The 57671-nt window shown below is 34.9% G+C and carries 55 protein-coding genes (2 of these 55 only partly in view); 19 read left to right on the top strand and 36 right to left on the bottom strand.

What is annotated here, in order from left to right; translation table 11 throughout:
• The 3 genes from SJY30_RS05230 to SJY30_RS05220 all read right to left on the bottom strand — a co-directional run.
• A protein-coding gene (locus SJY30_RS05230; RefSeq protein WP_396634545.1) for an ATP-binding protein crosses the window boundary here: on the bottom strand, positions 1-1332 show its 5' portion. Its footprint begins 165 nt before the window's first position; the window shows 1332 of its 1497 coding nt (coding positions 1-1332); the start codon lies at positions 1330-1332; its stop codon lies beyond the left edge, outside the window.
• A complete protein-coding gene (locus SJY30_RS05225) occupies positions 1329-2027 on the bottom strand; it encodes a response regulator transcription factor (RefSeq protein ID WP_396634544.1) in 699 nt (232 codons plus the stop codon). Before SJY30_RS05225 ends, SJY30_RS05230 begins: the two co-directional genes overlap by 4 nt.
• A gap of 231 nt (positions 2028-2258) precedes the next feature.
• Positions 2259-2744: a hypothetical protein gene (locus tag SJY30_RS05220; RefSeq protein WP_396634543.1), complete on the bottom strand. Its 486-nt coding sequence runs from the start codon at positions 2742-2744 to the stop codon at positions 2259-2261.
• Between the two features lie 384 nt (positions 2745-3128).
• On the opposite strand from SJY30_RS05220, the gene SJY30_RS05215 reads away from it, so the two are divergent.
• From SJY30_RS05215 to SJY30_RS05205, 3 genes are all read left to right on the top strand, one after another.
• Entirely contained in the window at positions 3129-3815 is a 687-nt protein-coding gene (locus SJY30_RS05215) for a tRNA pseudouridine(38-40) synthase TruA (protein WP_396634542.1), read from the top strand.
• A 32-nt stretch (positions 3816-3847) separates the two neighbouring features.
• On the top strand, positions 3848-4942 hold the full coding sequence (gene corA, locus SJY30_RS05210; RefSeq protein WP_396634541.1) for a magnesium/cobalt transporter CorA: 1095 nt from the start codon (positions 3848-3850) through the stop codon (positions 4940-4942).
• 188 nt (positions 4943-5130) lie between these two features.
• Positions 5131-5673: a hypothetical protein gene (locus SJY30_RS05205; protein ID WP_396634540.1), complete on the top strand. Its 543-nt coding sequence runs from the start codon at positions 5131-5133 to the stop codon at positions 5671-5673.
• A 70-nt stretch (positions 5674-5743) separates the two neighbouring features.
• On the opposite strand, the gene cysM is transcribed toward SJY30_RS05205, so the two are convergent.
• Entirely contained in the window at positions 5744-6628 is an 885-nt protein-coding gene (gene cysM / locus SJY30_RS05200; RefSeq protein WP_396634539.1) for a cysteine synthase CysM, read from the bottom strand.
• Complete coding sequence (epsC, locus tag SJY30_RS05195) at positions 6621-7412, bottom strand: serine O-acetyltransferase EpsC (RefSeq protein ID WP_396634538.1); 792 nt, start codon at positions 7410-7412, stop codon at positions 6621-6623. The genes cysM and epsC overlap by 8 nt, the downstream gene beginning before the upstream one ends.
• 94 nt (positions 7413-7506) lie before the next feature.
• Here epsC and SJY30_RS05190 point away from each other — a divergent pair, with 94 nt between their 5' ends.
• Positions 7507-8187, top strand: a complete 681-nt coding sequence (locus SJY30_RS05190; RefSeq protein WP_396634537.1) for a DUF2461 domain-containing protein — start codon at positions 7507-7509, stop codon at positions 8185-8187.
• Here SJY30_RS05190 and SJY30_RS05185 read toward each other — a convergent pair.
• Positions 8176-8586 (bottom strand): glyoxalase, encoded by a 411-nt coding sequence (locus SJY30_RS05185; RefSeq protein WP_396635309.1) that lies wholly within the window; start codon positions 8584-8586, stop codon positions 8176-8178. The two genes, SJY30_RS05190 and SJY30_RS05185, sit on opposite strands and share 12 nt — an antisense overlap.
• Before the next feature lie 355 nt (positions 8587-8941).
• Here SJY30_RS05185 and SJY30_RS05180 point away from each other — a divergent pair, with 355 nt between their 5' ends.
• On the top strand, positions 8942-9346 hold the full coding sequence (locus tag SJY30_RS05180; protein ID WP_396634536.1) for an acyl-CoA thioesterase: 405 nt from the start codon (positions 8942-8944) through the stop codon (positions 9344-9346).
• Here SJY30_RS05180 and SJY30_RS05175 read toward each other — a convergent pair.
• Complete coding sequence (locus tag SJY30_RS05175; RefSeq protein WP_396634535.1) at positions 9343-10632, bottom strand: dipeptidase; 1290 nt, start codon at positions 10630-10632, stop codon at positions 9343-9345. The two genes, SJY30_RS05180 and SJY30_RS05175, sit on opposite strands and share 4 nt — an antisense overlap.
• Positions 10633-10774: 142 nt before the next feature.
• On the opposite strand from SJY30_RS05175, the gene SJY30_RS05170 reads away from it, so the two are divergent.
• The 6 genes from SJY30_RS05170 (at position 10775) to SJY30_RS05145 (ending at position 20431) form a co-directional block, all read left to right on the top strand.
• Complete coding sequence (locus SJY30_RS05170; protein ID WP_396634534.1) at positions 10775-12535, top strand: ATP-binding protein; 1761 nt, start codon at positions 10775-10777, stop codon at positions 12533-12535.
• Between the two features lies 1 nt (position 12536).
• Complete coding sequence (locus SJY30_RS05165) at positions 12537-12902, top strand: response regulator transcription factor (protein ID WP_396634533.1); 366 nt, start codon at positions 12537-12539, stop codon at positions 12900-12902.
• Between the two features lie 204 nt (positions 12903-13106).
• The gene (locus SJY30_RS05160; protein WP_396634532.1) at positions 13107-15308 is read left to right on the top strand and encodes a hypothetical protein; all 2202 of its coding nucleotides are present in this window, start codon (positions 13107-13109) and stop codon (positions 15306-15308) included.
• A complete protein-coding gene (locus tag SJY30_RS05155; protein WP_396634531.1) occupies positions 15301-16731 on the top strand; it encodes a glycosyltransferase in 1431 nt (476 codons plus the stop codon). Before SJY30_RS05160 ends, SJY30_RS05155 begins: the two co-directional genes overlap by 8 nt.
• Before the next feature lie 5 nt (positions 16732-16736).
• The gene (locus SJY30_RS05150; protein ID WP_396634530.1) at positions 16737-19118 is read left to right on the top strand and encodes a sulfatase-like hydrolase/transferase; all 2382 of its coding nucleotides are present in this window, start codon (positions 16737-16739) and stop codon (positions 19116-19118) included.
• The gene (locus SJY30_RS05145; RefSeq protein WP_396634529.1) at positions 19118-20431 is read left to right on the top strand and encodes a YaiO family outer membrane beta-barrel protein; all 1314 of its coding nucleotides are present in this window, start codon (positions 19118-19120) and stop codon (positions 20429-20431) included. The genes SJY30_RS05150 and SJY30_RS05145 overlap by 1 nt, the downstream gene beginning before the upstream one ends.
• Here SJY30_RS05145 and SJY30_RS05140 read toward each other — a convergent pair.
• Positions 20421-21710, bottom strand: coding sequence for an interleukin-like EMT inducer domain-containing protein (locus SJY30_RS05140; protein WP_396634528.1), 1290 nt, complete (start codon positions 21708-21710; stop codon positions 20421-20423). The genes SJY30_RS05145 and SJY30_RS05140 overlap by 11 nt on opposite strands.
• 766 nt (positions 21711-22476) lie before the next feature.
• A complete protein-coding gene (locus SJY30_RS05135; protein WP_036154298.1) occupies positions 22477-23340 on the bottom strand; it encodes an RNA polymerase sigma factor RpoD/SigA in 864 nt (287 codons plus the stop codon).
• 172 nt (positions 23341-23512) lie between these two features.
• Here SJY30_RS05135 and SJY30_RS05130 point away from each other — a divergent pair, with 172 nt between their 5' ends.
• From SJY30_RS05130 to SJY30_RS05110, 5 genes are all read left to right on the top strand, one after another.
• Positions 23513-24022: a DUF6155 family protein gene (locus SJY30_RS05130; protein WP_396634527.1), complete on the top strand. Its 510-nt coding sequence runs from the start codon at positions 23513-23515 to the stop codon at positions 24020-24022.
• Positions 24023-24025: 3 nt separating this feature from the next.
• Positions 24026-24955: a 2-hydroxyacid dehydrogenase gene (locus SJY30_RS05125; RefSeq protein ID WP_396634526.1), complete on the top strand. Its 930-nt coding sequence runs from the start codon at positions 24026-24028 to the stop codon at positions 24953-24955.
• A gap of 98 nt (positions 24956-25053) precedes the next feature.
• Positions 25054-26565, top strand: a complete 1512-nt coding sequence (locus SJY30_RS05120; RefSeq protein ID WP_396634525.1) for a DEAD/DEAH box helicase — start codon at positions 25054-25056, stop codon at positions 26563-26565.
• 164 nt (positions 26566-26729) lie between these two features.
• A complete protein-coding gene (locus tag SJY30_RS05115; RefSeq protein ID WP_396634524.1) occupies positions 26730-28943 on the top strand; it encodes a hypothetical protein in 2214 nt (737 codons plus the stop codon).
• Between the two features lie 449 nt (positions 28944-29392).
• A complete protein-coding gene (locus SJY30_RS05110; RefSeq protein ID WP_396634523.1) occupies positions 29393-30640 on the top strand; it encodes a glycosyltransferase in 1248 nt (415 codons plus the stop codon).
• Positions 30641-30848: 208 nt separating this feature from the next.
• Here the strand turns inward: SJY30_RS05110 and SJY30_RS05105 are convergent, their stop codons facing one another.
• The 4 genes from SJY30_RS05105 to SJY30_RS05090 form a co-directional block, all read right to left on the bottom strand.
• Entirely contained in the window at positions 30849-31214 is a 366-nt protein-coding gene (locus SJY30_RS05105; RefSeq protein WP_396634522.1) for a hypothetical protein, read from the bottom strand.
• Positions 31214-31612: a hypothetical protein gene (locus SJY30_RS05100; protein ID WP_396634521.1), complete on the bottom strand. Its 399-nt coding sequence runs from the start codon at positions 31610-31612 to the stop codon at positions 31214-31216. The genes SJY30_RS05105 and SJY30_RS05100 overlap by 1 nt, the downstream gene beginning before the upstream one ends.
• Positions 31613-31617: 5 nt before the next feature.
• A complete protein-coding gene (locus tag SJY30_RS05095; protein WP_396634520.1) occupies positions 31618-32991 on the bottom strand; it encodes a hypothetical protein in 1374 nt (457 codons plus the stop codon).
• 177 nt (positions 32992-33168) lie between these two features.
• Complete coding sequence (locus SJY30_RS05090; RefSeq protein ID WP_396634519.1) at positions 33169-34356, bottom strand: TlpA family protein disulfide reductase; 1188 nt, start codon at positions 34354-34356, stop codon at positions 33169-33171.
• A 413-nt stretch (positions 34357-34769) separates the two neighbouring features.
• Between SJY30_RS05090 and SJY30_RS05085 the strand changes: the two genes are divergently transcribed.
• The gene (locus tag SJY30_RS05085; RefSeq protein WP_396634518.1) at positions 34770-36614 is read left to right on the top strand and encodes a cystathionine beta-synthase; all 1845 of its coding nucleotides are present in this window, start codon (positions 34770-34772) and stop codon (positions 36612-36614) included.
• Positions 36615-36630: 16 nt separating this feature from the next.
• Here SJY30_RS05085 and SJY30_RS05080 read toward each other — a convergent pair whose 3' ends face one another.
• The 8 genes from SJY30_RS05080 to thiM form a co-directional block, all read right to left on the bottom strand.
• Positions 36631-37611, bottom strand: coding sequence for a PLP-dependent cysteine synthase family protein (locus SJY30_RS05080; protein ID WP_396634517.1), 981 nt, complete (start codon positions 37609-37611; stop codon positions 36631-36633).
• A 106-nt stretch (positions 37612-37717) separates the two neighbouring features.
• Positions 37718-38107: a RidA family protein gene (locus SJY30_RS05075; RefSeq protein ID WP_396634516.1), complete on the bottom strand. Its 390-nt coding sequence runs from the start codon at positions 38105-38107 to the stop codon at positions 37718-37720.
• Positions 38108-38252: 145 nt separating this feature from the next.
• Positions 38253-38816 (bottom strand): Crp/Fnr family transcriptional regulator, encoded by a 564-nt coding sequence (locus SJY30_RS05070; RefSeq protein WP_396634515.1) that lies wholly within the window; start codon positions 38814-38816, stop codon positions 38253-38255.
• Positions 38817-38975: 159 nt separating this feature from the next.
• Positions 38976-39548, bottom strand: coding sequence for a Crp/Fnr family transcriptional regulator (locus tag SJY30_RS05065; protein WP_396634514.1), 573 nt, complete (start codon positions 39546-39548; stop codon positions 38976-38978).
• Positions 39549-39591: 43 nt separating this feature from the next.
• Positions 39592-40404 carry a bifunctional hydroxymethylpyrimidine kinase/phosphomethylpyrimidine kinase gene (thiD, locus tag SJY30_RS05060; protein ID WP_396634513.1) on the bottom strand — a complete coding sequence of 271 codons (813 nt, stop codon included), beginning with the start codon at positions 40402-40404 and terminating at the stop codon, positions 39592-39594.
• A complete protein-coding gene (gene tenA, locus SJY30_RS05055; RefSeq protein WP_396634512.1) occupies positions 40392-41045 on the bottom strand; it encodes a thiaminase II in 654 nt (217 codons plus the stop codon). The genes thiD and tenA overlap by 13 nt, the downstream gene beginning before the upstream one ends.
• Positions 41024-41665, bottom strand: coding sequence for a thiamine phosphate synthase (gene thiE, locus SJY30_RS05050; RefSeq protein WP_396634511.1), 642 nt, complete (start codon positions 41663-41665; stop codon positions 41024-41026). Before thiE ends, tenA begins: the two co-directional genes overlap by 22 nt.
• Positions 41658-42449: a hydroxyethylthiazole kinase gene (gene thiM / locus SJY30_RS05045; protein ID WP_396634510.1), complete on the bottom strand. Its 792-nt coding sequence runs from the start codon at positions 42447-42449 to the stop codon at positions 41658-41660. Before thiM ends, thiE begins: the two co-directional genes overlap by 8 nt.
• A gap of 197 nt (positions 42450-42646) precedes the next feature.
• On the opposite strand from thiM, the gene SJY30_RS05040 reads away from it, so the two are divergent.
• Positions 42647-43660 carry a hypothetical protein gene (locus SJY30_RS05040; RefSeq protein WP_396634509.1) on the top strand — a complete coding sequence of 338 codons (1014 nt, stop codon included), beginning with the start codon at positions 42647-42649 and terminating at the stop codon, positions 43658-43660.
• A 30-nt stretch (positions 43661-43690) separates the two neighbouring features.
• On the opposite strand, the gene SJY30_RS05035 is transcribed toward SJY30_RS05040, so the two are convergent.
• The 14 genes from SJY30_RS05035 to SJY30_RS04970 form a co-directional block, all read right to left on the bottom strand.
• Positions 43691-44791: a polysaccharide lyase family 7 protein gene (locus SJY30_RS05035; protein ID WP_396634508.1), complete on the bottom strand. Its 1101-nt coding sequence runs from the start codon at positions 44789-44791 to the stop codon at positions 43691-43693.
• A gap of 98 nt (positions 44792-44889) precedes the next feature.
• On the bottom strand, positions 44890-45846 hold the full coding sequence (locus tag SJY30_RS05030; RefSeq protein WP_396634507.1) for an NAD(P)-dependent alcohol dehydrogenase: 957 nt from the start codon (positions 45844-45846) through the stop codon (positions 44890-44892).
• A gap of 21 nt (positions 45847-45867) precedes the next feature.
• Positions 45868-46800: a carbon-nitrogen hydrolase family protein gene (locus SJY30_RS05025; RefSeq protein ID WP_396634506.1), complete on the bottom strand. Its 933-nt coding sequence runs from the start codon at positions 46798-46800 to the stop codon at positions 45868-45870.
• A gap of 34 nt (positions 46801-46834) precedes the next feature.
• Entirely contained in the window at positions 46835-47560 is a 726-nt protein-coding gene (locus SJY30_RS05020; protein ID WP_396634505.1) for a siderophore-interacting protein, read from the bottom strand.
• 71 nt (positions 47561-47631) lie between these two features.
• Complete coding sequence (locus SJY30_RS05015) at positions 47632-48483, bottom strand: SDR family oxidoreductase (protein ID WP_396634504.1); 852 nt, start codon at positions 48481-48483, stop codon at positions 47632-47634.
• A gap of 91 nt (positions 48484-48574) precedes the next feature.
• A complete protein-coding gene (locus tag SJY30_RS05010; protein ID WP_396634503.1) occupies positions 48575-49201 on the bottom strand; it encodes a ferric reductase-like transmembrane domain-containing protein in 627 nt (208 codons plus the stop codon).
• Between the two features lies 1 nt (position 49202).
• A complete protein-coding gene (locus SJY30_RS05005) occupies positions 49203-49400 on the bottom strand; it encodes a hypothetical protein (RefSeq protein ID WP_396634502.1) in 198 nt (65 codons plus the stop codon).
• A 1-nt stretch (position 49401) separates the two neighbouring features.
• Positions 49402-50025 carry an O-methyltransferase gene (locus SJY30_RS05000; protein ID WP_396634501.1) on the bottom strand — a complete coding sequence of 208 codons (624 nt, stop codon included), beginning with the start codon at positions 50023-50025 and terminating at the stop codon, positions 49402-49404.
• Positions 50026-50197: 172 nt separating this feature from the next.
• The gene (locus tag SJY30_RS04995) at positions 50198-51652 is read right to left on the bottom strand and encodes a nuclear transport factor 2 family protein (protein WP_396634500.1); all 1455 of its coding nucleotides are present in this window, start codon (positions 51650-51652) and stop codon (positions 50198-50200) included.
• Positions 51653-51759: 107 nt separating this feature from the next.
• Positions 51760-52623 (bottom strand): helix-turn-helix domain-containing protein, encoded by an 864-nt coding sequence (locus tag SJY30_RS04990; protein ID WP_396634499.1) that lies wholly within the window; start codon positions 52621-52623, stop codon positions 51760-51762.
• Between the two features lie 108 nt (positions 52624-52731).
• A complete protein-coding gene (locus SJY30_RS04985; RefSeq protein WP_396634498.1) occupies positions 52732-53724 on the bottom strand; it encodes a 2-hydroxyacid dehydrogenase in 993 nt (330 codons plus the stop codon).
• Between the two features lie 79 nt (positions 53725-53803).
• Entirely contained in the window at positions 53804-54376 is a 573-nt protein-coding gene (locus SJY30_RS04980; RefSeq protein WP_396634497.1) for a DUF2911 domain-containing protein, read from the bottom strand.
• 101 nt (positions 54377-54477) lie between these two features.
• Positions 54478-55239, bottom strand: coding sequence for an SDR family NAD(P)-dependent oxidoreductase (locus SJY30_RS04975; RefSeq protein WP_396634496.1), 762 nt, complete (start codon positions 55237-55239; stop codon positions 54478-54480).
• A gap of 110 nt (positions 55240-55349) precedes the next feature.
• The gene (locus SJY30_RS04970; protein WP_396634495.1) at positions 55350-56078 is read right to left on the bottom strand and encodes a phosphatase PAP2 family protein; all 729 of its coding nucleotides are present in this window, start codon (positions 56076-56078) and stop codon (positions 55350-55352) included.
• Between the two features lie 182 nt (positions 56079-56260).
• Here SJY30_RS04970 and SJY30_RS04965 point away from each other — a divergent pair, with 182 nt between their 5' ends.
• Positions 56261-57103: a 1,4-dihydroxy-2-naphthoyl-CoA synthase gene (locus SJY30_RS04965; protein ID WP_396634494.1), complete on the top strand. Its 843-nt coding sequence runs from the start codon at positions 56261-56263 to the stop codon at positions 57101-57103.
• 515 nt (positions 57104-57618) lie between these two features.
• Here SJY30_RS04965 and SJY30_RS04960 read toward each other — a convergent pair.
• Positions 57619-57671, bottom strand: partial view of a serine hydrolase domain-containing protein gene (locus SJY30_RS04960; protein WP_396634493.1) — the 3' end only. The gene runs 1282 nt beyond the window's last position; 53 of the gene's 1335 nt are visible here — the last part of the coding sequence; its start codon lies off the right edge, out of view — the gene reads right to left on this strand; it ends in the stop codon at positions 57619-57621.

Raw genomic sequence — 57671 nt, 5'->3', positions numbered from 1 at the left:
GTCAAATATAAATGGCTGGTCGTTTATTGGTATGCCATTTCCAGTATCCGTAATATTAATTTCAATTTGTTTGCCCATTTTCATTAGGCTTAATGTAACCTTACCATTAGGTTCCGTATACTTTATGGCATTTTCAATTAAATTCTGTAATGCTCTTTCAACTAACCCTATATCTGCATGTACCATACAATTATCCTCAGGATTTTCTAATTGTAGGTGAATTTGTTTTTCCTCTGCTAGAAGTCTAAATTTTGCTATTAAATCATGAGAAAGCTCGGTAATAGAAAAAGGCTCCTTAATAGGCGTTACTTGTTCTGCCTCTAATTTTGAGTATTCGAATAACTGGTTTATTAAGCTTGAGAGTTTATCAATATTATTATGTGTTATTTGTAAGTATTCTTCTTTTTGACTTTCTGAAAGTGAATCTTTTTTTATCTGAAGGGTTTCAATGTATCCTTTTAAAACAGCCAAGGGCGTGCGTAAATCATGAGAAACATTGGCAATTAATTCTCTACGTAAATTATCTACAGATTTCATTTTATCCATGTTATCTACTATGGTATCTGCCATTTCATTAAAAGATAAGGCAACCACTTCAATATCTGATTGTTCAGGATTTTTTATTCTAATGTCTAAATCGCCTTCTTGAAACTTACGTACGGTCTGGGTGATAATTCTAAGGTTTTTTGTCAAAAACCATATACTCAACATCCCAATTAAAGCAGAAAATAGCATGGTCAAAATAATAGCTCCAATACTTAATTTGGTAAAATAAGAACTAAATAAGCTATCACTAATTTGCGCTAACTCTTTACCTGCAACAATGATATAAATGTAACCTTCACGACCATCTATATTAAATGGAGCTGCCGAAAAAATATTTTGTTCTTCTGCATTTAAAGGGTCATCGCCTAAAACGAATTTTTCGCCTTTGCTCTCAATGAATTTATGAATGGGCTCCAAAGAAACTGACTTCATTGGCTCATTTTCATTATGCTCAAGAACTACCGAATATAAAATATCGCCAGATTTATTCAGTAAGTAAACTTCAATGCCGCGATTTACGGCCATCATATCATGCATTAAATCTCCAAAAAGTTCTTTATTAACATTACCATCTTCTAAAAATGGAGCAGCATTTGTAAACTTTTCTTGAATAACGTGATCTGCAACATTTGCATTTATACGTTGTGTAATTGCTTGGTTGTAATTTAGTGTTAGGTAGCCTGTTATAAATATATATGATGCTCCCATTAATACAATCAACAATATAAATGCCAACCATAATTTTTTTACCAATTTCGGAGTAAGGGTCTTGTCATTATTCATCATGCCATTATCTCTTCATTAAATTTATAACCAACTCCCCAAGTGGTCAATATATAATTAGGGTTTGCCATATCTGATTCTATTTTGGCGCGTAATCTATTGATATGAGAATTTACGGTATGCTCATAGCCTTCAAAATTATAGCCCCAAATAATATTCAATAATTCCGTTCTTGTATAATTCCTTCCTGGGTTAGATGCCATTAGCACCAATAATTCAAATTCTTTTGGAGATAAGTCTATTTTGTAATCTCCTAAAACTACTTTACGTTTGTCTATGTCTATTTTAAGTCCTTCTGCAAGAATAATCGAAGTGTCTTCTTGTTTCTTCTCTACTTTATTCGTGCGTCGTAAAACTGCCTTGATTCTTGCCAATAACTCCCTTATGCTAAAGGGTTTTGTCATATAATCGTCTGCACCGATTTCTAGACCCAAAACCCTATCGATTTCTTCAGATTTTGCGGTTAGCATAATTACCGGGGTGTTTTTGGTTGCACGTAATTTTCTACATACTTCAACACCATCCAATCCGGGTAGTGTAAGGTCTAACAGTATTAGTTCAAAATCATAATCTAAGGCTAATTGCAGTCCCTCATTTCCATTCATAGCCATAGTAGTTTCATAGCTAACATCAGAAAGATGAAGTTCTAATAGTTTAATGATTTCAGGATCATCCTCAATAATTAATATACGTTTCATAGTGGATTACGAATTAAGAAAAAAAGTATCACAGAAAAATCACATCGGTGATAAAATCGTTTGGTACAAGGTTATTTTACTTCATAATAGGTCGCATAATATTTTTATAATTACATGATCATCAAATAATTATTCTGCATTTTCTATCATTTTATAAAAATATGCTTGTAAATAAAAGGCAAAAAAAAACCTCGACAATTTCTTATCGAGGTCTGTATATGTTATTGATTCTTAATTGTTCCAGTGATCCACATGTTGGTTCATGTCATCAAAAATATAAGTGCCTACTAGCTCTTTTCTATAGACAACAGCTAAAAGTGTAACTAATAATAGAATTGCATAAAGTGCCAGCATGATGTAACCTAAGGGTAAGAAGGTACTTGGTATAAGATGATTCTCAAATTCTGAATAGCTAGATAGTACTATTATCGTGTCTACCATTTTATATATGTATACCAATGATATGCCATAAAGAGCATATTCTAATGTTCTCATAGGTGGGTCACTTAGTTCATTTTCATTGATCTTAAACCAAAGCACATAAAGAAAAACAAAGTGGATGATCGATAAAATAGGGAAGAGGTAATTATCTATTTTAAAAAAATAAAACTTATTGGTATACAACCCGTAAAAACTAAAGATGTTCAGTAAAAATAGCACAACAATGGATACAATCAATGTTCGCTTCCAAGTAAATAATCCTTTAATAGAATTCATAAAATTTAGTTTTCATGTGTTCGGGAGAACCATTATTTATTTGCAATTACGGGGAAGCTTTGCTATTACTTAAAACAAATCGATAAACGGTTAACTTCGTTGTTCAAGTTATTGGTTTTAAGTTAATCATACTTTAATATTACTCAATTCTATGTGAATTAACAATAAAAAACTGATAATATAATTGTAGGAGTACATAGTACTATTACCACTTTATTTTTTGATTCATTTTACTGAGTATGAAATTGTGTGTCTACTTTTATATAATGTAATTACATTTACATAATGAAGAAACAGCGGTTTTGTTATTTGGTTAGGCTTCAGTATTTGGGTTTTAGATTTAATGGGTGGCAAGAGCAACCAAAGCTAAAAACAATTATGGGTATGCTAAATAAGACCTATAGCTTTCTAAACCCTGATAGTCCGTTTAAAATTTTAGGAGCGGGAAGAACAGATTCTAAGGTTTCTTCACTTAACGGAGCTTTTGAGCTCTTTGTTGAACATCCTATTTTAGATTTTGATACTTTTCTAATGGATTTTAATAAAAACTTGCCATCAGATATTCGTCTATTGTCTATTGAATCTGTGGATGCAAATTTTAATATTATAAAGGATAGCAAAACAAAAGAATATCATTATTTTTTTTCCTTCGGATCAAAGAACCACCCATTTAGCGCTCCTTTTATAACTAATTATATTGATGAACTTAATTTGGATTTAATGAAGCAGGGAGCTTCTTTGTTTGCTGGTACGCATGATTTTAGTGTTTATACGGCCTCAGTAAAGCCAAACACCGTAACCGTTCGTGAAATTGATGCTTGTACCATAGAGCCAAACGATGTACTTACCGCAAATTTTTTTCCTGAACAGAGTTATATTTTAAAGGTTGTAGGAAACGGGTTTATGAGATATCAAATTCGTATGATTATGGGCGCTTTGGTACAGCTTGGTAAAAATGAATTGACATTAGATGAAATCAAAGCATCTTTGGATACAGGGTCTACCCATAAACTTAATACGATTGCCCCTGGATCCGGATTGATGCTAAACCAATTACACTTCAATAATTAAAACGTAGTTTTAACATATTAATAAAATTGTTCATGGCTACAAACAAAAAGCTCAACTTCCCTAAAAGAAAAAAGAAGAAATCTCGCCAACAGAATAAGCTTGGTAAAGCTCCCGGAACCATAAGTTATATGGGTGATAAGGAACGAAGCGATAGCCTTATATATAGCACCACATATAATGCCGACGGATTTGAAACAAATGAGTTTGAAAACTTAGACCAGTTTTTTAAAGAGGAACGTGCAGATAAAATTACTTGGGTAAATGTAGTAGGTATTACTGACGAGCCTTTTATTGAAAAGTTAGGTAAACACTACAATCTGAACCCATTAGTACTTGAAGACATTGTTAATACGGAGCAGCGACCTAAAATAGATGAATACGACGATTATATTTTTGGAATTTTTAGGATGTTGTATATCTCTGAAGAAGAAGAAATTATAGGGGAGCATATAGCCATAGTTTTGCATGAAAATACTGTTTTGGTTTTTCAAGAGGTCAAGGCAGATGTATTTAATGGTTTACGTGAACGAATTACCGGTAAGCTTGGTCGTATTAGAACAAGAGGGGCAGATTATCTATTTTTTGCTTTATTAGATGCTATCGTAGATAATTACTTTTTAGCTATTGAAAATCTTAACAATAGAATAGAGAATTTAGAGGAAGAGGTCTATCAGAACCCTGAACCCATTGTAGCTCAAAATATTCAGCAATTAAAGAAAGAAATTTTAAAGATTAGAAGGTGGATTTACCCTGTAAAAGAATTGATTAGCAGGCTGATAGATTCTGAAAACCCTAAGATTACAAAAGATACCAAATTGTTTTTGCGCGATGTTTTAGATCATGCCATAGAAATCAATGAAAGTTTACAGATTTACCGTGAAATGTCTATGAGTTTAATGGAAATGTACATGAGTAATATGAGTAATAAAATGAACGAGGTCATGAAAGTTTTAACCATTATGGCTTCTATATTTATTCCCTTAACTTTTATAGCGGGTATATACGGTATGAACTTTGACCATATGCCTGAATTGCATTACAAATACGGTTATTATGTTGTATGGATAGTTATGATCGTACTTTTTGTTGGAATGATGATTTATTTTAAAAAGAAAAAATGGCTGTGATTTCATAAGTACTTTAAACATTACATTTTACTGATCTTATTTTTTAATATCAAATCCATTAATTATTAATTTTTATGGGTCACTGACTATTTCTGTTTTCATATAACTTGCCAATATCTAAAATATTAGATATGAGAGACTTCATAACTTTTAAGATGAAGTCAAAAGTTAATTTTAAAAATTTATATATGAAAATTAGAACGATGTATATGTCTATTGCTGGATTGTTGTTACTGACAGGAACGGTAATGGCTCAAGAAAAAGATCAAGAAGTATTGGATACCAAAATCTCAAAATCTTATACTGTAAACGATGGTAAAAAATTAGTAAAGAATACCGTTGAAATTACCACGAAACGTTTAAACACCATTGAACGTTCAAAAGAAGATGAAGGTAAAATAGATCAAGATAGGGTAGTGGACAGCGTTTCCACCATTATTAAGACGGTCAATATAGATAATGACGATGATGATGATTTTGATGAAAAAATTGTTTTTAGCTATGAATCTAAAACACCTGAAGATTTCGTTTTAGTTTCTAAAAATGATGAATTGGTGGTGGCTATGAACGAAGGTGAAAATTTAAAGGTTGTTGAAAATATAAGTCTTAAAAGTAAAAAGATGATGAATAATAAAACAACTTATGTGTTTACAAATGAGCAAGGTGAAAACTTAGAATTTTTGGTCGAAGAGTATAGTAAACCTAACGAAACTGCTATGTTAGAGAAATAATATGCTAACTTCTAGAATATAAAAAAGAGCCGTTATTACGGCTCTTTTTTTATTTTATATTGTACATAGTTTAGTCGAACAGGTTAGATGATAGGTAACGATCTCCACGGTCACACACTATAGATACAATAACTCCGTGGTCTATTTCTTGCGCTAAACGCAAAGCTATGGTTGCCGCGCCACCGCTGCTCATTCCTGAAAAAATGCCTTCTTCCTTGGCTAACTTTCTAGCCATAGTTTTGGCTTCTATTTCATTGACCTCCATAATACGATCTACTTTCTTTGCATCGAATATTTTTGGCAAATATTCTTGTGGCCATTTTCGAATTCCCGGTATACGAGTATTATCACTAGGTTGAACCCCTACAATTTGTACGTTATTGTTTTTCTCCTTTAAAAAAGTAGAGGTGCCCATTATGGTGCCGGTAGTACCCATGGCAGACACAAAATGTGTTACTTTACCCTCGGTATCTTTCCATATCTCGGGTCCTGTTGTATTGTAATGTGCTTTCCAGTTATTTGGATTACCAAATTGGTTCATCATGATATAACCATCATTCTTCACCTTATTTTCAGCATAATCACGAGCTCCTTCAATACCTACATCAGAGGAAGTTAGGGTAACTTTAGCACCATATGCTCTCATGGTCTGCACACGTTCTATGGTAGAGTTTTCTGGCATGACCAATTCAATATCTAGACCATATATACCGGCAATCATAGCTAGGGCTATACCGGTATTTCCACTCGTAGCTTCTATTAATTTATCGTTCGCGGTAAAATCTCCGTTATCATATCCGGTTTTGATCATGTTGTATGCGGCGCGATCTTTTACACTACCACCAGGATTGTGCCCTTCCATTTTAAAATAAACGGATACATTAGGGTTTGTATTTAATACTCTTGATTTTACTAGTGGTGTATTACCTATTAGCGATACTATTGAATTAGACATGGGGTAATGTTTTTATTTTAATTTCCGGTGTATGAAATACTGTTGAATTTGTAGGTACCGATGCAGTGATCCAAGCATTTCCTCCTATGATGCTATTTGCGCCAATAACTGTTTCTCCACCTAAAATAGTGGCATTAGCATAAATAGTTACATTATTTTCAATGGTAGGGTGCCGTTTGGTCTGCTGTAGCTTTTTCGCAACAAACAATCCGCCTAAAGTAACACCTTGATATATTTTTACATCATTTTTAATTATGGCGGTTTCACCAATAACTACACCTGTACCGTGATCAATGTGAAAAGATTTCCCTATTTGAGCACCAGGGTTGATGTCTACACCAGTTTGCCGGTGTGCATACTCTGTCATTAAACGGGGCACTAAGGGAAATCCCATTCTGTAAAGCTCATGTGCTAATCTATATACTGAAATGGCATAAAAACCAGGGTAGGCCATATATACCTCTTCAATGGATAAAGAAGCAGGATCACAATTTACGGTTGCCTCGGCATCTAGATTTAAGCTTTCCAGAACTAGAGGTAACTTTTCTACATAATTCTCCCAAACCTTCTTACAAGGTTTATCACTTTCCCAACATGCCAAATCTACTAGTTCGTCAAATTGCTTTTCAAGTGCATCTAAGCTCTCTGCTACCGGTGTTTCAATATCGAACAGCATATAAAAAAGAAGGTCCGTAAATTTCTCGGTATTCTTTTTTAAACGGAATCTTAAATTCGGTTGTTTCTTGTGGGTATTAATCTTTTCGATAATAGATCGATGGTCCATGGTTCTTCATTAGTTCATCAAAATTAACCAAATAAGTAAAAGTACTTCTCATCTAATGGTTAACTTTAGCTTAAAATCACAAGAGCTAAGTCGAATGTTAGAAACGAATATTACAAAAAGCACATTTCAATTTTTAAATAAATTAAAGAAAAATAATAACAGGGATTGGTTTACCGAACATAAAGCTGAATTTAAAGCAGAAGAGACTAAGGTGAAAAGCTTTTTTAATCATGTGCTTGACAAACTAAAATTGCATGATGAAATTGAAAAATTAAAAGTGTTTAGAATTTACAGGGATGTTCGTTTTTCTAAAAATAAGACACCCTATAAAACACACCTGTCCGCTTCTTTCGCTAGAGCGGGTAAGCATCGTAGAGGTGGGTATTACTTGCAGATAGCACCTGGAAACAGTTTTATTGCAACTGGATTCTGGAATCCTGAAAAAAATGATTTGCTTCGTATTAGAAAAGAGTGGGAGATAGACACAACGGACTTAACCGATATTATAGAAGGTGAAAAATTTAAATCTATTTGGGGAGAATTAGTTGGAGATGAATTGAAAACCGCACCAAAAGGATTTGATAAAGAAGACCCCAACATTAAATTTATACGCAAAAAACAATTCATCTTCGTAAAGAACTTTACAGACAAAGAAGTATTGTCAGATGATTTCGCAGATATAGTTAATGAAAGTTATATAGCTATTCGTCCTTATTTTGATTTAATGAGTAATATTCTAACCACTAATTTAAACGGCGAATCTTTATTGGACTAGTTCATATTTTTCAAAAAATTGAATTTGGTCTTGAATTCTTTTTATGACCATATTCATCATTCTTTTATTTAATGCAGAAGAGTTTTTTATATAGATTTCATATTCTTCAACAGTAAATTGACCAATGATCATTCCCTTTAAAGAGTTTCTGAACTTAACATCTTTTTGAATGGAATTAGCAATGTATACCATGCGTTTTTCAAGCTTTAGTTCATAAAAACTATTCTTCATTTTATGAATATAATTCTGGTAAGATGCTAGAAGTAAATCGTTTTGAAGTTTTATAATTGGGCGTAATGTCTGGTTTTGAAATCTTTCATCATCACTCATGTTGGGCAATATTTTGGCAGAGGCAATTAAAGGGCGAATAGATTGCAATTTCTGTGTCCTGTCCATTATGTTTTGATTTTACTCGATAATCGAGAATTAAATACTACTTCACTTTTGACATAGTATTATGTACTAGTTTATTCAATGACTAAAGGTTATCAATCTAAAGATACGTATTAGATAAAATAGATGTGTAAGGGGTGTAATAAGTTTTTAACCTGTTATGAACAATCATGCTAGAGACAAAAAAAAGCTCATAATATTAGGGTTCTAATAATTCTGACAAGCAACAATTGTTAATATGTAACTTATTAAATACGTAATTGTTACAATTGGTAAATCGGTCTGCTAACAAGAAGAAAGTGATAGTATTGAAAAATTTTAGGACTAACTTTGCGTTGTAGAATTTCAAATTAAAGAAGCTATGAGATTTCATACTAGAAAATTAGTTAAGCCAGGTGATTTAAACTCTAACGGTACATTGTTTGGGGGTAGATTATTGGCTTGGATCGACGAAGAGGCAGCACTATATGCTATTATTCAACTAGAAAATGGCAAAGTGGTTACCAAATATATGTCAGAAATCAATTTCATGAGCGCCGCTGTAAAAGGAGATGTAATCGAAATTGGTATCGAGGTAGTTAAATTTGGTAAAACTTCTTTAACCTTAAATTGTGAGGTACGTAATAAAATGAACCACGAAACCATTGTTACGGTCGATAATATAATTATGGTGAATCTTGGTGAAAACGGTAAGCCTGCGCCACATGGCAAAACTAAGATAGAATTCGTAAAAGATCGCCTAGCGGCAATGGGTGAAGTAGATTAACTTTCACCCATTGTTTTAGCAATAGCTTGTACCTCATCAAGTACGCGCATTAGGTTACCGCCCCATAATTTTGCTATATCTTCTTCAGAGTATCCTCTTTCTACCAGTTCTAGGGTTACGTTAAAGGTTTCAGAGGCATCGCTCCAACCTTCAATACCACCACCGCCATCAAAATCAGAACTTATACCAACATAATCAACACCTATTAATTTTACCATGTAGTCTATATGATCTACAAAATCACCCACGTTTACAGCTTCAGGTGCATCGGTTTTAATAGCTGCTAAATCCTTTCCTATTTTTAGAACCTTTGGGTAGTTATCCATAAAGTCTTCTTTTTCCGAATCAGATAAACTTGAGAATTGAGAACGTTCATACCACTTAATATCTAAAGAATCCGCTACTTTTTGATATATCGATTTCATGTATGCAGCTCTAGCTTCATGCTTTTCTGTATTTAAATACGAGCTGAAGGCTACTGTCTGTACAACTCCGCCATTTTCTTTCATCAATAATAACTGCTCGTCATCTAAATTTCTGCTATGATCACATAATGCTCTAGCTGATGAGTGAGAAGCTATAATCGGTGCTTTTGATAATGCTATCATTTGCTTCATGGCTTCTTTAGATGGGTGGGAAACATCTATCATAATACCCAATTTATTCATTTCCACCACCGCTTGCTTTCCAAGATCGCTTAAACCATTGTGTAACCAAACGTCGTCTGCCTCACCGGTATTTGAATCTGAAAATTGACTATGACCATTGTGTGCCAAAGAAATGTAGCGTGCACCTAGATCATGGTAGGTTTTAAACTGAGACATGTCGGTACCAATAGGGTAGGCGTTTTCAACACCGATCATGGCTGCTTTTTTTCCAGACTCCACAATTCGGGTAACATCTGCAGAAGTTAAAGCCAATTCAATATCATTTGGGGCTATTTCTTCGCATAATTTGTGTATTGCATCAAATTTAGACATCGCATTTTCTTTTGCCTTGGCATAGCCTTCATCTGTAAGAGTATCTTGACCTGTATAAACGATCAACCAAGTAACATCTAAACCACCTTCTTTCATCTTTGGTAAGTTCACTTGCGAATCTAGCTTCTGACTGTAATTTACACTGTCTGTGAAGTTTTTTACATTGATGTCGTTATGGGTATCTATAGTGATAACATCATCATGAATTCGATGGGCCTTTTCTAATGGGTTTTCTTCTATTTTCTCTTTTTTTTCTCCGCAAGAAATAATGGCTGTAAAACACAAAAGATAGATAAGTTGTCTCATATAGTAAGTTTAGACCTACAATTTAAGCGTATTCACAACAAATAACCACCCTTTGAGAACTTTTTATTGTTCACACAAGAGTATTGGTCCATTTTTAGGTAATTATAAATAACAAGCCACTTAAACTAAAGAATATCTATTTATGGCAATTTCAAAATCTAAGGATTTACTTAATCAATTATCTCAACTAGAAAGAACGGTTGGTGAATACTCTTTTGAGGATTTAAATGCTCATGAAGCCAAAGCGCTTAAAGACTCTTTTAATTCATTTCGGTCTAGTTTAGAAAAGCATATTTATTCTCCTAATTTGGGTGAAATCTTACCTGAGAGAAAAGAAAATAATGCCATAAATAAAAAAGAGGTTTCAGAAAAGCAGTTTATAGCTCATGTTAGTCATGAAATACGTACACCGTTAAATAGTATTATAGGTTTTGCAAATCTTTTAAAAGAAGAGAAACTTACCCAAGGGCAACATAAAAAAGTAGATGCCATACAGTTTGCATCGAATACACTTTTGAAACTTATCAATGAAGTTTTAGAATATTCGAAAATTTCTTCTGGTAACAATAATTTCGAGACCGTTGATTTCAATTTACATAGCTTACTTAAAGATGTTATGTTTTTATGCGAGACCTTAATATTGGATCGTAAAATTGAATTATTATTGGATATAGATGAAGATGTGCCTAAAATTGTTAAAGGTGATCCGTCCAAATTATCTCAAATTTTGCTGAATCTTTTAGGCAATTCCGTCAAATTTGTTGAAAAAGGATATATAAAATTAGAAGTCTTTACTAAAAAAAGAAAGGGTAATGATTTTCTTATAGAATTTTCTGTTGCAGATACCGGAATCGGTATTTCTGAAGAAAAAATAGAAACAATTTTTAATGGATATGCCCAAGCTGAAAACGATACTTCAAAAAAATATGGAGGTACCGGTCTAGGATTGACTATTACCAAAGAAATCATAGATAAACTTGGTGGTGAAATTAATATAGACAGTACTGTAAACAGCGGAACTACCGTAAGGTTTGTTATGCCGTATACTTTGGGCGCCAATTCTTCATCTTACCAAAAGAGCATAAATAAGTCTACTAGTACAAAAGACGGTAAAATATTGGCAGGTACCGAAATATTAGTGTTTGAAGATAATAAAATGAACGAACATTTAATTGTTGAGCAACTAACGCAATGGGGTTGTACCGTTCATGCAGATATTGATTTGGACAAAGGTTTGTATTTACTCTCCTCAAGAAAAATAGACCTGATTCTTATGGATTTAAAAATGCCCGGGCAAAATGGATTTGAGGTGTCTAAGGCTATTCGTAATCATAAAAATAATAAGGTGAATTCTGTTCCTATCGTTGCCTTTAGTGCAGATTTTACAGAACAAGACAGTAAAGATTGTAAGGAAATAGGAATCGATGATTTCTTGTTGAAACCTTATACGTTAGACGAATTGTTGAATACCGTTGTAAAAAATAAAGAGGACAAAAAAGAACATACAGATTTTTCATTAATACTACAGAAACCTATGATAGAACCAAAAGAAACTACGGTTGTTGATTTAACATATTTGTTGAAAGATTGTTTTGGAGAAGTAGATATGTTAAATGAACTGGTAAAGTTGTTCAAACTTAATGCCATTGAATTTATTGGGAATGTAAAAATCAATATAAAGACTCAAAATCTTAAGGAAATTGCTATGTCTGCCCATAAATTAAAAGCTGGTTTTGCCATGATCAAAGCAGATGGCATGCGCAATTTAATCGTTGAACTAGAAAGTTGTTGTAAAACCAACCAACCGGAAAAAGTGAAAGATTTATATGAAATATTTCTAAAAGATTATCCTCTGTTAGAAGATAATTTAAACAAGAATTTAGAATTAATGAACAAAAAATAATATGGGTAATCGTGTACTATTGGCAGATGATGACCAACTTTTGGCCTCGCTATTGAATTTTAGGCTTAAAAAAGGAGGGTACCAAGTACATCATTCATCCAACGGAAAAGAAGTAAAGGAGTATTTGCAAAATGAAATGCCCGATATCATCGTAAGTGATATTATGATGCCGTATTGTTCAGGTATAGAGCTCATAGATTATGTACGAAACGAACTTAAATCAAAGACACCTATAATTATCATATCATCTGCAGGTAATGAACAGAATGTTCTAACTGCTTTTGAATTAGGCGCAAATGATTTTATTACAAAACCAGTAAGTCCAACAGAATTATTAGTACGCATTGCAAGAGAGATAAATAAGTAAATAAGATAAAATTTGTTGATTCCCCCTAATCAAATAAGAATATCGCTAATTAATGCCCCAGAATTCAATTTAGAATATCTCTGGTGGCTGACTATACTATTTTTTGTACTAGCGGTCATATACTTTATTGGAGTCTTTGTAATTAGAAACAAAATCAGTTCTAAAAATAAACGTACAAAGAATAAAAAAGTCGAATTTTCTCCAATGATCAATGAATTCTTATTCTATGATGATTCTAATACCAAAGAGGAAAAAATGAATTATTTGAATCTGAAAATTCAAATTAGGGAACTGATCAAGAATGATTTCGATAGAAAGGTATTAACAGAAGTTTTGCTTGATTTAAGAAAAGATCTTTCTGGTAATTCGCAAAAGGTATTAATTGATTTATATAAAGATTTAGGATTACATCATGACGCCTTTCAAAAATTAGGAAGTTTTAGATGGCAAGTAGTGTCTAGAGGAATTCAGCAATTGACTACCATGGAGGTAGAAGATGCATATGGATTGGTTATAAAATTCATAAACCACAGACAAAGTACTATTCGTAAACAGGCAGAAATTGCGGTGGTAAATCTTAAAGAAGAGGGAATTAAATATTTTCTCGATAATACCAGGTACAAAATTGCAGAATGGCAACAACTTAAATTGTTGGATGTGTTAAGGCATAAACCAAATTATACACCTCCACAATTTGGTCTTTGGTTGACTTCAGATAATACCCATGTAGTGTTATTCGCTTTACGATTAATAAAATATTTTAAGCAAAACGATGCGGAACAGTCTATAATTACTTTGCTAAAACATAAAAAGAGAGATATACAGGCAGAGGCTATTCAATGCATTATAGATTTTCATTTTACAAACGCCATTCTTACCTTAAAACTAGTATACAAAAAGGCAAGCCATGATATTAAGTTGTCGATTTTAGATGCAATTGGTGAATTGGGTACTATTGCCGAAGTTCCTTTTTTAGAGAATTTGCAGCTTACCGAACGTAAATTTCATATTAAAAATAAGGTTATATCAACGCTAAATAAAATTGATCCAGAAAGAATATTGCCAACCAAGAACATAGAAACATCTGAGTTTTACAATGTTTATTATGATGAAAACAATCAACCATTGGTAAATGAAATTGCCGAAGATGATGAAAAAACATATGTAGAAAATACTACCGATGCAATTGCTACAGAAGTAGAAATGGATTCTGAAACTTTAGAAGAAATTGATGAACCGATAACTATAGTTGATCATCTAATTACTGATAATCAAACTGAAATTATAAATGAAGATGTACTTGTTGACGAAGCTTTAACTGCAGAGACCGATTTTACTAATGTAGCTTTAGATGATGTTTTGCCACAAAAAGAAACTAATGTGATAAGTTCAACAGCTGGTCTCGATTTAAGTTTTTTACCTCATATCGAGAACGAAAAAACTATGGAAGAGGTTGTTGAGAACTCTTTAGATAACAATAATTCCAAAGTAGAAAGTTCAAGTAAAGATGACGTGGAACAAAGCGTAGAAGATGAAGAATTTTCATTTCATTTTCTGCCTGTAGTGGTAGATGAAATTTCAACAAAAAATGAAATTCCAACATTTGAAGAAGACGATTTTGAACCTTTGTTTTTATTGAACGAAACAGCTGTTTTAGATGAAGACAAAGAGAATGAAATGGAGAATAGTAATGAGGATTCTAAATCAATCATAGCTGAAATCGACTGGTCTTCAGTTAATAATGCTGCAAATGACGATAATGAGATTGTAGTTACCGATGCCAATGCAATAGAAGAAATGATTTCATTTAAAAACAATGATATTTCTTTCTCACCAAACTTTATAAGTCAAAAAGAGCTTGATGCTATGGTGCTTTTAGAGAATATACATGAAATGGGTGATAGTCGAGAACTGGAATTACTTCATGATATCATAGCAGAAAATAGTTCTGAAATAGTAACTGAAAGGGCAAATCAAATAATTCAAAAATTCTCTTATCAGTCACTTAGGCCTAGCGAGCTTTTTTCACAAGAGAAAGGTTTTGGCGACAGTGTGTTCACCGATATTTATCATCGCGCAGATTATGAAACAAAACTAATGTTGCTAGATGAAATAATGAACGTGGGTACAACAAAAGAAATTCAGTTGTTAGAAAACATCATAGAATCTGAATCTAATGAACTTGTTGATAAAGCTACCGAAGTTCTTTCATTTATAAAGTCTAACTCCAATAACAAATTACCTGAAACTGTCTTAGAGCAAGATTCTATTTTCAGTGTGGATTTTGAACTCGACTTAAATGAAGCTGCAAAGCAAAATAGTTTAGATAGTAATGAAAATGGCTCTACGCTGTTCGATCAACTATGTAACATGTCCAACTCTTTATACAATAAGTTAAATGGATAGTGAGCTATTTGGTGTAGTACTTGAATACATCAACTTTGTATTCTTTGTATTTACCGTAATTCTGTTTGTTCTTTTTTCTCTAATGGCATATTTCTCCACAAGAAATTCTATTCATTATAGAAACAAAAACAGCTTTACCGATGTATCCAAAATAATGGCATCTCCATTAGCTCCGACCATTACCATAATCGCACCTGCTTATAATGAAGGGTTGACCATCGTAGAAAATATACGATCTCTGCTATCGCTACAATATGTCAATTATGATGTTATGGTGGTCAATGACGGTAGTAAAGATGATACATTACAGAAATTGATAGATTCTTATGATCTAGAGAAGATAGATGTTGAAATAGATCCAGACTGGAAATCTAAACCTGTTCGTGGTATTTATAAATCAAAAAATAGGGCTTTTGAAAAACTTACGGTAATAGATAAAATGAACGGTGGTAAATCTGATGCCCTCAATGCCGGTGTTTCTCTTTCTACTAGTAAGTATGTGGGGTGCATAGATGTAGATTGTCTTTTGCAACCAGATGCTTTGTTACATGTGGTCAAGTCATTTTTTCAACGTTCCAAAAAAAGGGTTATTGCCGTTGGTGGCGTTATTAGAGTGGCTAATTCTTGCGTAATTCAAGGTGGGCAATTAGAAGAGATAAAACTACCTTCTAACTGGTTGGCTAGATTCCAACTGTTAGAATATACCCGTTCTTTTATTTTAGGTAGAATGGCTTGGGGTAGAATTGATAGTTTGCTTATAATCTCTGGAGCATTCGGCTTTTTTGAACGTGAAATCGCATTGGCCGTTGGTGGGTATGATACCGATACCGTTGGTGAAGACATGGAGATCGTTTTTAAAATGCGCCGTTACATGCATGATAGAAAAGAACCGTATACCATTGAATATATACCTGATCCGTTATGCTGGACAGAGGTACCCGAAGATCTTAAGATACTTGTAAACCAAAGAGACCGTTGGGCTCGTGGAAATCTAGAGACACTGTTCAAGCACAAAGACATGCTGTTCAATTCAAAGTACGGTAGATTGGGTTTATTAAGCTACCCTTATTGGTTTTTCTATGAATGGCTTTCACCTTTGTTGGAGTTCTTTGGTTTTTTTACCATTATTCTCTTTGCATACCTGGGTATATTGAATTGGGAATTTTTTCTCATGATCACCTTGTCCATTTTCTTGTTTTCCATTATGATTTCTTTCTATGCCATTCTATGGGATGTCTACTCATACAATCAGTACAGAAAAACGAAAGATATATTAATTCTTATGGGACTAGCGATCTTAGAACCTTTCATATTTCACCCGATCGTAGTGTATGCTGCAGTAAGGGGCAACTACAAAAAGCTATTTAAAATAAAATCTGGCTGGGGTTCTCAAGTTAGAAAAGGTTTTGCAAAAGCAACATAAAAGTAATGAATACAAGTAGTATAGATAGATATTCTTTAAAGCAGTATACACGGCTTATGATATCCTTTTTTGGATGTTTGCTGGTATTGACGCTTTTTCAATATTGTGTACTGTACTATAAGGGAGTCATAGATTCTTTTTTCTCTGTTAGCTTGTTAAAAGCTATTGTACACCAAATAGGATTTACTGCGTTAATGGGTATAATTATGGTATTCCCTTTTAATTTTTGGGAAAACTTACGCTCTAAATATGGCTTTAATCTTGTTTTCGGACTATTGGGCCTGGTGTTGATTTTTGAAGCTGTTCTTACTGCTTATTTCTGTACTACTTTAGTGCCTTTAGGGTCAGATATCATTGGGTATAGTTATGAAGATATGAAAATCACCATAGCTAATTCAGGTGGTATCATGATTTCGGTTTACTTGCTATTTGCTTCGATTTCTTTGATAAGTCTCTTTTTAGTACTGTATAGAATTACTTCCAAATTCTATCACAGAATTAGCAAAATGTATCCGTTTACCATTGTACTTTTTAGTCTTTTTGTGGCTTCTTTATTTACAGATGGCAAACCAATCAACCAGAACAAAGTACAGTATTTGGCTGTTAATGTTTACAGTACCAGTACTGAAGATAATTCATATACCTCTACTGAAGAATATCCTTTGGTTCAAGATCCTACTATTGAGAATGTATTGGGAGATTATTTTGAATTAAAAGAAGAAAAACCCAATATCGTCTTTGTAATGGTTGAAGGTTTGGGCAGGGATTTTGTGGGTGAAGGTGCAGAGTTTGGTGGTTTTACCCCTTACTTAGATTCCCTTACGACGAAGTCTTTATACTGGGAAAATTTCTTGAGCAATACGGGTAGAACTTTTGGTGTTTTACCGTCTCTGTTAGGTTCATTGCCCTTTGGTAAAAGCGGGTTTATGGAACTTGAAAAATACCCTAACAAACTTACGTTGTTCAGTGTATTAAAAAACAATGGTTACCATACATCGTTTTATCAGGGAACCAATAGCTCTTTTGATAAAGTGGATCGCTTTCTAAGAAGTGAGAATTTAGATTTTGTTTTAGATAAATCAGGTTTTGGAAATAAATATGAAAAGCAGGCAGAAGATGCTGCAGGTTCGTCATGGGGTTATCCAGATAAGGAATTATTCAAAAAAAGTCTGAGTTTAGAAAGAAGTGGTGATCAGCCTAGATTAGAAGTGTACATGACAATTAGTACACACGAACCCTTTATTCCGCCTAATCAAAATTTCTTTGAAAAAAAGGTAAAGGATATTTTGGCTAATGGTGATTTTGATTCTAGAGTAGAGAAAATCGTTGAAAAGAACGATAATGTTTTTGCAACTTTATTGTATACAGATGATGCTATAAAATGGTTCATGGAGTCTTATAAATCGCAACCGAATTATGAGAATACCATTTTCATATTTACGGGCGATCATAGACTTATACCTATACCGCAACGCAATAATATGAGTCGTTTTCATGTGCCATTGATTATGTACAGTCCGATGCTGAAAACAACCCGTAAAATGAGTTCTGTTTCTTCACATTTCGACGTAACCCCATCTATATTGGCATTGCTCTCAAATTCATACGAATTAAAAATGCCCAAAAAAGTTGCTTGGATGGGCGGCGCGATAGATATGGAAACGGCATTTAGGTCAACCAAGAACATTCCATTAATGCGTAACAAAAATGAGTTAAAAGAATATATAAGTAAAGAAAAATTATATACCGATGGCGATATTATGGAACTTGATGAAGATATGGATATCAGTTCTACGTTTGGCGGTAGTTCGGTAGAAAAAACATTGGAAAGATTTAAATCGGTAAATCATTACGTTACTACGGAAAATAAGATAATTCCAGATAGTTTAACCATTTTCTCGGTACAGAAAGAAAAATTTACACCGGCAGAAATTACGTATATCAATAGTATTTATGATGGTAGTAATTTTGACCGTTCTTTTTTTAAGGCGCAAGACTTGGCTTTCGATAGAAAATGGGATGAGGCATTATTACTATGCCGTTACATTCTTTCAGAGTCTCCTAGTCATATCGATACTAAGATTCTAATGGGCAGATTGCAAATTTGGAAGGGTAATTACCAAGAGTCGGTTAACATCTTAAAAGAGTGTATTGCCATGAACCCTAATTATATAGATTCTTATGCTGCACTTTTTGATGTCTATTTCTGGTACGATAAATATGAGGAGGGACTTGCCTTAGTAGATATTGTTCAAGAGAATAGTGCTAGTGCCAATGAAATTTATAGTAAAATTTCAAGGGCAAAGAACGTGGCCAGAAAAGCGGGAATTAATATTCATAAAAACACAAATAAAGAGACTGAAAATACGTTAGCATACGTAGAGTAATGAAAAAACGAAGTCTACATATTATATTATTAATGGTGTTATCCTTTGTGCATAGGGTCTATGGTCAGGGTGCACAAAATGCTATGCCTTCATTTGAAACCGCATATGCCTTGGCGTATGAAGGTAAGACCAACACTGCCCATAACATGCTGTACAAGCTAGTAAACACTCAAGAATCTAAAGAAGAGGCTTCATTATTGTGGGCCAGTACATTAAGTTGGAGAGGTGATTATGACTTGGCAAGATCTGAATTCAATAGTATTCTATCAGAAAATAAAACCAATAGAGATGCTTGGATTTCTGCGGTTAAAAACGAATTATATGCCAAGAATTACGCAACGGCCTTAGGTCTTGCCAATAAAGCTTTGATTCATATTTCAAATGATAATGAACTATCTAGGTTGCAGGTAGTTGCTACAAATGGGGTAAATGGTACCGCATATGACGATAATGGTTGGTACAATGTAGAAAGTTCTGTTAGTAAGAAGTTTACACGTACTAATAATACTGCCAAAGTTTCGAAAGATGCTAAGAGGGGAGAACTAGAAAACGTTCATAAAACTCCCGTAACCGAAGAGAAGCACAAAAATACAGTAATGGTTAATAGTGCGCTTACGTTTTTTGACAAACGTTTTGACCCCATTACAACTTCTAGCATTTCTTTTAAGCGACAGACTCCTTTGGGCGCCATCATACCTAGAATTAATAATAGTAACAGGGTAGGTAAAAACGGTATACAGCTAGATTTAGATTTGTATCCTAAAATAGCAAAAGGGGTTTATGCGTATGTGAATTACGGGTATTCTGAATCTGACCTATATCCAAACCATAAGGTTGGTGGAGATGTGTATTACAATCATAAAAGCGGTATAGAATTTTCTGCGGGTGGACGATTTATCAACTTTGCGACAAAAGACGTTAAATCCATTACCAACTCTTTAGGGTATTATACCGGTAACTACTATTTCTCTTTACGTTCCTTTATTACGCCTGAGTCTAATAACTTGACCAACGTGTCCGGTAACCTGTTAGTGCGCAAGTATCTAAAAGATGCCAAAAATTATTTGGGTTTAAATGTAGGTTATGGATTTTCACCAGAGCTAAGGCAATTTACATCAGGTGATCAATTGTTGGCAGAAACATTATTGTACATCGAATCGCAACGATTGAGTTTTGAATACCAGTTTACAAGTAAGAATAATCTAAGTGCTTACAGAACTAATGTGGGTGTATTGCGACAAGAGCAATCTTTTGATCCTGGTAGTTATTTCTATTCCATATCCGCAGGTTTAACGTATGAGTTTAATTTTTAGACTGCATAGCGGTAATCCATTTATCGGCATACATTCCGTACACTAATCCCAATTCGTTATCGTATACATATTGCTCGTCTTTACCGATATCAAAGTTTACATTAAAGACATATACTTTAATTCCAGCATCTCTTAATTGTAGCATCAGTTTCTTTTGACTGGATATGATTCTTCTAGATACCGCTGCATATTTTACATTATTTACCTTTAAAAAGTTTACTTTATCTCCTTTTATCGCTAATAACGGTTCTTGAGAAATCATGGTGTGTATGCCTTGCTCAGATGCTTTTTCTACCGCCATAACACTGAATAGTTCCATAACTAGACGGTCTTTATCAACAAAGGCATTGGCAAATGCTACAGGATCGTTTACCTTATCGGTAATCAATTTAGCGTCTGGGTGATTTTTAAACCAGGTATTGATACCATCCATATCTAAAGTAGTATAATCGCCATATATTTTTTGCTTCATGAATTGAGCGTGTGTAGGTGGTAAGCTTCCTGTATAATCAGTGAAGCGTGCCCACATGTTCCAGTCATGTGCCGCTACTAATTTGCCGTCTGAAGTTTCTATAATGTCCAATTCAAAATTGCGGAATCCCTTTTTGTAATTTTCATCTAAAGCATGTTTAGAATTGGTAGACTTTACGCCATTGATTTCACCGCCGGCATGGGCTATGTATCTATCTATTCTAGATTCAAATTCATAAACTTCCTTGGGAAAGTAAATTACCTTGTTATCAATAATCTTATCGATTGTTATTGTTTCTGTAATGTAATTATCATGAATCTGCTCGGTAATAGCTCCGTCCATATTGTGCATAATATAGGCTTGTCTTCCTTTAAGGTTAGCTAATTGTATAAGCCCCAGTGTATTTAGACGCTTTGCATAAGCCGTTAATTGTGCAGCTGCCGAATCGTGTGCCAATATGGCGAATATCGCTTTATCGTTAATCATTATAGAAAGTACGTCAATAAACGCCTTTACATCTTCTTTGCTGCCATATGTATCAAAAGTCTTGAACTCAAAATTATTATCTGCTTGTAAATGAACAATCGTTAATCCGCGTTCTATGGCTTCGGTCTGTTGTGCATAGGTAAATGTGCTGCGCTCATGTGTATTAAAACTATGGCTGTTCAATTCTAAAGTTGCATCTTCTAAATCTGCCACTGAAGAAGTTGGGGTAGTTTCAATTGCATGTATAGGGTAAATAATAAAAAGGAATGTAATGAGTAAAACCAGTTTACAGCTTTTTAGAATAGAAGAGCATCTTTTCATTTGTGTGTTGTTATAAGTCGTTTTCAAGTTTAAGAATGGGTGCCAATAATATCTACTTTAAAAACGTATATATATATAAGGTATTGTAAAGAAGGAATTCTATGTGTTATATTACTTCCTTGTGATTTTAAATTTAAGATGAGATAAAAGTATTTTAACTTTAATTTAAAGAATATTTTAAATTTTTTTATTAAGATTAAGATTGTAACTGCTTAAAAATGAGACGTTTTTAAAGATAATATCGATTAAATACCATTTAATCGGTTGTAACGCACCTCTGTAAACCCCTATAAAACCTAATGTTTACAACATTTTTAACCTAAACAACACCTTTTTGTATGTTTTACAACAGTTTTAATTTGGTTCACCACATTTTGTTGTGACAATCTTAACATCGGTATATATTTACTTCAAGATATAATTACCCAAATCAAGATTAACTTTTAAACCTGCATTATGCTTTACGACACTTACGGAGAAGAATATTTAGTTTTTCTTCAAGATTTAAACGAAATTCTTAGTATCAACGAATTAGCTGAGTTGGACTATATGTAAATCAACCCAAATACAAACCTATAAAAACAATCTCATGGCACATCAAAATCAAGATTTCTCATCGTATCAAAATTTTATTCAGGATTTGAATAGTATCCTTGTCAACTTTAATATTAACAAGTTAACTTATTCTTAGTGTTCCACAACATTAGATAAAAAGAAAGCGCCCGTAAAAATGGGCGCTTTCTTTTTTTTAAAACAGTGTAAATGTTTAGCCTAAATACGTTTTAAGCAACTTGCTTCTAGAAGCATGACGTAATTTACGTATTGCTTTTTCACGAATTTGTCTAACACGCTCTCTTGTTAAATCGAACGTTTGACCAATTTCTGCCAAAGTCATTGATTGTTGATCACCAATACCATAATAAAGCTTAACAACATCTGCCTCTCTTGGAGATAAGGTGTCCAAAGCTCTATTGATTTCAGTATTTAATGATTGCTGTAATAAAATATTATCAGGTCTTGGAGACTCACCTGAACGTAAAACGTCATATAGGTTAGAATCTTCACCTTCACGTAATGGTGCATCCATAGATACATGTCTACCTGAATTCTTAAGTGATTGCTTCACTTCAGAAACCGTCATTTCCAATTCTTTTGCAATTTCTTCTGGAGACGGCGGACGTTCGTGAGCCTGCTCTAAGTAAGAAAATGTCTTTTTGATCTTATTGATCGAACCAATTTTGTTTAATGGTAAACGAACAACTCTAGATTGTTCTGCTAAAGCTTGTAGTATAGATTGTCTGATCCACCAAACTGCATAGGATATAAACTTAAATCCTCTAGTTTCATCAAATCTTTTTGCTGCTTTAACTAAGCCTAAATTTCCTTCATTAATTAAATCCGGTAATTTTAGACCTTGATTTTGGTACTGCTTTGCTACGGAAACTACGAACCTTAAATTCGCTGTTGTTAATTTTTCCAAAGCTGCTTGACTACCTTCTCGAATCTTCTGCGCTAATTCTACCTCTTCATTCGCTGTAATCAAATCAATTTTACTGATATCTTGCAAGTATTTATCTAGGGATTTCGATTCACGATTCGTTACCTGCTTGATAATCTTTAGTTGCCTCATATGTTTGTTTCGAATTTAGAAGTTGTACAAGTTTACAGTATAGTGCAATTAATTCAATTTTCCTAATGAATTTGACTATACTTCTACAGCATTTATTAGCTTTAACAAAGATTTAAGCTTTTAGGCAGTTGTTTTTCTAAAGCTTATTTTTGAATATAGACACTAGATTTTTATGAGTAAAAGGGCATTGAAAACGTATATATCCAAGCTACCCAAAAAGGCGCTTGAAGAGCAAATTCTAGAGCTGTACGAAAAATTTCCGGCCGTAAAAACCTATTATGATTTTGCCTTCAACCCCAAAGAAGATAAGTTGGTACAAGATGCCAAGGCAAAAATATCAAACGAATATTTTCCACTAAAGCGCAGAAGACCAAAAGCCAGGCGTTCCGTAGCTCAGAAATTTATTAAGCATTTTATAAAGTTAGGGGTAGATCCTCATTTAATCGCTGATGTAATGTGCTATAATCTAGAAATCGCACAGACCTTTTCTATGGAGAAGAATGTGCCAGACTCCTTCTACAGAAGTATGCTCAATTCATTTAATGAAGTGATACAGTTTACTACCGTTCAAGGAATTTTTCCGGAGTTTAGAGTGCGTATCCTAAAAATATACACAGAAACCCAGAATCAAAAATGGCTTTTTGAAGACGAATTCTCAAAAGCATTGGATATTATAGATTAGCTTATGGCAATAGTAGTAATACGACAAGATGATAGAATTGACCTTTGGAAAAATGCCTTGCAGAATGCTGATACGGCTGTAAACGTATACAGCTATCTTGAAGAGCATCCAAAAGAGGAAATATCCATGGCGGTTATCTGGAAACACCCTAAGGGATCATTGACCGATTATCCTAATCTAAAATGTATTGCTTCTGCAGGTGCTGGTGTAGATTATATCTTCGAAGATGATACACGTCCTAAGAACATACCTATTACTCGTATTGTCGACCCTTACCTTGCTAGTGATATGTCTGAACATGTGCTGGCGGTTATTCTAGCACATCTAAAAAATTTAAATCAATATAAGTTAGATCAAGTATCTCATGTTTGGCAACCCAAACAATACATGCGCATTAAAGATGTTACCATCGGTATTTTAGGTCTTGGTGAATTGGGCGCGCTTACTGCAAGTGATCTTTCTTCATATAATTTTAATGTTCAAGGTTGGAGCAGGAGTAAAAAAGATATTGAAGGCGTACAAACTTTTGCCGGGGCAGCCGAACAAAAAGAATTTTTAAATGCTACTGATATATTGGTATGCCTATTACCATTGACTCCTGCAACAGAGGGTATTCTAAATGAAGACCTTTTATCTCAGCTGCCTAAGAATGCATTTGTTATTAATGTTGCCCGTGGCGGTCATATGGTAGATAATGAATTAATTGCCTTGCTAGATAGCGGACATTTATCGGGTGCTTGTCTAGATGTGTATCATACGGAACCCTTACCTAAAAGCCACCCGTTCTGGAATCATAAAAAGGTACATATGACTCCGCATTACGCTAGTGTTTCAGATACCAGTTCCGTGATTCCGCAGATCATTGAAAATTATAAAAGGTTAAGTTCTGGAGAAAAATTGCAAAATTTAGTAGATTCTGACAAGGGATACTAAAATTGTTTTTTCAAGTTTTTTATTTCCTAGACCCATAAAAATCATATAATTTTATAAGGTTTTTGCATTATTAACATAAATAAACGCCTACAAACCTTTTGAAGCTACAAAACGAGACCACTGAAAAAACCCTGTACGATTATCAAGAGGAGGATCTACATTCTATATTCAAATATTTAGAAGAGAACGGCGATAATTCTAACCTGCTGTACCAATTACCTACTGGTGGTGGTAAAACCGTGGTGTTCTCTGAAATCGCCAAACGCTATATCGCAAAGACCAATAAAAAGGTCATTGTACTTACACACCGTATAGAACTAAGTCAGCAGACTTCTAGAATGCTGAACGGTTTTGGAGTAAAGAACAAAATCATAAATAGCGAGGTAAAAGAGTGGCAAGACCAAGACGAGTTCATGTGTTTTGTTGCCATGGTAGAAACACTGAACAATAGATTACAAGAAGAGAAGGTTGAAATCAATAATATAGGGCTTGTTATTATTGATGAGGCACATTACAATTCTTTCCGTAAGCTTTTTAAGTTTTTTGAGAACTCTGTAATCCTTGGGGTAACGGCAACTCCGTTAAGCTCAAATATTAAGCTCCCCATGAAAGACAACTATAAAAAGTTGATTGTGGGGGAGTCTATAGGATCTTTGATTCAGAAAAAATTCTTGGCTAAGGCAAACATGTATAATTATGATGTTAGTCTACAAACCTTAAAACTGGGTATTAGTGGTGATTATACGGTAAAGTCTTCTGATGAGCTTTATGGTAACCACAGTATGCTCAACAAGTTGGTTTCTGCGTATAATGAAATTGCAAAAGGTACCAAGACCTTGATTTTTAACAATGGTATAAATACGTCTAGATACGTTTGTGAAACCTTTAGAAAAGCGGGTTATAATATTCGTCATCTAGATAATAAGAATAATGCCGCAGAGCGAAAAGAGATTCTCAAATGGTTTAAAGAAACACCCGATGCTATTTTAACTTCGGTAAGTATTTTGACTACGGGTTTTGACGAACCTAGTGTAGAGACCATTATTTTAAATCGTGCAACACGTTCCCTTACCCTGTATTTTCAAATGATCGGTCGTGGTTCTAGATACCTACCTCAAAAGCAAGAATTCAATGTTATTGATATGGGTAACAATGTCGCCCGTTTCGGACTATGGAATGCAGGTATCGATTGGCAAGAGATTTTTCATTTTCCAGATTTTTATTTGGAGAATATTAAGAACGATGAAGAGATAGAACGAGAGTTTGTCTATGAAATGCCAGCAGATCTACGTGCGGAATTTGCAAATTCTACCGATATCGATTTTGACATTAAAGCGGAATACAAGAAAAGTTTCGCCAACGGGGAAAAATCTAAATTGGTACTGGAGAAAAGTATAGAGCAGCACGCAAAAATTTGTGTAGAGAATTCTGAAGATGTTTTTGATGCCCGAATCCTAGCCAAAAAACTGAAGGAAGAAATAAAATACCGTGTACGTCAGTATTCTTATTGTATTATGAACAATACCAAGAACTATAAAGAATGGCTGGAAGAAGATTATGAACGAAAATTGCGTTCTAAGATCTCTAAGTTGTTCGCCGCTAAAATGTGATTTTCACATGGATTAGGTATTAAGAATTATAACTTATCTGGTTATTGATTCTATATTCTAAAGTGTACTTTATTATCTTATTTTTAAAAATCGGCATGGCGTTATTTATATCGCTAGAAGTTGGTTAAATTCAAGAGCTTGAACAACTACAACGCTCTCAACTAATGAAAAACCACTTACTTTATCTTACCCTTGTTTTAACCATTATATTTTACGGCATTACCGGATATCATTTTCTTACGGGATGGCATCCTATTATAATGATGTGTATTGCCATTAGTATAGGTTTGCTCATTAATTTAATCATCTACGGACTCTTTATTCTTATCGGGAAGGGTTTGCAGGATATTCCTTTAAAATCTACAACGGCCGTACTTAGTACCATTGGTGTTTTAATTATTTTAAAATATATTGGTTTTGGCTGGCCAACGTTATTTTATAGTGCTATCATAGCATTGGGTATTGCATTTTGCATTGCCTTATACAGGTACCAACTAAAACGTAGTTTATTTTCAAGCCTTTTCTTGCTTATCGTTTTTATTGGTGTGGGCTATATATTTTACGTGTTGTCAAATAGTGGTTCTGACCCTTATGAGAAGGAAACACCTCTTGCTTTTGCTGAACAAAGTGGGGCATTACTACCAGAAGCATCGTTTACAAATCCGGCTGCTGTAGGTTCCTATGCCGTGAAAACATTTACATATGGTAGTGGTACAGATGAGCAACGTGAAGAATTTTCAGCGGGTATCACTTTTAAGACCAATACTGTTGATGGCAAATGGTTAATACCGGATTGGAAAGATAAAAAGAAGAAATGGCGCGAACGGTATTGGGGTTTCGGTGCGGAAAACTTTCCTTTAAATGGTAGGGTATATATGCCCGAAGGTAACGGACCATTTCCTTTGACCCTAATTGTGCACGGTAATCACAGTATGATCGATTATTCTGATGATGGTTATGGCTATCTAGGAAATCTATTGGCCAGTAGGGGAATTATAGCAGTGTCGGTCGATGAAAATTTTTTAAATGGACATTGGTCGGGTGATTTTAGAGGTAAAGAAATGCCAGCTCGTGCCTGGTTATTGCTAAAGCATTTAGAGCAGTGGAGAAATTGGAATGGTGAAGATGGTCATGAGCTTTCCCAAAAAGTAGATATGGAAAATATTATGCTCGTTGGGCATTCTCGTGGTGGAGAAGCGGTTTCCATTGCTGCGGCGTATAATCCGTTACCTTATTTTCCTGATCAGGCTAAAGAGAAATTCGATTTCAATTTTAATATTAAAGGGGTAGTGGCATTGGCACCTACAGATTATAGATATGACCGTAAAATAGTATTGAACAATATAAATTTCTTGAGCATACAGGGTTCTTATGATGCCGATGAAGTGAGCTTCTGGGGAATGCGACCTTATCGTCGTTTGAAATTTACCGACAGTATTTCAAGATTTAAATCGGGAGTATACATTCACCATGCTAATCACGGGCAGTTTAATTCCACTTGGGGCAATTCAGATTTTGGTGCTCCTTCAAAGTGGTTGTTAAATCTAGAGCCATTGCTAAAAGAAGCCGAACAACAAGAAGCCGCGAAGGTATTCATCAGTGCTTTTGCCGAAGCTACTTTAAAAGATAATCAAGCATATCGTTCTATATTCAAGAATGTAGCTACGGCAAAAGAATGGTTACCTGTTGAACATTATTTGACTTCTTTTGAGTCATCTGATTTTCATACTATAGCTGATTTTGAGGAAGATATTGATATTACCACGGCAATAGATTCCACAAAAATACAAGCGACCAACATTGCCTTATGGAAAGAACAAAACCTACCTACGCGCGATGAAGGTAGTCAAGAAAACAACGCGGTTATCTTAGGATGGGATGATGAAAACGCAACGAATTCCTCGGAAAAAGGAATGTATGAACTAACGCTTTCTGCGGATGATTCTATTCCGTTTTCAACAAACTCTAGCTTACAATTCACACTAGGAGCAGGAAATCACGAATGGTTAGATGTTAATTTGACCGATGCACAAAAGGAAGCCAAAAGGGATGATGATAAACGGGAAGTACCACAACTAGATTTTACGGTGCAATTAACTGACGATACCGGACAAACCAGTGCCTTAAAAGTGAGTGAAATTAAAGGCATTACAAAACCTTTAAAAACTAGGTTTACAAAATTTAAGTTCTTGGATAAAGACATGATCGGTAATGATTGGGAAGTGCAGTTACAGACCTACCATTTTCCAATGCAAGCATTCTCCATTATAAATCCGGAGTTTAATGTGGAAGCCATAAGGTCTATCAAGTTTATTTTTGATCAAACGGAATATGGGGTAGTAGTGCTTGATGAAATTGGTGTTTCTGGGGAGGATTAGTTGATGGTTGTCCGTCATAGCGAGCGAAGCGCGGCTATCTGTTTGTTTGGAACACGCTCACTTCGGCTACGCTCAGTGACCTTAACTTTCTTACTTAACGCTTTGTCAGTTCGAGTGAATTTCGAGGCACGAGAAATTTGCTTGCCCGCCGATTAGGAGGGTATCGAGAACCCTTTCGTGTACCAAAGTTCTCGATACCTGTCCGCCGGCAGGCAGGCATCTTTTAAGTTTCCGCTATGCTACAACTAAAAAGCCACTCGAAGTGACAATATTACTAGACTAGAACACTGGAAACTGAAACTGCCTACTGAAACTGATACTGAAAACTATTTTCTAACAAACAACGAACAGATTGCCACGTCGCGAAAAGGGCCTCGCAAAGACGTTGTAGAACTAAAACTTGCCAACCAATAACCATTTCCCGTACTTTGTACTTAATACTTCGGACTTTGTACTCAAAAGAACATCAAAAAACCCTTCTCGTAATCGCCCTCGTATGGCCCGAACCTGCATCTACTGCTGCTGGGGTACGTATGATGCAATTATTAGAGGTGTTTAAAAAGCAGGGATATATTATTACCGTTGCATCTGCGGCTTCTAAATCGGATTATTCCGCGGATATAGAAGCTCTTAGTTTTCAAACGGCGGATATTAAAATGAACGACAGTTCTTTTGATGTTTTCGTAAAAGATATGAATCCTGGTGTGGTGTTGTTCGATCGTTTTTTGACCGAAGAACAGTTTGGGTGGCGTGTGGCGGAGAACTGCCCTAGCGCACTTCGTATGTTAGACACCGAAGATTTACATTCCCTACGTCATGTACGTGAGCAATGCTTTAAAAAAGATATTCCGTTTACTACGGATGCTTGGTTAGCAGATGATAAAACCAAACGAGAAATTGCCAGTATATATCGCTGCGATCTCTCTTTGATTATTTCTAGCTATGAGCTGGAATTACTGACCGATGTACTCAACATAGATAAAAGTCTATTGTTGTTACTTCCTTTTATGGTCGATGAAATCACTACTGAAACGAATTGGAAAACTTTTGAGGAAAGAACTGATTTTGTATTCATAGGTGGCGGAAAACACGCGCCCAATATTGATGCTGTAAAATGCTTAAAAACTACTATCTGGCCACTAATTCGTAAACAATTACCAGTATCGAAATTGCATATTTACGGAGCATATTTGCCTCAGCAAATTCTAGAAATGCATAACCCTGCAACCGGATTTCTTGTACACGGTAGGGCAGAAGATGTTAATGAAGTCATGCAATCGGCAAAAGTATGTCTAGCTCCGCTACGTTTTGGTGCGGGTATAAAAGGAAAACTACTTTCAGCTATGCAAAACGGCACACCTAGCGTTACCACAACTATTGGTGCTGAGGGTATGCACGGCATTCTGGACTGGAATGGCTATATAGAAAACGACCATACCGCTTTTGTGGAAGCTGCTATTAGATTATACACCACACAACTCACTTGGCAAAATGCCCAAGATCAAGGGAAAACTCTGATCAATACCTTATATGCTAAAGCGAGCTTGGAAAATTTGTTGGTAGCGCAATTAGAACAGCTTCAAAAAGATTTAGCTACCCATAGAAAAAAAAATTTTACAGGTGCTTTGCTACAACACCAAACTATGACTGCCACCAAGTTTATGAGTAAATGGATTGAGGAGAAGAAAAGGGGGTAAGTTTGGGTTTCGTTGTCGTTCAGTATAAGAAATGTAGGGCAGATGATAAGCACTGTCTTTCGAATTCACACTAAGCCAAATTTACATATTTTGCTTTTATTTTTTTCTAAATGCCAAATTGAAAATTAGGCGACATCATAAAGAAACCTAAGCCTTTAAATTAAGTCTAAACCGCCCTATGTTTTTTATACATTGTTACCCACCGTTTTTATAAATATATTTTATCACCTTTTGGATTTTCTTTAGTTGTCCACCTTCTATATTCGTTAGTATATTTTCTACGAAATCTGTCCATAGAAGCCTTAAATTGTCCAATAATTAAAATTGCATCACTATTTGTCGGTAATGTTTCCTCATCTAGTAAATCTAGAAAATCAATAGTTGGTTCATTTTTAAGACCTTCTTTAATTTGAATTAAAAGTCTATTTACATTCTTAACTTTGAATGTATTTAAAGGTTCGTCTGGTTTCTTTTTAGAGAATTCTTTCATTTCAAGATAAACAGACTCTAATAGCTGGTTTAACATTTTAAAATGCTCAACTTCAGCTTCTGTTGGTAAATATTTTTCAGCCATTATTTTTTAATGTTTTTTGGTGGATAAGTTTCACGTTTTTTTGATTTTTTCCAGTAATAGTAAATTTTAGCAATTCCTCCACTAGAAGTCCATTCTACGTGTGAGTATATATTTTTCTCTCTAAAACTTTCCATACAGTTAAGGTATTGAGAAAGCACTAATGTAACATCACTATTACTTGGGATTTCTTCTTCTAAAAAAGCCTCAAAATCATCAAATGGTTTATATTTATCTCCTAGAATTTTATTACTGCTCTTAAGTACTTGATTAACTAATTTTAGTTTAAAGTTATTAAGAGCATCTGTATATGATTTTTTAGATAATGTAGATACTTCTACGTGAAGTCCCTCTAGCTGATTTAAGGTTTTTTCAAATATGTCTATTTCTTCTTCTGTCATAATTTCTAGGATGGACAAGCCCTTGTAAATTCAATGTATTTTTTCTTTACTACTTCAATAGGGTTTCTTTGTTTACTAATAAAAACTTGTGTCATTAACTTCAAATCCGAATCGTCCAAGATTAATATACATCTTCTTTGACCAGACCATAAATCAATAGTGTTTTTGAATACTTTTTTTGGTGGTGGTTTTCTAGTAATAATTATTCCGAATCGTCCAAATTGGTCGTTTAAATATCTGTTAAGTTGAAAAATATGTTCTCGACTAACTTCTGCTACATTTTTTAATTCAAATACTATTTGCTTGGAAGCATAATCGTTATAAATCTCTTTTAAAAAATCTGTCGAAGTGTTATTAAAGAAAATCAAATCTCTTATTAATACTCCTGAATCGGTTCTACTTTGTTCTTTTGCAAAATCTAAATGTGGATAGAGTAGTGAAGCTAAAAGTTGACAAGTGTTGTCTTCAAATTTTCTGTCTGCATTGTCTGTCTTTCCAGTAGGAAGTTTTGTTATAGTAGAAATTTTTCTTTTAGCAGAAGTTATAGGTATTTGATTAAAAAGTGGGTCATTTTTACAATCTTCACTTTGTTTTTCTTTAATTGCAGTATAAGCTTTTACTATATCATAATTATGTCGATTAAAGTTCAAAAGCTTGATTCTATCAGGAAATTGATCTCTTTTATTATGAATGTTATTAACGTAATAATTTTTGAAATAATCATCTGGGTTTATCCAGGGAATGTGTTTCAGCCATCTTTTCGGGGTAAATAGAATTGGTTCTTTCGTAATTGGGTTTACAGGTAAATGTGTTTCTTCTTTTCCAAATTCTAATTTCTTTGGATTATAAATGTTATTAAGCGTGATTTTTTCAATTGGTATTCCATATTTTTCGGATTGTTCAATTGTGAAATCAACTAAAAAGGATTGAATAAAATTGCAAGATATATCGCTAACTCTATCTTTAGAGAAATTTTCAACTAACAATTGTAATTCCTCAAAATGCACGAATCCATTTTTTTGAATTTGTGGTATTGAATTAAATTGATTTAAAATTTTAGAAGCAAGTTTTTCTCCAATTCTTTTACCTTTTTTAGTTTTTGAATTTCCAAGACCAACTTCATCACATTCTGAAGCTCGAATTAATAATTCAATTGCTTCTTTTTCTTTTCCTTTATTGAATAAGTGACCAATATGATTAAAACTATTTGTAATTAAAAGATGTAATGAAGAATCTTGAAGTGATGGCGATTTCCACATCAAAAACGGGTCAACATATAAAGGAATATCTTCATCAATAAATGGAATTGCAAAATCGACCTCTTCTTGAGTTATTGGGATATTGAAAAAATCATTAAGTCTTGGTCGTATTATGCTCATTTTCAAATGTTGGGTAACGTGGAGCTAAAAAGAGTTTCAATTCTTTTTAGCATTAAAAGTATTACGTTTTCGGGGAGAGAAAGCTAAGTTCTATATTTCAATGGTTGTACGCAAGTACTTACAAAATGAGTTATTCATAGTTATCAACGAAAAAGGTAATTATAATACAGTTCTTCCTTATTTTTTAATTCTACTTCTCACCAAATCCATCAATTCATCACCATGTACATTTTTAGCAATGACTACGCCGCTATTATCTAAAATGAAGTTCGCAGGTATGGTACGTACACGTATTTTCTTTAAGAAAGGGGCATCGTCTCCTTGTAAGTCAGATGATTGCAGCCAACGATAGGCACCATCGCGTTTTGCGGCGGCTTTCCAGCTTCTTTCATCACTTTCTAAGGCATAGGCAAGTATTTGTAAACCTTGGTCGTGGTATTCATTATAAAGGGGCGCTAGAACTTTTCTATTCTCTATTCTGCAAGGTGCACACCAAGATGCCCATAAGTCCACAATCGTCAATTTTTCACCCAACACATCATTTAAAAGCACGGTGTCTTTGGTCATCATAGGCAATTGAATATTAGGGAATTTATCCCCAATCAATACCGGTAAATTTTTCGGTTCGCTTTCTTTACACAGTTGCTTCACCCAAGGGTGATCGGGTTGTGTTTTCTTCCATTTGGTGCATTGGTCCACTAAAAATTCCGGTACACGTTCATAATCATTTTCGGGGCTAACCCAACGTAAGGCTACCATAGCGGGTAGTAGATGCGGAGTGCTATTTGCAAATTCTATCAATGCTGTTCGGTATTGTAATACGGCATGTTCTTTTGCCATTAATTCATCACCTTCTTCCACATTCCATTGGGTATTGGCAAGGTGGGTTTGGTAAGCTTCTTGTTTTATATCCCTTAAGTTCAGTAAAGCCCTATTCATCTCCGAAGGGTTATCAGTAGAAAAGCTTTTTTGAAATTCAGTAAACCTTGCGGTTATTTGTAACTGTTCCCCATTTTGCCAAACTATAGGCATATAATTAGCACTGGTACTAAGGTCATTGTTGAAATAGTTGCCCGCTTTTGCTGTGGGTTGCACGGCTAACTCGTATAACGTCGGTTTTTTGGTATCAGCTAGGTTATTGAACTCAAAACGACCATCAGTATGTACAATGGCGGAGTCTATGATTTTCCCTAAATAAGAAGCTGCCACATGCTGTAGGTCCTCCGGTTGAATTAAGTAGATTTTAGTGTTTTCCTTTTCAGCATCTTCTACTGTGCCCGATATGACTGCGGGTGAATTACATGCCATAAGATTCAGAACCAATAAGACAACACCGCTAATGATTTTAAAAGAGTTTCTATCCATGTATTTAATTATTCCCGGCGCTAACTAATTGAATTTTTGACCGTCTTGACCAATGGTAACGAAGTTCGTTTTTTCAAGAATAGAATGCAAACGTTTAAAATTTGCATTTTTTTAAATTGAATTATGATTTCATAATTAACATGCTGACCGGTCGAGTGAATTTCGAGGTATGAGAATTTAGTTTACCTACTGTTTAGGATGGCGCAGTCGAGGGGAATGAAAACTGAACAATGCCTACAAAATACGCTAACCTACATGAAAAAGATTGCCACGTCGCGAAAGGCTCGTCGCAAAGACGTTTTTAATTTTACACTACCAACTGCTACGGTTTACTGAGAACTGAAACTGCCTACCGAAAACTTTAAATACGTTCAATTATTACGTAATTTTGAATAGTCAAAAAGAGGATAAAAATGGAGCTAAATAAAATGCTAGAATATATTTCAAATGTTATTAAAAATATGCCACAAGATTGGTTGAACCTAACGACCCATCGATTGGATATTTATAACGAAGAACTAGCGAAAGTTCAATTTTTAGACCAGTTTGAAGTTTTAGCGAAAGCGCATAATGCAAACGCAGCTGCACTAGAAAATTTACCTACGGCTTATGACTATATTCGTTTAGGTCATCCGTTGTCTTGTATTTTAGAATGGGCTATTGGCAATATCAATCATCTTGCATCTGAACAAGTAATAAGTTTTCAGTCAGAGACCATGCCTATTTTATCCATTTTAAGAACAAATTTATTTAAGCAGAGCAATACGTTGATTGCCTATACGGGTGAATTCCCCAGTGCTCTTGATGTGGAAGTATTGCGAGCTGTTTACGGTTATACGTTTGAAATAAAGCAAGTTGATTCAGCTTCAACTTTAGCCGCTTTTGATGGTAGTGTCATTTTTGTATCTGAACAAGATGAGATTGCCGCTGTGGATATCAATCCGAATATAGATTTTTATATTAATCTTCATGGTGATTTAGGTAGCGTGCTTTTGGTAAATGGGGAGCAGAATACAAGCTATATTTCAGACATTCAGCACGTAAGAAGAAGAGAGACCGTTGCCATGACTCCCGCAAACTGTCTGGTAGCTTTACAGTCTTTGATTCATCAAACTAAAAACGATACTAAAAAGGAAAATTCAGCAGAAAACAAGGCTGCCGTATTAGATGTGATACGAGAGGTGAGCGGTGCCAATACATTGCCATTGGTAGCTTCTAGTGGATTATCCATACAATACGCCATTATGATGGGCTTGGTGCATCATGCATTGGAAGACCATAAGGGGAAGGCCATCAAAATCGTTGTTCCTCCAAATTGTTATGGTGGTACCAATGACCAGGCTAGGCGAGTAGCAGCCTGTAGCGATGCTATTGAAATCGTTGATTTACCTGTGGATGGAGACAATGATATGGTTAAGAGTATAGATAAGGTTTTGAATAAATTAGCGAAAGAAGATGCCATACCCTTTATCATTGCAGAAATACCGACTAACCCAAGGGTTGAAGTCCCGGAGCTAAATAAACTTAGGGAAGCCTTGAGTGCAAAAAGAAAAACCGCAAGTGGAGGAGAGGCCATAGATCCCGTATTTATTTTGGATCAGACGTTTTGCCCTAATGTCCATTTTCTGGGAGATACCGATATTCTTTCATCCGTGAGAACCATTTCTTTTGCAAGCGGATCTAAATTTCCAAGTGGCGGAAATTGTACGGCAGGTTATTGTATAGCGAATAAAAAGGCGGAAGCTTTAATTGAAAAAATAGAACTGCATTTGAGCCTTTGCGATAATGAAGCAACCGATTTGCAGTATGAAATTTTAGCAAAGCAAATGCCCTCTATGAACGAGAGAATTCATAAGGCTTATGAGAATACGCACGAATTTGTAGAGTTCATTTCAGAGGTATTACCAGACGCTAAAATCAATTTTGTATCGGATGAATTGGCATCGGAAGGATTTACGCCATCTGTATTTTCATTAGACCTACCTACAAAAGGAGATACAGCAGAAGAACGTGAAGCCTACAAACGAGAAATGAACCATAGATTGATCAACTTAATGATCACCGAGATACCAAATGAAAGTAAGTACTGTGTAAGCTACGGACAACTACATGGTTGTTATTGGACCATACCGGCTACTTCTACGCAAGGCACTACGAAAGAAGATGACAAGGATTATATTGCCCGTGTATCCCTTTCTCCAGATTTAGATTTGGAGCAGCATAAAAAGGTATTCAAGCAGTTTGTGGATAGTATGTAATTGCCGATGAAAAAGGTTATTCTATATAGCCTTTTTCACGCATCCAATCATCATTAAACATTTTACCAATATAACGACTACCGTGGTCATGAAACAACACCACAACGACATCATCTTTGGTAAAGTGTTCTTTTAACTGCAACACGCCTTTAATGGCAGATCCGGCGGAATTGCCTAAAAACATGCCTTCTTCTTTTGCCAAACGTTGTGTGTATACCGCGCCGTCTTTATCGGTTACTTTAGTGAAACCGTCAATAATGTCAAAATCCACATTTTTTGGCAGAATGTCTTCACCAATACCTTCGGTTACATATGGGTAGATTTCCTTTTCATCAAAAATGCCCGTTTCGTGGTATTTCTTGAAAACACTACCATAGGTATCTACACCCCAAACTTTTACATTAGGGTTCTGTTCTTTTAAATACTTTCCTACTCCAGATATGGTTCCGCCTGTACCTACACCAACCACAAAATGAGTGATCTTACCTTCGGTCTGCTTCCAGATTTCTGGTCCGGTGCTTTCGTAATGTGCTTGGGCATTACTAGGGTTGTCATACTGATTTACATACCAACTATTCGGAATTTCCTTTGCTAATCGTTTAGAAACCGAATAGTACGATCTTGGGTCTTCTGGTTCTACAGCTGTGGGACAAACCACAACTTCTGCACCTACTGCCCTTAAAATATCGCACTTTTCTTTAGACTGTTTATCCGCCAGTACAAAAATACATTTGTAGCCTTTTACAATGGCGGCCAATGCTAGTCCCATTCCCGTATTTCCAGAGGTTCCTTCTATAATGGTTCCACCAGGCTTTAGTCTTCCATCAGCTTCTGCATCTTCGATCATCTTTAACGCCATACGGTCTTTAACCGAGTTGCCTGGGTTAAATGTCTCGTACTTAGCCAATACCAAACAAGGTAACTCCGCCGTAAGTGTATTAATTTTTACAAGGGGAGTGTTACCAATTGTACCAAGTATATTTTCTGCGTATTCCATAGCTGCTTTTAAAGTCGATCAAAGTTATAAAACTAGATCGACCAAAGCAAAATTGTTGCAGATACATCAATTATTTAATTTTTTCGCCTACGTGTTACAGCAATTACTATCGTACAACGGTGACTTCTAATTCAACTTTTAATGTTTCAAAAAGACTTTTTACTTCTAAAACGGTACTAGCCTGTTTTATTCCGTGCTTTTTTACCCAGGCTTGAAAAATATCAAAAGAGGTAAAAAATTCATCTGATGAAGTGGTGTAGATATTTAATCGTACAATATTGTGGCATTGATACCCTGCCTCGTCAATGACTTTTTCTAAATTCGATATGGTGTCTATAAGTTGGCTTCTCATATCGCCATTACTTGATTTCCCTTCTGCATCAATTGCCGTTTGTCCAGAAATATATAAGGTTCCTTCTGGTTTTATTACCTCTATTGCCTGAACATAACTTCTTTCATTCTGCCAATCCCAAGGGTTGATAATTCTTTTTTCCATTTGCTTCTTTTTTTTTGCTAAACATGATGACACGGTAGTTTATTAATGTGTCATGATGAATAGCTTTATTATAAGCGACAAATATTTGAATAATGAAGTGGTTCTAGTGTGACAAACATCACAATTTTAAACGATGAAAACTCTTTTAAGAAGAAAGTCTACTAAGCGTCTCACGAGAAACACCTAAATAAGAAGCCAATAGCGTTTTAGACACGCGTTGAAACAATGCTGGATACTGTTTCAGTAATTGCTCATACCGCTCATTTGCACTTGATGTTAGAAAAGATATGATTCTGTTTTGTGAAGCTATATGCCCCAAATTGGATTTTTGAAGGAAGAAACGCTCCATTTTCGGTAATTCGGTCGATAGTTTTTGATAATCGCTTAGACTAATGGAAAACACCACTGTGTTCTCTATACACTGTAATGACATTTTAGCTTTCGATTGCGTAAAATAAGCTGAAAAATCACTTTCCCACCAATCTTCCATTGCAAATGATACAATATGTTGTTTTCCGCCTTGGTCCATATAAATTAATTTTAAAAGTCCAGTAACTACATAATAGCAGTAATCTACATCTTCTCCCTGTTGAATAAGAAAGTCGTTTTTATCATATTTCTCAAATTTAAAATGGGGTAAAACAAAAGCAAATTCATCATCTGTAAGAGGAATTAATTTGTCTATATGTTCTTTTAATTTTATCTCCATGAATAATTAAATCTATAAGGGTGGCGTTTAATTGCTTTTAGCGGATGATAACGAAGTTCGTTTTTACAAAAATTGAAAGCAAATAGCTATAAAGTAAGTTATAATCAAGCTATTAACGAAACTGCTAATACACTACTCGGTTAAAATAGGCGGTTTGAGTTAGAACTCCTTTTTAATCTTGCTCAAAAATTCATGTGTAATACCCAAGTAACTAGAGGTTTGCCTGTCTGTAAGTTTTGAAGCGATTTCTGGATATTTGGAGGTGAAGTGCCGGTACCTTTCTTTAGCTGTCAAACTTTGATTACGCACCAATCGTCTTTGCCAGGCAACTACAGATTTTTGGAACATAATGCGAAATAGTTTCTCTGCCGATGGTATGGCTTCGTATAATTTTTCTTTATCAGTTTGAGAAATGATCAACAACTCACTGTCTTCAAGTGCTTGAATATTAAGTTCAGATGGTTTGTTGTTCATGAAACTATCAATATCCATTAACCACCAATCTTTTGTAGCAAAAAATAGGGTATTTTCATTTCCCTTTTTATCCAATGTGAATGTTCTAAAACATCCATCTAGTACAAAGCCTTCAAACTTGCAAATTTCACCTTGTTGCAATAAATACGCTTTTTTAGCTAAGGACTTGGGTTGAAAATAACGACACAATTCTTCTTCTTCGGCTTTCGTAAGTCGAACAATTTTATTGATATGTGCAATAAGTAAATCGTACTTCATTTTACGTATTTCTCGTAATGAACCTTATTGGTTTAAGATACTATTATAATCCGAAATGATTAATAGGACCGTTACCTTGACCTAAGATTTTATTTTTACCCGCAGCAATGGCTCGGTTTACATAGTTGCATCCTTTTGTAATGGCTTCTTCCATAGATAAGCCTAAACTTAAATATGCGGCAATGCTTGATGATAAACTGCAACCTGTACCGTGAATATTTTTTGTATTTACTTTCGGATTGGTTATTAAATTGACTTTTTGGGTTTCATGAACATAGCAAACATCTGTCATTATAATAGTTCCATTATCCAAATGTCCGCCTTTTAGAAGGACCGAAGTTTGGTAGCGCTCCCCAATTTTCTTTGCCATCTCTTCCATGTTTTCATTATTAATCTTAGCGTCAATCAATAATTCTGCTTCTGGAATATTAGGAGTAATTAAACTAACGTTTGGTAAAAAATCCTTTAAACAGGCAATGGCATCATCAGCAATTAATTTATGACCGGATGTACTGACCATCACAGGATCTAAAACGATATTCTTTGCTTTGTATTCGCTTAATTTTCTTTGGACAACCTTTATTACCTCACGCGAATGAAGCATGCCGATTTTTATGGCTCCAAAATCAATATCACTTAAAACAGCATCTAATTGCTTTTCTAAATGAAAGGTTGGTATGGCATGTATGTCGGTAACTCCCATTGTATTCTGCGCTGTAGTTGCAGTAATTACCGTAGCGGCATAAGCTCCGCAAGCACTAATACTTTTAATATCTGCCTGTATGCCGGCACATCCGCCAGAATCGCTACCGGCAATACTCAATACACTTTTGTAAGGTGTTTTTAAATCTTCCATGGTTCTTTATTGTAAGCGCTGTCCCAAAACATCCATTCTAATTTAGAGGCTTTTTCAAAAGCAGTTTGCATTTTTTGCAAAACTTCTTCAGAAGCGTTTGCAGCATACTTATTGGTGATAATTATGGCATTATTTACCGAGGTGGCGAACTCTTCTCCACCATAGGTATCTATCCAATCTTGATAGGGGTTATCGGCTTTGTTCGATTGGTTGGCCTGTATGTAATCTCCTATTTCTTTGTAAATGGTAAAGCAAGGCAGTACGGCAGCTAATGCTTCTTCTAAAGAATGATTCGACACTATGCGACTAAGATAACTGGTGTATAATTCGCAGGTAGGTGAGGGCACGTGTGCCAACTGATTGTTCTTTAGAAAAATTTGATGTAATGCATTTTCTACATTGATGATCCCTGTGGCGGAATCTAGAAAAAATTGGGTATCATCGACATGCTCACATTTTACACCTACAGTTGCCAATATCTTTTTATATTCCGCCAAATACATGGCATCTTGATTAATGTAAAATTGGAATACTTCTTTAGATAGCGTGCCGTTCATCAGTTCTTTAATGAAAGATTGCTCTTTTATGGCTTCTAGAATATCATCTGTTTGTTCTCTTGCTAATTTATACCAGTCTTGCATATAATTTCTTTAAGTTCTTTTGTTGCCGCTTCTGGGTTTGCTGCTTTTGAAATGGCAGAAACCACTGCTATTCCGTCCGCGCCATTTTCTATGATTTCTTTAGTGTTGGCTTTGTGAATTCCGCCAATACAGACAATAGGCTTAGAATACAGTTCTCTAATAGCTTTAAGTCCCGATATACCCAAAGGCTGTGCTAAATCCGTTGTCTTCGTATTGGTTGAAAAAATAGGGGAGATGCCAATATAATCCGCTGCCTGAGCATTTAACTGCACAGCTTGTTCTGTGCTACTTACCGATAGTCCAATAATCTTACCATTGCCCATTAATCTGCGTGCTACATCATAGGGCATATCGGCCTGACCGATATGTACGCCGTCTGCATCTATGGCAAGTGCAATATCCAAACTATCATTAATGATCAGTGGAATTCCGTAATTGCTACACAATTCTTTACCACGCAATGCACGGTTATAAAATGACAAAGTATCTAAAGTTTTCTCTCGTAATTGAATGATGGTTGCCCCGCCTTGAAGGGCGGCTTCTAGAATGGCAAAGAAGGTATTGTCATCCTTAATGCTATCATCCGTCACGAACATTAAAGCGTAGTCCACTTTAGGCATTGGTCTTGACTTTTGCGTCTAAAATTTCCGAAGTAATATCATACAAGCTGTCATAGAAATTCATTTGAAAACTTCCTGGACCGGCGCTCTTTTCATTTGCCAAATCTCCTGCAACACCCATAATTGCCATTGCTACAGTTGCCGCCATATGTGCATTTTCTTCTACACCTAAGCACGCACCTACCATTGCAGTTGACGTACAGCCCATACCGGTGATTCTCGCCATAAGCGGACTCCCGTTTTCAATTTTACTAACAGTATCTCCAGTGATGATATAATCTGTTGCGCCACTGATTACTACGGTATTGTTGAATTTCTTTGATAGTAGGGTAGCGCCTTCAATAGCATCTTGGGTATCTATAGTACTATCTACACCTTTTGTAGAATTGGTCAGTTTTGCCAAGGCCATAATCTCGGATGCATTACCACGAATTACATTGGGTGTAGCTGTCTCTATAATTTTTTGGGCAACTTCTGTTCTATATGCAGATGCACCGACACCGACCGGATCAAATACAAACGGAGTGTTGGTTGCTTTAGCTTGCTCTGCCGCCATAAGCATACTTTCTACCCATTTTTCGCTCAGCGTACCCATATTGATAACCAGCGAAGAAGAAATAGTAACAATATCTTTAACCTCCTCAATAGCATGAGCCATTACAGGAGATGCGCCAACGGCTAATAATGCATTGGCAGTATTATTCATGACTACATAATTTGTAATGTTATGAACTAACGGTCCTTTAGTTTTTACTTGTTCTAATACGGATGAAATATTACTCATTTAATAATTGTATTCGGTTATCATATAGAACAACTAAGATCGTCATTTTTCATAAAAAATAGAACATAGTATTGTGTTGCTTATTTAATAAGTTATTAACGAGGATTCTTTTTCCTTTAAAATAATCACAACTTTATTTCGTTTTATTCTAGTTGTTGTAAACCAGCTTTAACCATATTATTGGAAACTAAATAGTTATGAAAATTATCATTAAAAGTATCTTATTGTTTTTTGCATTTTTAACATTTTCCTGTTCTTCTGATGTAGAAGAAGATACTATTATTATCGATAATATTGTCGAGGAAAAGGAAGTTATAGAAGGAGTTGATTTTGTAAGCGCTACATTGGTTGAAGACACGCTTGGCAAAAGTTTCAGCGTTTGTTTTGTACATGAGGATAAGATATATGCAACTGCAGAAAACGAAACTTATATGTTTGACTTTGCAACGAGTTCATGGAGTTTATTGGCAACGGATGACGACACTCCAGATTTTGAACGAGGAATAAATTTTATTCGTAATGATAAATGGTATAGGCTTGTTAGAAAAGGTTTGTATACATACGATTTTGAAATGGCAAATTGGGAAAGGATAAAATTACTGACCAATACATTTGGTATCTTTTCAAACGAAGGTTTTTATGTTGAAGACGACGATGCTGTTTATTTCGTAGATCAAACGAATGGTAAAGAAAATATCTTTATTTATGATTTGTTGACCAATGAATTGGGTATTCATGGCACATATACCAATGATGGTGGTTGGTATCCTATTTCATCTAATGCATTCATCTATAACAATACCAATTATTTAGTTAGTTTGAATAATTGGAATAGTATGAAGGTATCTACATTCAATGATAATTTTACAACTTTTGAAACAGTAAATAGCTTAAGTGTTGAAAATCAGTTAGATGGTAGTGTTGCTTGTCAATTTGGAGATTATTTCATTTTTGGACTAGGAGGTGTACCTACAGTTGATGGAGAAGGTAATATTACCCATGACCCGTCTAATATAAATTTTTACTATTACAATGTTCTTACTGATGCTTTTGGAACTATGAGCACTCCATTTTATGAGAAACGTAGAGGTTCTCATTTAGTTACATATAATAATGAATATTACCTTGTAGGTGGTTATACTATTAAAAATGAAAGATCAGAAATAACATCAAAAGTTGAGAAGCTTGAGTTTAAAATTGTGGAAAAGTAAGATGAATCGAATTAAATAGGTAAATAATATTTAATCGTTTTTAGTAAAATAACCTTCATTTGAAACGGCTGCATCGCTAACGCTTATACTGGCTGTTTTAAACCACACTTCTGCATAATTACCATCTGCATATTGCTTTTGAATATCGCCACCATGGGTTTCTGCACCTGAACACCAATTCATGTTTACGGCTGGAGATTTTCCATTGGTTTGATTATATGCTCCTAACTTAAAGAAACAACCTTCGCCAGTGTAAGCTTCTTCTCGTTCCACACCATCTTGACCGATCGGGAAGAATAATTTTTTTGTTTGCTCAGGAATATCAGCTTTTGTAGTGTATTCAGATGCTAATAGATTTTTAGTAAATGTTTTTGTTTCATGTCCGTTACTCATAAATTTCAAGCTCATAATGCCATCTTTTACAACAACCTCATAGCTGAATTCTTCCCCTAATGCAATACCACCTTCTGGCTCTGCAGGATAGGTATCCGCTGTTTCGCCAACCACAGAAAAGTCATTGCCCCAAACTGCCGATGAATAATCCCATCTACCTGCATTATCATCGCCAGCAGTATTTATTTCATAATGCCAGAATACAGAACCCTTTGTTTGTCCTGGGTATTTCTTGTAAAATATTTTTAATGGTTCGTTCTCAAATGCATCGGCACTATGTATTTGACCTACTACTACAGCGTGAGTAGCAGCAACACGAGCATCGCCCGTTGATGATACGTTCATTACTTTTAGTGTAGCCGTTAATTTATCGTCAGCCGTTTCTGGATACCACTTTTTAATTTGTGCCAACTCCGTTCTCGTATTATTAGAGGTGCCATGTGTATCACCACCATTGGGCGCTTTAAATACTACCCATTCTTCTCCATTTTCATTTTCAGTATAGAAGAAGTCCTTATTTTCAAAATCATTGGCAATACCAACATTTGACCCATCACCTAAAATCAATTTCCAATCATCGAAAAACGGAATTACGTCACTTGCATAAACGGTTTTATCGGACTGGTTTTCTGCGGATGTATCTTCGGTTGAATCTGATGTTTTTTTAGTAGTATTCTTGCAACTAGTAAAACAGAAGACTAATAGTAATGAAGTTAAGGCAATAGAATATTTTTTCATTTTTCTTACGGTATGAACCGATAAGATATGAATAGTTTAAGTGTTTTAAGAAGAATCTTGGAATATTCGTTTACCGCAAAGAGAAAGGTTTACAATATTTAAAGTGTATTATTCCAAACCATAACCACTTTACCTCGGGTTCGCATTTTCTCTAAATGTGTAATTGCATCTGGTATTTGAGTATATGGATATATCTTTTCAATATGAACCTTCATCTTATGGTCTTTTACTAGAGGTGCCAAAATTTCTAAATCTTGGGTGTTCGCTTCGGCTGTAAATTGGGTTAAAGGGAACTTACTAAATGCATTTTTAAAAAGAACAGAAACCATATGACTCATAGTGGTAAAACCAACAATAACGCCCCTTTTACCCATTCTTTTATAGTCGGCATGTTTTAGGTTTCCGTGTGTATCAATAATTAAGTCGTAATTACCATTATGTTCATGAATGTTTACGTTATCATAGGCAATGACATTATCGGCACCAATTGACTTTACAAAATCAACATTTTTGTTGGAACAAATCGCAGTTACTTTAGCACCATAAATTTTTGCTATTTGAACTGCAAAATGACCAACGCCTCCTGATGCTCCATTAATCAAGACAGATTCTCCATTTTGTAACTTACCATGAGTAATTAATGCTTGGTAAGCGGTCTGTGCGGCAATAGGCATGCCTGCCATTATTGGGAAATCTATATGCTCTGGTATTTTTGCGCAAACGCTACTTTTTACGCTTAGGTATTCTGCAAAAGCACCACCTTCTATTGATTCTCCAAACACTTTATCGCCAATATTAAAAGCTTTTACAATAGTGCCAACATCTTCAACAATACCTGCAAAATCAGCGCCCAAAATGGGCTCTTTGGGTTTAAAGAGTCCGAATGAAAACCGAGCAAAAAAGGGTTTTCCACGAAGAATATGCCAATCTGCCGGATTTGCCGAATTTGCCATTACTTTTACCAAAATGTGATTATCCTTAACTACAGGTCTGGCAACTTCTTCAAGTTGTAGCACTTCTGGACCGCCATATATTCTTTTAGTAAAAGCTTTCATCTTTTTGAAAATTTTGTATGCTTAAGTTAATCCTTTTTCGACCTTAATATCTGGTTGATTTATAGTATTAAATTCGAAAATATCGTTACGTGAATAATGACCGATGACATCAAAATCTAACTTTGCATGTACTATTTGATCTAAATCTATCTCTGCAATTAACGCTCCTGCTTTATTAAACAAAGGACCCGCAATTACTTTACCTAATGGAGAAACGATTATACTACCACCACGACACAGATTTTCAGGTTCGTTGGCAACCAAATGTTTGTATTTTTCTGGATACATGGACTTTTTATAATACTGATTACAGCCCAAAACGAAGCATCTGCCTTCTAATGCAATATGTTTCATGGTAGATGTCCATTCCTCTCGGGAATCTGCCGTAGGTGCTATATAAATCTCTACACCCTTTTTATACATCGACATTCTCGCTAACGGCATGTAATTTTCCCAGCAAATGAGTCCGCCAAGCTTTCCTATTTTTGTATTAAAACTCACCAAGGATTTTCCATCATCTTCACTCCAGATAATACGTTCGCTGCCTGTAGGTTTTATTTTTCGGTGAACACCTAAAAAGCCGTCAGTAGGGGAGATGTACAGCATGGAGCAATATAGACTACCATTGTTAGATTGCTTTTCTGTAATGCCAATCACCAAATAAACCTTCTCGGTCTTGGCTAGTTTCACTAATCTTTGTAATTCTTTACCTTTTAAATCTAAGCTGTTGTTATGGTAGTCGGCATATAGCTTTCTGCCTTCGTCAGTTCTACTGCCCACAACGGCACCAAAAGAAAAGCCTCTCGGATAACCAGGAATAATAGATTCAGGAAAAACGATTAATTCGCATCCTTGCTTGGCATGGGTTTTTACAAGATTTTCTATTTTATCGATAGTTTTATCTATGTCAAAGAAAACAGGACTATCTTGAATAAGGCAGACTTTTACTTTCATGGGTATAGTATATATACCCTGTAATATATAGCAATTATTCCAATCCCTTTTTCTCAGGATTCCAAAAAGGTTTGGTTTTTATTTGTTTGGTACTCCAGTTCAGTTCTTTTCTAAAGTAATTGGTCAATGTTATACAAACCCTACTATCACCTGCAATGTACTCCGTTTTAATACCTTTCATCTCAGGTACGATACCTTTTAATGAACTTATGATTTCAGAAGATGGGTTCTCATTCATTTTATGAAATTGAAACGGTGTAGTACCATCAATATCAGAAAAGAAATCTTCATTTGTTTGACTGTAAATTAAGCTATTTATCTGTTTACTTTCCGGAAGATTTCGATTGATGATATACAAGTGTGATAGTGCCGATAAATCGCCGATCATTAGATAACTATCTGCCGTATCATCTATTAAAAACTTACCTTTTTTCCATTTAAAATACACCGTATCATTAGGGGTACAGCTTTCTGCCCATTTTGCACCAATACCTTGGCTATGCGTTGCTATGGCTAAATCAATAGTGTTTTTATCTTTATCGATATCCCAAACACTATAACTCCTAACTTTATCTTTCATAGAAATTTCATCTTGTCCAATGCCCACGCCTAATCTTATAAAGTGCCCTGGCACAAAATCATACGAAGCAACGGCATCACTCTGAATCCGAATTTTATAGACCGAATCTGACAGTTTTGTTTTTTCTATTATGGTTCCTTTTTCAAGGACTTTTTTTATGATGGTTTCAACTATTCCCATATGCTATTATTCAAAATTAAAGACAAAGTATAAGGTATTTAGAACACCATATACTTTGTCTTTAAATGTAATTAGTGATTGTTCTTAAACTCAGAAATCATCTCAAAAAGAGATTTTGGAGCTCTACCAGTTGCTTTCTCATAATCTGAAGGCACATTATTCGCTCCGCTTTTTATACCCTCGTAAATGCCTGCAATTACCGTACCCATAAAATCACCTAATGCGGCTTTTCTATCTGCTGCATAACTATCAATTGTTACTGAATTATAGATCAAGTTAGTACCATACACTTTATTGATGTTTTCGGCCAACTCACTTTGTGTAACGGGTTCACCAACTAGGTTATAAATATTGCCATTGTGTTTATCTTCAATGAGTAGCTTGGCATACGCATAGCCCAATTCTTCTCTGCTGGTAAAGGTGCATTTTCCTTGACCCGCACAGTTTTCTATTCTTCCTTCTTTTACATAGGTATCTATATATTCCAAATCTGGTTCTATGTAAATTCCATTTCTACCTATAACCCAATCGAGTCCAGACGCCTGTACATCTTTTTCTGTTTGTCTATTACTTTGTACGATAGGACTAAAAGCATTCTCATTCTCATCACCAACAATACTGGTGTACACTATTTTTTGTACTCCATTTTGTTTTGCAGCTTCAATCACATTTCTGTGTTGCTGAATTCGTTTTTGAGGTTCATCCATGCCAGATACCAAAAGAACTGCATCTACACCCTGTAATGCTTCATTGAAATCTTCGCGGCTATTGTAGTCTCCTTTTCTGATTTCTACATCTAAATATGTCGCTTTTTCAGGTGTTCTGGCAATGCCAATGACATTTTCTTTGCCTATTAAATTGATAAGATGCTTTACAATTGATGCACCTAATTTTCCACTTGCCGATGTTACTACTATTTTCATTTCATTTTATTTTTTACTCGTTAATTGAAATTATATTTAATTCCTTATCTCAGAATCAACTGTTTGTTATATAAAATACTACTTAGCTTTCTTAAGCTGATTGAGTTTTATTCTTTCTTCTGCTCATAATTTTCTCTTTTACTGACGGAATTCTAATTATGAAACCAATACCCACTATTACCGCATAAATAATCCATGTTTTTTCTAAAATGGCTACGTGCAAAAGGCTAAGTATAATCGCTGCATATGCCCAACTTTGAAGCTTTTTCCATGTCCCTTTTAATTTTTTCATCCACCTTCTATTAGAAGTGAACAATAACGGAATCAATATTAAAACAGCTATGAAACCGGCTACATAATTGAACTGGGTAAAGGTTTCTGAAAAACCTTCTGCCCATATGAATATCACAAAATGCAACAAACTCCATACTGCCGTAGCAATGCCCATAGCTTGTCTTACAAATAGATTGTTAATACCAAATAGGATAAAGAAAGGGGTACAAGTCAACACAGCTGTCATCCATCTTATTGAAAATTCACCTGTGATATGATATAACATTTCTAAAGTTGACATGCCTTCTTTACCACCATTTTCAACTAAAGTCAAAACAAAACCATTGGAAGTATCTATTTTAAACATATTGCTTAAATTAAACATGGGCAATATTGCTAGAATGGTTACAATGATCCAGCCATAATTCTTTTTTAAAAATGCCATATTATAATGAGGCTTTTAATTCGTTCAATTGTTTTTCCAAAGCTTCTGCTTTGTCCTTAAATTTTTGCATTGCCTTTTTCATTTGACCAATTTTTTTGAATGCTTCATTATCTTGTACTGCGGTGTACGTTGTTACACCATCTTTTTCTTTGAATTTCGACTTGCTACCACATGTTCGGCAAATTTTTATATCACTCATACTATTTAGATTTAATTATTACCACTTTACCGTCATACTTTGGTATTAAATGGTATTTGTTTGTTTGCTGAATCGCTTTTAAAAATCGTTTTGTATCATGCATTTCCGCATTATCCACATATACTCTTGTTTTACTATGAAAATTAGGTTCTAGCATCTGAAAAAGGGACAAGTTTAGATTTTTCCATCCATCAAGAAATAATAAATCTATAGGTTTTGAATACCCTTTTAATGTATGGATAGCATCGCCAATTCTCATTTCTATTAAGTGATCAACACCTGCATTTTTAAAATTCTCAATGGCTTTTTTTGCTTTAGAATCTATAAGTTCGGTTGTAACAATACTGCCATTTGTTTCTAGAATTCCCTCGGCTAAATACAAGGTAGATATACCGAATGAAGAACCAAATTCAACCACATTTTTCACTCGATTTTCTTTAATGAGCTGTACTACATCTTCCCCTTGCCTTTTTGAGATTGCCAGATAGGTATCTTTAAAATGTATTGGTTGAATAGGACCTAGAATGCTTTTCGTCAAAGCCTTCATTATTCTTATCTCATCAAATTTGGCATCTTCGAACAAATCTGCCAATGTAGATGCTATTTGTTGGTGTGCTGCAATCATAATATTTGAACCTTTTAAAAGGAATAACCGTGTTACCGGCTATTCCTTTTCAATTAATTTTATAGACACCGCCAAAGGGTATAATACCCTGAGGCTTGCCTCGAATTTAAAAGTTTGTTTCCTTTGAATGCCTCATGGGCTTGCCCTTAGGGGTTTTTCTCTCTAGAGCGGATCAGAATTTTCCGTTCTCGTTTTTCCATTCAGATTTTGCTGGTATCGTAGCGATAACATCCCAGTGTTCTACTATTAACCCATCTTCTAATCTAAATAGATCATAGTAAGCGGTATGGTCACCTTTACCGAATTTGCCTTCACTAACACTTAGTACAAAGTTACCTTGACCCAAAACCATATGTAGTTCCTCATACTGCATTACCAATCCGTTTTCAGCAAAATATTTCATAGCCGCCCCAAAACCATCCAAGCCATCTGCTACTGCAGGATTATGTTGAATGTATGTTGTTGGGTTAATGTAATTGGCTACTTTATCCATTTCATGATTTAAAAGCACGTTCTCTATAAAACCTCTAACTACGGCTTTATTCGCTTCTGTTTTATCTAAATCAGTCAAAGTAATTGCACCGTCAAATTGAGTTCTTCCACTTGGGTTTGGCTTTTGAACAGGTAATAGGTTGTCCCAGTGCTCAACAATTAATCCGTCTTCGAATCGGAAAATATCAAATCCTGCTTTTGGTCCGAAGAAATCATATTCAGTGTGCGTAAACACATAATCCCCATCTTGAAAGGCACGTAAAACGTTTGCTTTAAATCCGCCTTCCGGGGCATGTTGCATTACTTCTCCAAAACCTTGTAAGCCATCTGCTACTCCTAAGTTGTGCTGAATGTACTTATTGGGATTAATGTAAGAAATAGGTGTTTGGTCACCTGTATTGAAGCTGTTCAATAAAGCTACTACTTTATCTTTATTCGATAATATAACATTCTTCAAAGAAGTAAGCGATTGAAATCTAATCATATATATGGTCGACTGATCCATCTTCCCCATAAATTCTTTAGCTACTGCAGCGTTCATAAAATCATTGATTACTGCATCTGAATGCGCTTTTGTATCCCAATACGCAACAGCAACTTGTTCGCCGGCTTTATTAGACCCGGTAATTCGTTGTAAAAATCCGGTTTGTTTTTCGCTGAATTCTGGTCCAACTCTATCATTTATTGCATTAAAAGCTTCAACATTGGCACCTTCTTTTAATTCAAAGGTCATTACTTCCGTAAATGTGCTATTGCCTGCCGTAAATTCATCGGTTGTTGTAAAACGGGACATTTTCATTGTGGACCCATCGATCTTACCCGCATAGTTGGCAACAGATTCATCTGACATAAATTTATTCATTGAAGCTTCTGCATCGGCAAGTGATTTCCAATATACCAATACCACAAATCTTCCTTGTTCGTCAACACCACTTTGACGTCTAATAAAACCAGGCTGCTTACTTGTAAAAGTTTCTTCTATTTCAGCATCAAGTTCATTAAACTCCAATTCGCTTACGGTTGTTTTGATATTGAAACTGGTTACCTCTAAAACAGTTTCAACTTTTTTTTCTGGGCTGTTACAGCTAGCTATCGCCATTGCAAACAGACTAATTGCAAATAATTTTGATTTCATAATTTTCATTTTAGTTAATACTAAGTGTAATTCTACACTGCAAAACTAAAATGGGAATGATGGTATTCCGTTATCAATATGAGACTAAGAATGGTAAATATGCGCAATTATACTGAACTGACTCTGAACGCCTTAGGAGAAACACCAACATTTTTTTTAAAAAATTTGGTGAAATTTGACAGCTCGTCAAAGCCAATTTCATACGCTATCTCTTTAAAACCATTATCTGTACTGACAATTGATCTTTTTGCCTCAAGAATTACGTAACCGTCTATAAAGGTTTTAGCCGTACCCAATGTAAACTCCTTAACCACTTCATTTAGGTGTTTGGTAGTAATGGTAAGCATTTCGGCATAGTCTTTCACATTTCTTGTAGTAGCATAATTTTGCTCTACTAAATTTTTAAATGCTATAAAAACCGTATAGTTCTTAGCGTTATTTTGAGGTGATTGCTGATTATATTCCCGTTCAAGTCTCAGTAAATAGAGATTGATCAAAGAGGCTACTATATTGTTTCTTGCAAAGGTGTTTGAATTTGTAAGTTCTGCATTCAATTCTTGTAAAAAAGAATGGTTGAGCTCCTCGTTTTGTGAAATAGGGGATGTCACGTGATAATTATACAGATGCGATATCATATTGATCGAGGATTTTGAGAAGTGGTTCATGACAAAATCTTCTGTAAACAACACCAAAAATCCTTTATAAGTAGCATTTTTTTGAAAGGCATGAACTTGACCTTTTGCCAACTTTAGTACCGAACCTTTTTTAACGGTATAATCCTTTAAGTCTACTTGATGCGCACCCTTACCCTCACTAACTATCAGTAAGGCAAAAAAATGAATTCTATGCGGTTGGGTAGGGTTGTGGTCTGCTATTTCAGGTATTCTAGCAAAAAACTGTGTTAAGTTCAAACATTCGAAACTATGTTTGTTTTCGGCATCTTGAAATGATATGTCTGGTATATTTTTCAAGGTTTACATTTAGTTTACATGTTTTGGAATACTAAAAATAAGCTAATTCATTGCAAAGGATTAATTTATAAATGTATATCTATAACTCATCTATCAAATGTATAAGCTTTATTGCCGGACCTCATTGACTAATTCGCTTCCGTTTTCAAATGCTTTTATATTCTCTAAAGTTATAGTAGTTATTTGATCCATGGCTTCCTTAGTAAAATACGCTTGATGAGAAGTAATTAATACATTTGGGAAGCTTAATAGTCTTAATAACATATCATCCTCAATAATAACTTCAGAATGGTCTTCGAAGAAAAGATTCTCTTCTTGCTCATAAACATCAACACCTAAATACCCAATTTTCTTATTCTTAAGGCCCTCAATGGCATCTTCGGTTTTTATCAATGCACCACGGCTGGTATTAATAATCATAACTCCGCCTTTCATTGATGCTATAGAGGCTTTATTTACTATATGCTTGGTATGCTTGTTCAGCGGGCAATGAAGTGATAAAATATCGGACTGTTCAAAGACCTTTTCCAATGGCATATATTCAACACCTAGTTTTACTAAATTCTCGTTTTCAGCAATATCATAGGCGATTATCTTACACCCGAATCCTTTCATGATTTTACAGAATGTTTCTCCAATTTTACCTGTACCGATAACGCCAATAGTTTTGTTGTTTAAATTGAAACCTATAAGGTTTTTAAGTGAAAAATTACCTTCTCGTACACGGTTGTAAGCCTTATGTGTTTTACGATTTAGGGTTAGAATTAATGCCAAGGCATGTTCAGCAACCGCTTCTGGAGAATACGCAGGAACTCTTACTACTTTTATGTTCTCTTTTGCAGCAGCATCTAAGTCTACATTATTGTAGCCGGCACAGCGTAATGCAATTAAATTTATACCGTTCGTTTTGAGTATGTTAATTGTTTCTTTGTTAACTATGTCATTTACAAAAACGCAGACTACATCACAATCTGTGGCTAATTTAGCCGTGTCTTTGTTTAGGGCAGTTTCATAAAAAGAAAAACTATAGCCGAATTCTTCGTTATATCTTGCAAAGTATTCTTGATCGTAGGTTTTGGTACTGAAAACTGCAATTTTCATAAGTAGTGTATTGAAGTTATTTTATAAAAGCACTAATCTGAATTAAGACTATCGATGTTCAAGTATGAAATAGTTAATATTAATAGCTTATCGGTATTTCGACCCGGTCCATATCCCAAGCGATATACATTAAAGCAATACCGTTCTCAGAATCTTCAAACTGTATGGTAAATTCTTCTACTGGTTTATTATTATGTAATACATGCGCTTCTATTCTTAATACATCATTATTCTCATCGTAACTATAATGACCCCACTGATCTACATCTTTATTGAATATGATCGTCCAAACTTCTTCGGTAGGTATGGCATACATGGTATAGATACCTTTTCTAAGTAATTTTCCATCTATGTTTACATCTTTGTATACTTTAATCTCTGTAGCTTCATTGGCACCTAATCGCCAAATTTCATTGTATTTGACCATACCATCAAAAACCACACGACCATTTTTTTGAGGCCTACTATAATCTACCCTAAGAATGGGAGAATCTGGTAGGTTTCTTTCAGGAGCAAATTTTATGTCATGGGCAAAATGATCAGGTAAATACACTCTGTCTAAAGGGCTTTTATCAAGCCCTCTAAAGTTTTGGGAGAAACCAGCGAATGTAACGAAACTGAAAAATGCACAAAAGAGCGTAATTATTTTCATAATAAAAGATACTTATATGGTTAGTCATTTAACTCTTAAATGTAATAATTATAGGAACTAAACGATTACCATAAGTGCAGAATAATTATTAATAGGTAGATTTATAGCATCATTCCACCAGTTGCTTCTATACGCTGACCATTGATCCAACCGGCATCTTCTGTACATAAAAAAGCAACAATACCACCAATATCTTCTGGTTCACCAACTCGACCAAGTGCGGTGTTACTACTGATTTTTTCACGTCTTTCCTCATTATCCTTATTTGCCCCACCACCAAAGTCTGTTCCTACAGCACCAGGGGCTACTACATTTGCACGTATTTTTTTATCGCTTAATTCTTTTGCCAAAAATCTTGTTAATACATCTATACCACCTTTCATACTTGCATAGGCTGAAGAGCCAGGTATCGTTACCCTTACCAAACCAGATGATATATTAATTATTCCGCCACCATCATTTAATTGTTCAACGGCATGCTGAGTTAAGAAATAAACTCCTTTTAAATGAATGTTCATCATAGCATCAAAATCGGCTTCGTTAGTTTCTAGAAATGGCTTGTAAATTCCCGTTCCTGCATTATTTATCAAGTAATCGAATTTAGCGTTACGGTAATTTTCATTTAAATACATAGAAATCGTTTTAAAGAAACTAGAAAAATTAGAGGTGTCACTGGTATCTAATTGAAACGCTACTGCCTTTTGACCTAGTTTTTCAATTTCCTTAACAACCTTCTCTGCAGCAGCTTTTTTAGAGTGATAGGTTAAAATAACATCCAAACCTTTTTCTGCGATTTTCAATGCGATATTTTTCCCAATTCCTCGGCTACCACCGGTTACCAATGCTATTTTCGATCTTGACATAATTCTAGTTCTTAAAATTTATTTGTGTTTTTATAGCTTACTAAAATATCAATATCCATTTTTTAATAAGGTATAAGCAAGGTTATTAATATATTAAAACTTTATACCGTTTATGTTTTAGGATCACGTTTGAACAACTGAATCAAATCGAATACCAATACGCAGAAAACTACCCAAATGAAGCCGGCAATGAAGCCACCTGCTATATCCGAAGGAAAATGGACTCCCAAGTAAATCCTACTTATTCCGATACTTAAAATGATTGTTATTAATGTAATGACCAATACATATTTCATCACTTTCTGAATATTGAACTTGGTGACGAGAAAAATTAGAAATCCGTAGAATGCCATAGCACTCATTGCATGACCGCTAGGATAACTCAACGTTTCTACAGAAACCAAGTGCTCTATTCCCGGTCTTGCACGATCAATAAATCTTTTTAGCATCATATTAGAGATTGTGGCCAATGCTAAAACCAAAGTTGCTTGAACGATATATTTCCAACGTTTAAAGACCACCAGAGAGACAATAAGAAAAATTGTAAGTACTATCAAATAACCATAGGTATCGCCAACATTGGTCATAAATTTAAAATAGGATGTTAACTTTGGTGAACGATAAGAGATTACATAGTCTGTAATCGCCGTATCATAATTGGCAAGGGTTTCTGTTTTTAAGGTACTTGTTAATTCTACAAATAAATTAATTCCGCCGACGACGATGACCAAAGCGATTATCACTGTAATTACATAAGGTAATGTTGTATTATATTGGTTTAGTTTGTCAGCTAAAAATTCTCTTAGCGATTTTATAAATGTAAAAAGCGATTGTTTCATGAAGGGTACTATTTATTTGTGCGTAAACATAACTTTTATTGAGTACAACTAGTGTTTCATACAAATTGATAACTGACTCGATTGAGTTAACCATTAAATTTTAATTGGTTACTTATTTTTCAAATTTGGACAGGTATACTTTGAACCCTTATCTTTATACGATAATAGAATTGTTAGAAATTATGAAATCACCCAACTGGAAAACAGCTATAGAATTTGATGATATTACATATAAAAAATGTGACGGCGTAGCGCGTATTGCTTTCAACCGACCTAATGTGCGTAATGCTTTTAGACCACATACGACAAGTGAGTTGATCAAAGCTTTTTATGATGCTCAAGAAGATACTTCTATTGGAGTAGTTTTGCTTTCTGCGGAGGGACCTTCTACTAAAGACGGAATATGGTCTTTTTGTTCTGGTGGCGATCAAAAGGCTAGGGGAGAAAAAGGCTATGTTGGTCAAGATGGTCAGCACCGTTTGAATATACTTGAAGTACAACGTATGATTCGTTTTATGCCGAAAGTGGTTATTTGCGTTGTACCTGGTTGGGCCGTTGGTGGCGGACATAGTCTGCATGTGGTTTGCGATATGACTTTAGCTAGTAAAGAGCATGCTATTTTTAAACAAACCGATGCCGATGTTACCAGCTTTGATGGTGGATATGGATCTGCCTACCTAGCTAAAATGGTGGGACAGAAAAAAGCACGTGAGATTTTCTTTTTAGGTAGAAACTATTCTGCACAAGATGCTTTTGATATGGGTATGGTAAATGCCGTAATACCACATGATGATCTAGAAGACACCGCTTTTCAATGGGCACAAGAGGTCTTGGAAAAATCACCAACTTCTATAAAAATGTTGAAGTTCTCTATGAACTTGACCGATGACGGAATGGTAGGGCAACAAGTATTCGCCGGTGAAGCAACAAGATTAGCATATATGACCGAAGAAGCAAAAGAAGGTAGAAACGCTTTCTTAGAGAAACGTAAACCTAATTTTGGTAAGGATAATTGGCTACCGTAATATAGCTGTTGGCTGTTGGCTGTTGGCTGTTGGCTGTTGGCTGTTGGCTGTTGGCTGTTGGCTGTGTTAAAAAAGTTCATTTTTCTCCGGAAAAATGAACTTTTTTAGGCTAAAGGCTTAATGAGATTGTTCAAACGCGAAGCGTTTCCGAATTAATTAAGGAGTACTTAATACTTAATACTTAGTACTTTTTACTTCATACTTTTTGCTTCATACTTTTTTACCTGAAAACTGATACTGCCAACTGAACACTGAATACTGAACACTGAATACTGAAACTGCCAACTGAAAACTGAAAAACGCCCTAAACTAAAAAGAGTCCGATCAGTGACGATCAGACTCTTTTACGAGAACACTATATGAAAATGAAAAATTTTTAATTCGTTTTTAATAACACTGTAAATGTATATATGATTTAGGGTTCTTTGAAACTATTGTTGCCAGATAAGAGAAATCTGTTGTGAACTGCCTAAAAAATGTGGTATTGTGTTGAAAAGGTTAAAATTTTGCTCCTTTTATCGAATAGATGCTATAATTTCTTTCAATAGGGTATTGAATTGTTCATCTG

It is taken from the genome of Maribacter sp. R86514 (assembly GCF_044597005.1).
Taxonomy (GTDB): domain Bacteria; phylum Bacteroidota; class Bacteroidia; order Flavobacteriales; family Flavobacteriaceae; genus Maribacter.
This window is presented reverse-complemented; position numbering and strand designations above follow the sequence as displayed.

Coding starts and splice junctions, on each gene's coding strand:
- SJY30_RS04970 (WP_396634495.1), bottom strand. CDS start 56,078: ATGAAACAATCGCTTTTTACATTTATAAAATCGCTAAGAGAATTTTTA.
- SJY30_RS05135 (WP_036154298.1), bottom strand. CDS start 23,340: ATGAGGCAACTAAAGATTATCAAGCAGGTAACGAATCGTGAATCGAAA.
- SJY30_RS05000 (WP_396634501.1), bottom strand. CDS start 50,025: ATGATTGCAGCACACCAACAAATAGCATCTACATTGGCAGATTTGTTC.
- SJY30_RS05010 (WP_396634503.1), bottom strand. CDS start 49,201: ATGGCATTTTTAAAAAAGAATTATGGCTGGATCATTGTAACCATTCTA.
- SJY30_RS05015 (WP_396634504.1), bottom strand. CDS start 48,483: ATGAAAATAGTAGTAACATCGGCAAGTGGAAAATTAGGTGCATCAATT.
- SJY30_RS05225 (WP_396634544.1), bottom strand. CDS start 2,027: ATGAAACGTATATTAATTATTGAGGATGATCCTGAAATCATTAAACTA.
- tenA (WP_396634512.1), bottom strand. CDS start 41,045: ATGCAAGACTGGTATAAATTAGCAAGAGAACAAACAGATGATATTCTA.
- SJY30_RS05220 (WP_396634543.1), bottom strand. CDS start 2,744: ATGAATTCTATTAAAGGATTATTTACTTGGAAGCGAACATTGATTGTA.
- SJY30_RS05140 (WP_396634528.1), bottom strand. CDS start 21,710: ATGAAAAGATGCTCTTCTATTCTAAAAAGCTGTAAACTGGTTTTACTC.
- SJY30_RS05030 (WP_396634507.1), bottom strand. CDS start 45,846: ATGAAAGCTTTTACTAAAAGAATATATGGCGGTCCAGAAGTGCTACAA.
- corA (WP_396634541.1), top strand. CDS start 3,848: ATGGCTACAAACAAAAAGCTCAACTTCCCTAAAAGAAAAAAGAAGAAA.
- SJY30_RS04995 (WP_396634500.1), bottom strand. CDS start 51,652: ATGAAATCAAAATTATTTGCAATTAGTCTGTTTGCAATGGCGATAGCT.
- SJY30_RS05160 (WP_396634532.1), top strand. CDS start 13,107: ATGATCAATGAATTCTTATTCTATGATGATTCTAATACCAAAGAGGAA.
- SJY30_RS05145 (WP_396634529.1), top strand. CDS start 19,118: ATGAAAAAACGAAGTCTACATATTATATTATTAATGGTGTTATCCTTT.
- SJY30_RS05075 (WP_396634516.1), bottom strand. CDS start 38,107: ATGGAAAAAAGAATTATCAACCCTTGGGATTGGCAGAATGAAAGAAGT.
- thiE (WP_396634511.1), bottom strand. CDS start 41,665: ATGCCTAAAGTGGACTACGCTTTAATGTTCGTGACGGATGATAGCATT.
- SJY30_RS05065 (WP_396634514.1), bottom strand. CDS start 39,548: ATGAAGTACGATTTACTTATTGCACATATCAATAAAATTGTTCGACTT.
- SJY30_RS05155 (WP_396634531.1), top strand. CDS start 15,301: ATGGATAGTGAGCTATTTGGTGTAGTACTTGAATACATCAACTTTGTA.
- SJY30_RS04985 (WP_396634498.1), bottom strand. CDS start 53,724: ATGAAAATTGCAGTTTTCAGTACCAAAACCTACGATCAAGAATACTTT.
- SJY30_RS05090 (WP_396634519.1), bottom strand. CDS start 34,356: ATGGATAGAAACTCTTTTAAAATCATTAGCGGTGTTGTCTTATTGGTT.
- SJY30_RS05100 (WP_396634521.1), bottom strand. CDS start 31,612: ATGACAGAAGAAGAAATAGACATATTTGAAAAAACCTTAAATCAGCTA.
- SJY30_RS05165 (WP_396634533.1), top strand. CDS start 12,537: ATGGGTAATCGTGTACTATTGGCAGATGATGACCAACTTTTGGCCTCG.
- SJY30_RS05130 (WP_396634527.1), top strand. CDS start 23,513: ATGAGTAAAAGGGCATTGAAAACGTATATATCCAAGCTACCCAAAAAG.
- SJY30_RS05175 (WP_396634535.1), bottom strand. CDS start 10,632: ATGAGACAACTTATCTATCTTTTGTGTTTTACAGCCATTATTTCTTGC.
- SJY30_RS05170 (WP_396634534.1), top strand. CDS start 10,775: ATGGCAATTTCAAAATCTAAGGATTTACTTAATCAATTATCTCAACTA.
- SJY30_RS05190 (WP_396634537.1), top strand. CDS start 7,507: ATGTTAGAAACGAATATTACAAAAAGCACATTTCAATTTTTAAATAAA.
- SJY30_RS05180 (WP_396634536.1), top strand. CDS start 8,942: ATGAGATTTCATACTAGAAAATTAGTTAAGCCAGGTGATTTAAACTCT.
- SJY30_RS05070 (WP_396634515.1), bottom strand. CDS start 38,816: ATGGAGATAAAATTAAAAGAACATATAGACAAATTAATTCCTCTTACA.
- SJY30_RS05020 (WP_396634505.1), bottom strand. CDS start 47,560: ATGGGAATAGTTGAAACCATCATAAAAAAAGTCCTTGAAAAAGGAACC.
- SJY30_RS05215 (WP_396634542.1), top strand. CDS start 3,129: ATGCTAAATAAGACCTATAGCTTTCTAAACCCTGATAGTCCGTTTAAA.
- SJY30_RS05150 (WP_396634530.1), top strand. CDS start 16,737: ATGAATACAAGTAGTATAGATAGATATTCTTTAAAGCAGTATACACGG.
- SJY30_RS05205 (WP_396634540.1), top strand. CDS start 5,131: ATGAAAATTAGAACGATGTATATGTCTATTGCTGGATTGTTGTTACTG.
- SJY30_RS05025 (WP_396634506.1), bottom strand. CDS start 46,800: ATGAAAGTAAAAGTCTGCCTTATTCAAGATAGTCCTGTTTTCTTTGAC.
- SJY30_RS05085 (WP_396634518.1), top strand. CDS start 34,770: ATGGAGCTAAATAAAATGCTAGAATATATTTCAAATGTTATTAAAAAT.
- SJY30_RS05080 (WP_396634517.1), bottom strand. CDS start 37,611: ATGGAATACGCAGAAAATATACTTGGTACAATTGGTAACACTCCCCTT.
- SJY30_RS05005 (WP_396634502.1), bottom strand. CDS start 49,400: ATGAGTGATATAAAAATTTGCCGAACATGTGGTAGCAAGTCGAAATTC.
- SJY30_RS04975 (WP_396634496.1), bottom strand. CDS start 55,239: ATGTCAAGATCGAAAATAGCATTGGTAACCGGTGGTAGCCGAGGAATT.
- epsC (WP_396634538.1), bottom strand. CDS start 7,412: ATGGACCATCGATCTATTATCGAAAAGATTAATACCCACAAGAAACAA.
- thiD (WP_396634513.1), bottom strand. CDS start 40,404: ATGGAAGATTTAAAAACACCTTACAAAAGTGTATTGAGTATTGCCGGT.
- cysM (WP_396634539.1), bottom strand. CDS start 6,628: ATGTCTAATTCAATAGTATCGCTAATAGGTAATACACCACTAGTAAAA.
- SJY30_RS04980 (WP_396634497.1), bottom strand. CDS start 54,376: ATGAAAATAATTACGCTCTTTTGTGCATTTTTCAGTTTCGTTACATTC.
- SJY30_RS04965 (WP_396634494.1), top strand. CDS start 56,261: ATGAAATCACCCAACTGGAAAACAGCTATAGAATTTGATGATATTACA.
- thiM (WP_396634510.1), bottom strand. CDS start 42,449: ATGAGTAATATTTCATCCGTATTAGAACAAGTAAAAACTAAAGGACCG.
- SJY30_RS05115 (WP_396634524.1), top strand. CDS start 26,730: ATGAAAAACCACTTACTTTATCTTACCCTTGTTTTAACCATTATATTT.
- SJY30_RS05035 (WP_396634508.1), bottom strand. CDS start 44,791: ATGAAAAAATATTCTATTGCCTTAACTTCATTACTATTAGTCTTCTGT.
- SJY30_RS05125 (WP_396634526.1), top strand. CDS start 24,026: ATGGCAATAGTAGTAATACGACAAGATGATAGAATTGACCTTTGGAAA.
- SJY30_RS05105 (WP_396634522.1), bottom strand. CDS start 31,214: ATGGCTGAAAAATATTTACCAACAGAAGCTGAAGTTGAGCATTTTAAA.
- SJY30_RS05095 (WP_396634520.1), bottom strand. CDS start 32,991: ATGAGCATAATACGACCAAGACTTAATGATTTTTTCAATATCCCAATA.
- SJY30_RS05040 (WP_396634509.1), top strand. CDS start 42,647: ATGAAAATTATCATTAAAAGTATCTTATTGTTTTTTGCATTTTTAACA.